We start from the raw sequence: 57,671 nt of genomic DNA, 5'->3' as shown, positions 1-57,671 counted from the left end.
TCTTTAGTTTAACTTCTAATTTTTCATTTCCGCGGTTAAAAATTTCAACATAAGATTCAGTATTGTTTTTATCAAATATTGGTAAGCTAAGATCCGTTTTTTTTGGAAAATAATCTTTGCTATTCGGTATAGCCACACCTAAACCAGCTGCTTCGGGAACTTCGATATTAATCGTTTCCGGCTTGATATTTTGCTTAGGATCGCTCCAGGAAGAATAACCAATATGAGGCTGAAAAATCATATGGTTCCACTTGCCATCTTCAATAGTATGATAGGCTGAAGTCAATGCTTCATCTTTATCAAAATATTCTGAAACCTTTTCTGCAAGAGTATTAGTAGTATTTCTTTGTTGTTCCGCATAAAGCTTGTTTTTAGCCACTGCGATATACATTCTGTTTAGATTTGCGGAAGCTTTTACCGGGTGTAACACCAGTTGAAAATAAGCCGATTGATACTTTGGAGCCAATTTTTCAGCAATTTCATCTGCTTTTTTTTCTAATGTATTAAATTCATTTAGGATTTCTTCAGCTTCATTAAACTGCGTTAAACTATAGGTTCTTTCAGATAGCAATTCGGGTTTTCTTCGGCTGTTATACGTGGTATATTTTTGTAGCAATTCTCCAATTTCAGGCGCATACTTTTCTCCAAATTGAGCGGCAGCCCATTGTTCAGGATAAGCCTTTAGTTCTTCAATTTTAATAGCTTCCGGATTCCACGCATAATCTAAAAAGAAACTAATAGGGTACTCCATAGGTTTTAAATCACCAACATTTACAATCCAAACCTTACGGGCATGATAGGCGTAAGCAAGCGACATCTGCTCGTAAACTCTGGAAATTTGAGTGGTATTTATCCATTTATAACTTCTTGGCCCGCCAACATAGTCAAAGTGATAATAGATCCCATAACCTCCGCTTCTAGTACTATCTTTAAGTTTAGGCAGCTTTCTGATATTTCCCCAGTTATCATCAGCAAGTAGTAAGGTTACATCATCAGGTACGCGCATTCCCTGATCGTAATAATCCTGAACTTCCTTATAAAGTGCCCAGACTTGCGGTGTTTTTTCAGCTGGTTTTTGGGTTACATCGCTTATAATCTCGCGCTGATCTTTAACAATACGTTCCAGTAAGCTAATGGCGGTGCCTTCAGTCATTGGTTCATCCCCATCGCCACGCATGCCAATGGTAACCAGGCTTTCACGGTCGCCCATTCGTTCAATCCCCTTGCGCCAAAAGCTTTTTAAAGTATCTGCGTTGGTTTCATAATTCCAATCACCGCTACCATAGCGTCCCCATTCAGCCTGGGCGCGCATCAGTGGTTCGTGGTGAGAGGTTCCCATAACGATGCCATATTTATCTGCTAAAACACCATTTTCAGGATCATCATCATAAAAAGCTTTTCCCCACATTGCAGGCCACATATAATTTCCTTTTAAGCGTAGAATAAGTTCAAAAACCGGCTCATAGAATTCATGATTAAACTTACCGTAATTTTCGGTAACCCAACTGGATAGGGCAGGAGCTTCGTCGTTAATAAAAATCCCACGATACTGAACTTTAGGACCGGTACTGGTTAAGCCAGCGTTGTCAATATACAATTCATCTGCTTTTTTTGCCGGCACATCCGCCCACCAGTACCAGGGAGAAACACCAATTTGCTTTGACAGTTCGTATATACCGAAAATAGTTCCGCGTTTATCGCTACCAATAATCAAAAGATCTTCCCCTATTTTTTTAATGCTATAGGCTTCCCATTTTCCCTGAATTTTAGAAACGTCGATGTTTTGATGCTGAATCAGGCTATCGATCATTTTATTTCTACCAATAGTCCCAATAATTACATTTCCGTTTCCTTTTACTTCGGAAATAAACTCAGGTAATTTTCCGGTTACCCGCTCAATATCTTTTTGAAAGTTTTTTGCAGCAATATTTACTCCTTCAAAATCTGAAGGGTCTAATACTAATTTTGAAGTCTTTTTGCTGGTTACTAAACCGAAACTGCCCTCACCAGATGTATGTGAGACAATATTTTTTTGTCCGTACATTGCACAACCCAGGAGAATGCAAAGTGCAGAAAATAGATACTTACTATTTTTTACTGAATTTGATAACTGAATCATAAACTTGTTTTCTCTGGTAATTTTCATCAAATAATAATGGATAGTTTTTTCGTCCTTCTACAGGATAGTGATCCAACCAGGAATAGCGATCTGCAATATTCCAAAAAGTGATCCCGGTAAGCTTATCTCGATATTCCCTAAATACTTTAAAGAACTTTTGATAGGCTTCTATTTGGGCAAGTTTACGTTCTTCGGTAAACTCATCTGAATCGTCCGAGCGTCGTTCCCGTTGTTCTTTTTCCCATTTATACAGAGACACATCCAGTTCGGTAATCTGCACATCCAGACCGGTTTCCGTATACATTTTTAAAGCCTGTTGTAACTCCTCTTCACTTGGATTAAAAACAGACCAGTGTCCCTGTATTCCGATTCCGTTTATCGGCGCTCCTTCCGCTTTCAATTTATCGATTAGTTTTAAAACGCGGTCTCTTTTTTCCGGAATAATAATATTGTAATCATTATAAAATAACTTGGCATTGGGATCGGCTGCGTGAGCAAATTCAAATGCTTTGGTAAGAAAATCATCTCCGATGATTTCAAGCCACTTTGAATTTCTTAGAAAGTTCTGCGGATTATCGTCAATTGCTTCATTCACCACATCCCAGGCATATATTTTTCCTTTGTATCGACCAACAACCGAGTCGATATGAGCTTTCATTCGGTCTAGTAAGACCTCCCTGCTAACATCATTGCCCTTGTCATCTTTAAAAATCCAGTCACCGGTTTGTTGATGCCAAACCAGGGCGTGACCGCGTACTTTAAGCCCGTTTTCCTGAGCAAATGCTACTATTTTATCGGCTGGTGCCCAGTTAAATTCATCTTTTTTTGGATGAATTACCCCCATTTTCATTACGTTTTCAGGAGTTAAGCTGTTATATTCCGCTAAAATTAATTCTTTTGATTTTCCTTCAAGTGAAGCCGGTGAAACCGCAACGCCCATAGGGAAATCTTCGGCAAAATAATCTTTGAGTCCCTTTTCTTTCTTTGGGTCTTCTTCAGCAGTAATATCCTTTGTTTTTTGCTGATCCTTACACGAAATAATGCCAAAAAGCAATAAGATCAAAAGATAGTGCAGTTGTTTTTTATGTTTCATTTTTTACGCATTATGTATACCAGGTTCAGGTCTGGTTAATTCTTTTATTGTTTTGTTCGATCATCGAAATTAAAAGCTCCGAGCCTTGGCTCAGGATCGTTTACTTTGTATGCTTAAAAGCCAATTGAATTACCACCATCGATAGGTAACACTGTTCCTGTGGTGAATTTTGAAAGATCTGTGGCATAGTAAAAAACAGCATCGCCAATATCTGCAGGTTCACCTAATTTACCCATAGGAGTTCTTCCCAGTACTTTATTTTTACGCTCTGGATCACTGTCTAAAGCTTTGCTAGACATATTTGTTTTAATAAATCCGGGAGCCACGCAATTTACCCGTATGCCAAACTTCGCCAAATCTACTGCCATAGCTCTTGTCATTCCTTCAATAGCAGTTTTACTGGCAGAATAGGCAATTACATGTGGAATCCCATATTGCGCAGCCATTGAACTGATGTTGATAATACTTCCTTTGCCGTTTTCCTTCATCACTTTTGCAACTTCCCGGCTTATGGCAAAAACGCTGGTAACATTTGTATGCAAGATGTTCTGAAATTCATCATTTTCGACTTCCAGAAATTCTTTTTTCATGTTGATTCCTGCATTATTAACCAGGATGTCGATTCTGCCTGCTTCTTTAGCAATTTCGGTAATCGCCGCAGGGATTTTATCCAATTCGGTTAAATCTAAAATGAATGGTTTTGCGTATTCGCCAATTTCTTCGCAGGCTTTTAAAGTTTTTTCTTTGTTTCGGCCAATAACGTATGTAGTTATTCCTTCATTACAAAGTTTTTTAGCTGTGGCAAATCCTAGTCCGGCGTTACCACCGGTTACTATAGCAGTTAAATTCGAGTTCATATCATTTTTAATTCCATGAAGGGCTTATACCGGGAGCATAAGGCAGCTTCAATGATTTATAATAGTTTAGGTCTTTTGTCATTTCAGGAATGAAATCCGGGAAATCCATTTTCGAAAATTGCTGAAAATAAAGGAGGCAGGCATTTCGCCATTGTTTAGCTTCTTTTAACTGGATGTTCAAGAGCATATTTGTTTTTTCAAAAACCTGCGGATTTACATATTCCTGCATTGTTTGCCAGGTTTTCTGCATGTCTTCAACCTGTTCAACTCCTTTTTGATAATGTGCGGCAATTTCATACCAAAGTGTTTTGCCACTTTTCATTTTATAGTCCCAGGGTAAATGATGAAACCAAAGCAGATATTTGTCCGGTGTGGTTGCGGGATCACTATATTTTTTCTGAATTTCCGGGGCGTATTGCTCTAAGGCATTACTTCCGCTTGAAGTTCTGTCAAAGCCAATTCCGTCTACAGCTGCTTTGTGATAATATACCGATGTCCAATCTGGTCTGGGCATATCTTTAACCCATGGCCCGGGGCCCTGATGATGATTTGCTGCCATTATATGATGTAATCCAAGCGGCGTCATATAATTAACCACAGCTTCTCTGGATTCTAGTAATAATGTGGTCATAGGATCTACAAAATCGCTATCATTCGTAAAGGTCATTTTAAGCCAATCTTGTGCTATGGTTTTAGCACTGGTTTCCGGATCCCAGGCAAGCCTGCCGAAGCCATACCAGTTTGCCTGACCAAAAGGATGGCCTGTCCAGTTTTTTGCCGTCCCTATATTAGCTACACCCGCCATCCCGGTAAGCTTTTTATTGCTTAGTTGTCCATCTATTATTTTGGCTACTGTGCTTCCTTTGCCTTGTGTATAGGTGTCTTCTTCTAAAACTTCTTCAAAAAGTTGAGGTAGGAAAACCAAATGAGACATTCCGCCCAGATATTCCTGTGTGATCTGAAATTCCATCATTAAAGGAGTGTTTGACATGGCACCAAATAAAGGATGGAAAGGTTCTCGTGGCTGAAAATCGATAGCTCCATTTTTTACCTGAACCAACACATTATCCTTAAATTTTCCATCAAAAGGTTTAAATTCAGAATAGGCCTGTTTTGCGCGGTCTTCAGGTTTTTCTTCAGAATATACAAAAGCACGCCACATGATAATCCCATTGTGAGGAGCAACAGCTTCAGCAAGCATATTTGCACCATCTACGTGAGACCTTCCGTAGTTATTTGGACCTGGCTGTCCTTCAGAGTTCGCCTTTACTAAAAAGCCTCCAAAATCGGGGATTGCAGCGTAAATCTCGTCAGCTTTATTTTTCCACCATTGCTTAACTTCAGCATTAAGAGGATCGGCCGTTTCTAAATCACCAGTTTCTATAGGTGCCGAAAATCTTGCGGTTAGATAAACCTGAATGCCATAAGGTCTAAAAACATCAGCCAGCGCTTTTAGTTTTTGAATATATCTTGGGCTTAATACCAAAGCATTAGAGTTTACGTTAGTGAGTACAGTACCGTTAATCCCTATAGAGGCGTTGGCTCTGGCATAATCGATATATTCCTGTTTTATCAATTCAGGTAATAAATACCAATCCCAGATAGAGAATCCGGCATATCCACGTTCCACACTTCTATCCAGATTATCCCAATGATTTAAAAGTCTTTTTTGAATTTTAGGCGAATCCGATATTGATAATTTTGATAAGTCATTGCGCAATTGCATGTGCTTAATGAAGTTGAAAACGCCATATAATAAGCCCTTCTCTGTATTAGCTGAAATGATGATTTGTGCATCTTTCCTATCTGAAATATATTGGATAACATAAGCTTCATCATTCATTTTGGAGATTTCAGGTAGCTTTTTTTGTAACGAGGGATCTAACTTGTCGAGGGTAGAAATGATAAGATTAGGTGTTTTGGAATCGAATTTTGGTTCAATATCCAATAAACCTTTAAAAGCTTTTTGGATTTCTTCCTTAATAACAGTGCCGGTAGCCGAATTTAAACTTAAGTAGATATTAGAAACCTGATTTTTATAGGTTTCAAGAATATGCTGTTCTTCAATATTATCATATTGCAGCCACAGATCATAAGGATTTTGACTAAAAGAAAGGGAGCTAATCACTATTAGAAATAAGCAGAGTATGTTTTTTTTCATTTTGAGACCTTGATTTAACTAAACAAACGATTGCGGACTGAAAATTATGTAAAAAAAGAGTGTAAACAAAATAATTTACGCAATCGGTTGCTTTTAATTTGATTTTATGTTTTATTTGTTAACTCACCTCATTAATCGATTTATGTTAAAATTAAACTGTAAATATTATCAATAATGAAAAAATACAGCCAGCTCTTTGCTATCATGTTAATGCTGTTTTTAACGGCAATCATGCATGCTCAGCAGACCAAAATCGATAAATCTGAACTTGATTTTTACGATACAGATTTATCAATGGACGAGAGAATAGACGATTTAATAAGTCGGCTTACGTTAGAAGAGAAAGCACAGCAAATGCTAAATGCCAGTCCCGCCATTGAAAGATTGGGAATTCCTGCTTATGATTGGTGGAATGAAGCTTTACACGGTTTGGGAAGATCTGGGGTAGCTACTGTATTTCCTCAGGCTATCGGGATGGGGGCTACTTTTGATGACGATTTAATTTTAAAAGTATCTACAGCAATTTCAGATGAAGCACGGGCTAATTTCAATAATGTGGTAAAACATGGTTATCATAGAAAATATGGCGGACTAACATTTTGGACGCCTAACGTGAATATATTTAGGGATCCGCGATGGGGTAGAGGTCAGGAAACTTATGGTGAAGATCCTTATTTAACTTCCAAATTGGGAGAAGCCTTTGTAAAAGGTTTACAGGGTGATAATGATAAATATCTAAAAACGGCTGCTGCGGCAAAACATTATGCAGTGCACAGTGGGCCAGAGAAATTAAGGCATGAGTTTAATGCAGATGTAAGTGAAAAAGATCTTTGGGAAACTTATCTGCCTGCTTTTAAAACTTTGGTAGATGCCAATGTAGAAACTATAATGTGTGCTTACAATAGCACCAACGGCGAGCCTTGTTGTGCGAATAACCGTCTTATAAATGATATACTTAGGGATAAATGGGGTTTTAATGGCCATGTGGTGAGTGATTGCTGGGCGCTACAGGATTTTGTAAGCGGTCACGATATTGTAGAATCACCAGAAGCTGCTGCTGCTTTAGCCGTAGAAGTAGGTATAGAATTAAATTGTGGAGATACCTATAATTTTTTAGCAAAAGCGGTAGAAGACGGTTTGGTTTCAGAAGAATTGGTTGATAAACGTTTGCATAAATTATTAGAAACCCGGTTTAAATTAGGTTTGTTTGACCCCGAAGAGAGCAATCCTTATAATAAAATTGGGGTTGAGGTGATGAATAGTGACGAGCATAGAGCTTTAGCCAGGGAAACGGCTCGAAAGTCTATCGTTCTTCTTAAAAATGACGGAGTTCTTCCATTAAAGAACAACCTTTCAAAATACTTTATAACAGGTCCAAATGCTACGAATATTGAGGTGTTGTTAGGCAATTATCACGGAGTAAACCCGGATATGGTAACCGTTTTAGAAGGCATCGCAAAAGCTATAAAACCTGAGAGTCAGTTACAATACAGAATGGGAACACGACTTAATCTTCCCAATGAAAATCCACAGGATTGGGCTTCTCCAAATGCCGGAAATAGCGATGCTACCTTTGTGGTGATGGGAATTTCTGGACTTTTAGAAGGTGAAGAAGGAGAATCTATTGCTTCCCCAACGTTTGGTGATCGTATGGATTATAATTTACCGCAAAACCAGATCGATTATTTACAAAAAGTTAGCGAGGCTGCAGAAGATCGCCCGGTAATAGCAATAATAACCGGTGGTAGCCCGATGAACTTAACTGAAGTACATAAACTTGCAGATGCGGTATTACTGGTTTGGTACCCTGGGGAAGAAGGCGGGAACGCTGTTGCCGATATCATTTTCGGTAAAAATTCACCTTCAGGTAGATTGCCAATCACTTTCCCAATGACTATTGAAGATCTTCCCGCCTACGAAGATTATACGATGGAGGGTAGAACTTATAAATATATGGATGTAGTACCCATGTATCCCTTTGGATATGGCTTAAGTTATACCGATTTTGAGTATTCTGAAATTAAATTATCTAAGGATAAAATAAAGAAAAAAGAATCAGTAGAAGCTCGTATTAGTGTAACAAATACTGGTGATTTTGAAGCCGATGAAGTGGTGCAGGTATACTTAAAGGATGTAAAAGCTTCTTCTCGTGTACCTAATTTCGAACTGGTAGCTTTTAAAAATATTCATCTTAAAAGAGGGGAATCAAAAGAACTGAATTTTGAAATTACTCCTGAAATGTTGAGTTTTATTGATGACAACGGAAAGGAAAAGCTGGAAAAAGGAGCTTTTGAAATTTATATAGGTGGTAGCAGTCCGTTGAAGAGAAATGAAGAACTAGGAAAAAAAGCGCTAAAAAAGATCCAATTTCAGCTAAAATAAGAATATGAAAACCTTTATAACAGATAATTTTTTGTTGGAAAATAAGTATGCTGAAGAATTATACCATCAGTATGCCAAAAACCAACCGATTATCGATTATCATAACCACCTACCTCCCGCGCAAATTGAGGCCGATACACAATTTGAAAATATTTCTCGTGTTTGGCTTAACGGCGATCATTACAAATGGCGTGCGATGCGAACCTTGGGGGTCAATGAAAAATACATTACCGGTGATGCGAGTGATCAAGAAAAATTTGAAGCCTGGGGGAAAACCGTTCCGCACACGCTTCGCAATCCATTGTATCATTGGACGCATTTAGAATTAAAACGTTATTTCGGGATTGATGAATTGCTGAACGAAAACAATGCTTCTACCATTTATAAAAACGTAAATGCACAATTGCAGCAACAAGAAAATTCGTGTAGAGGATTGTTAAAGCAGATGAATGTGGAAACGCTTTGTACTACTGAAGATCCTACAGACGATTTAAAACATCACCAAAGCATCAAGCAACAAAATATTGGCATTAAAGTAAGTACCGCTTTTCGTCCCGATAAATCGATCTTGATTGATGCAGAAGGCTACACCGATTATCTAAAAGAATTAGGAAAAGTTGCTGAGGTTGATATTCAGAGTTTTCAAGATTTAAAAGATGCGTTACAGAAGCGTATCGAGTATTTTGATGAAAATGGCTGTAAATTGTGCGATCACGGATTGAGTTCTTTGAGTTATATAGAATTTACCGAAGCTGAAATCAATGCGATTTTTAAAAACAAGCTTTCCGGAAAAGAGATTTCAGCCACAGATGCTGAAAAATTTAAAACTGCGATTTTACTGTTTTTAAGTGAAACCTACCATCAATTTGGATGGGTGCAACAATTCCATTTAGGCGCGCTTCGGAATAACAACAAACGAATGTTAGCGCAATTAGGGCCCGATACCGGTTGGGATTCGATAGGCGATTATAGTCAGGCCGAAAAATTGTCCCGATTTTTAAATACCTTAGATGGAAAAGATAAACTGACCAAAACTATTTTATATAACCTGAATCCTGCCGATAATGAAGTATTTGCCACCATGATTGGTAACTTTAACGATGGCAGCGTAAAAGGCAAAGTACAATGGGGATCGGGTTGGTGGTTTTTGGACCAGAAGGACGGAATGGAAAAGCAAATGAATGCGCTTTCCAATATGGGCTTAATTAGCTGTTTTATTGGGATGTTAACCGATTCCAGAAGCTTCCTTTCGTTCCCAAGGCACGAATATTTTAGAAGGGTGTTGTGTAACCTCTTCGGAAAAGAAATGGCTTCGGGTGAATTACCCCAGGATATGGATTTGGTAGGAAGTACCATTGCCAATATTTGCTATGGAAATGCCAAGGATTATTTTAAGTTTTAGAGATGAAAGTTATAAAGCGAAATCATTACAATGATGATTAAAAGATTGTTTTTTGTTTTCGTATTATTATTACTATTTGGATGTAATGTAGATTCTTCAGTAAAAGAATTAAAACTTGCCCATAGTCTCAGTAATAATCATCCTGTGCACAAAGCAATGCAATATTTTGCCGAAAGAGTGGCTTTTCATTCTGACGGTAAAATGAAAATAAAGATATATCCCAGCAGTCAGTTAGGATCAGAGCGGGAATGTTTAGAATTACTGCAACTGGGAAGTTTGGCCATGACCAAAGTTTCCTCAGCAGTAATGGAAAATTTTTCACCAAAACTCAAGGTTTTCGGGTATCCTTATCTATTTGAATCGAAAGAACAACGCTACGCTTTATATGATAGTGATTTAGGGAAAGAACTCTTGGCTGATGGAGAAAAATACTGGTTACATGGATTAACTTATTTTGATGCCGGTAGCCGTAGCTTTTATACTAAAGATACTCCAATCAGGGAACCTTCAGACTTAAAAGGATTAAAGGTGAGGGTGATGCAGAGCCCAACGGCCATTAAGCTGGTTAGTGCACTGGGAGGTTCACCAACACCGGTTTCCTGGGGAGAACTGTATACGTCTTTACAGCAGGGCGTGGTGGATGCTGCCGAAAATAATCTGCCCAGCTTCTATTCTTCTAAGCATTATGAAATCTGTAAGAATCTATGCTTAGATGAGCATAGTTCGTTGCCAGATATTTTGGTCATGAGTTCTATTATTTATTCAGAATTATCAGAAGAAGAAAAAGAAGTGCTAAGCATCAGTGCTCAGGAAGCAGCGATAGAACAGCGCAAATTGTGGGAAACGGCCGAAAAAGAATCGCTTGAAGCTGTCACACAGGCAGGAGTGAAAGTTACTCGACCGGATATTGAAGTATTCAAAAAAGAAAGTAAGCAGATTATTACCGATCTGCAATCTGAAGATCCCGATTTATACGATTTAATCCAGAAAATAAAAGCGATACAACCATGAAGAAACTTGATTTTTATCTGGGCTGGATCATTGTTGTTTTACTAAGCACAATGCTTATTACGGTATTATGGGGAGTAGGTGCGCGTTATATAATGGATAGCCCAAGTTCTTGGACGGAAGAGCTTGCCCGGTTTCTGCTTATTTGGGTGAGCATGTTAGGAGCGGCATATGTTTCGGGGAAAAAAGGGCATATTGTTATCGATTTATGGCCAGAGAAGATGATTAAGAAATACGGTAGGCTTATGGACCTGATCGTTAGTTTGCTTATTGTTTTATTTGTGTTCGCGATTTTTATAGTAGGTGGCTTTAGATATGTTTATGTTTCTTTTAAACTTTGGCAAACTTCAGCAGCTTTAGAAATTCCCATGGGGTATATCTACCTTATTTTGCCAATAACAGGCTTCTGTATACTTTTTTACCGGATAAGTTTTCTAATTAAAGATTTAAAACGATAAGGATGGAAATATTTATACTTGCTGTTAGTTTTATTATTCTCGTTGGGATAAGAGTCCCGGTTGCCTGGAGTATAGGTATTGCTTCTTTAATCACCCTGCTGTTTAGTATCGATTCTTTACCAGCAGTGGCGACTATAGCTCAGCGTATGGTTACCGGGCTGGATAGCTTTTCATTATTAGCCATTCCGTTTTTCATTTTGGCAGGGCACTTAATGAATAGCGGTGGGATTGCCAAGCGTCTTATTGTTTTCGCAAAGTCACTAGTTGGTAGTTTACCTGGCGGTTTGGCTCATGTTAATATTGTGGCAGCTATGCTATTTGGTGCTATTGCCGGTTCAGCCGGTGCAGCTGCGGCGGCAATCGGAAGTTTTATGAGTTCGAAAATGGAAGAAGAAGGATATACCAAAGAATATGGTGTGGCCGTAAATGTAACCTCAGCAACCACGGGATTATTGATTCCACCCAGTAATATTTTTATAATCTATTCTTTAGCCAGCGGAGGAGTGAGTATAGGCGCATTATTCTTAGCAGGTTATATTCCTGGGATTTTAACGGGTTTGATCTTGATGATCATTGCCTTAATTTGGGCAAAACGAAAAGGTTTTCCTACGGCTAAACGAGCTTCGGTCAGTGAGGTGTTAAAAAGTTTTTTGGATGCCTTGCCAAGTTTGATGTTATTATTAGTGATTATCGGCGGAATAGTTGGTGGTATTTTTACGGCAACAGAAGCCTCATCGGTAGCAGTAGTATATTGCTTAATTCTTGGTTTGATTTATAAAGAGCTAAGCTTAGATAAATTAAAAGGAATTCTGATAAAATCAGCTGAAACCATTGCGTTGGTCATGATCCTTATTGCTTTGAGTATAGCCATGTCCTGGGTAATGTCTTATGCAGATATTCCAGAGCAGGTAACCTCAGCATTATTAGGGTACAGTGATAACCCCATTGTCGTGATGATTATGATTAATTTGATTCTACTGGTGATAGGGATTTTTATGGATATGACCCCCGCTGTGCTTATATTTACTCCTATTTTTCTACCCGTAGTAACAGCTTTAGGAATAGATCCAGTTCATTTTGGGGTAATCATGGTATTAAATTTATGCATTGGTTTATGTACACCACCGGTAGGGTCGGTTTTGTTTATAGGAGTAGGAGTGGCCAATACCAGTATCAAAAAAGTGATCAAGCCTTTGATGCCGCTTTTTGTAGGAATGCTAATTTCTTTAATGCTGGTTATTTTATTCCCGAAGTTAAGCTTGTGGTTACCTGAATTATTTGGCCTTTAAGCTCTTTTCGGGAAGCCTTTTTAATTGTTATAGGATACACTTATTTTATGCGTTGGCTGGAAGCTCTTATTATGACTTCGGTGTCCAGAATGGTAATTTCAGAAACTCCTTTTTCCATTTCTTTATCGGCATGTTCTAAAATACGTTTGGTAGATAATTCACCCATCTTCATTGCGGGATGGGAAATTGTAGAAAGGGCAGGTTCTACTATAGAAGCTAAAGGATCATCGTTAAATCCTATAACCGCTAGTTCATCAGGGATTTTAACGCCTTTTTCTTTTGCCTGCATGATAGCACTTACTGCCGCGGTATCATTAGAAGAAAAAATACCATCTGGTGGATTTTTCATGTTTAGGAGTTTAGAAGTCGCCTCTTTACCTTCTTCAAAACTCAAGGTATTCATATAAATCAGTAAGTCTTTATCTGGAGCGATATCGTGAGCTTTTAATGCATCGATATAGCCATTTTTTCTTAATTTATAAACATTAAGATGTTGTGCTCCCGCAAAATGTGCGATTCTTTTACATCCTTGCTGGATTAAATGCTCGGTAGCTTTATAGGCAGCGGAATAATTATCGATAATAACCCGATAACTATTAAGATCTGAAGGTACACGATCTACAAAAACAACCGGAATATCCTGTTCAATAAATTGCTTAAAATGATCCACATTTTTAGTTTCCATACTAAGAGAGGCTACAATTCCGCAAACGCGACTATCGTAAAGCGCCTTTGCATTGGCTACTTCATTTTTATAGTTATCATCAGATTGGCTAATAAGAACATTATATCCTGCGGCCCGGGCTGAGTTTTCTACACCGCTAATTAATGAGGAAATAAAGGGGCGATTAATTCTCGCAATCAGGATACCAATATTGTTACTCCTGTTATTTCTAAGGCTTGCAGCTAAAGAATTAGGTCGGTATCCAAGTTTTTTAGCCGTCTCCTGTATTTGCTTTGTAGTATCTTTTCCTATACTCTTATGATTCTTAAGCGCTCTGGAAATGGTGCTGGGAGAATAATTCAACTGATTGGCAATGTCGTAAATGGTAACGACTTTATTTTTCTTTTTGCTCATTATTTTAGTTCTTTCAGCTAATGGTGTAGTGTATGCTTTGCTCAGTGATGTTTTCAACATCATTAGCAAAATACGAATTTTGCTCTACTTTAGAGCTTAAACGATTTAACAAATTTAGTCTTTTCTATGTTTTACGCAACCGATTGCTTTTTGTTTATGATGTTAAGCAAAAATTTTTATTTCGTTTGAAGTGTAAAACATTTTAAATCAAAACTTTATGCTATTTTTAATTTGCGAATACGATTGAGTTAATTTTTATATATTTATAATCTTAATTTAAAAACTTAACTGAAAATGAATAAGCTCTCTTTGTATTCTACAATTTTAGCCACTTTAATTTTGACATCCTGTAAAAATAATGCGGAAAACGAGAAAGTAGAAGAAAAGTCTGAAGTTCCACAAACAGATCAAACTAATCAGGTTCGAAAAGTAGAAACCGAGCCCCTCGTAACCAAAGATTTTACCGCAGATCCTTCTGCTCATGTATTTAACGATAAAATCTATATTTACCCTAGTCACGATTTTGATTCTGGAGTGCCTGAAGATGACCTTGGAAATCACTTTAATATGAGAGATTACCATGTGTATTCTATGGATAGTGCAGGTGGGGAAGTTACAGATCACGGAGTAGTTTTAGACGTAGATGATGTAGCATGGGCAGCACGGCAAATGTGGGCGCCCGATGCGGCAGAGAAAGACGGGAAATATTACCTTTATTTCCCAGCAAAAGACAAGAATGATATTTTTAGAATAGGGGTTGCGGTAGCCGATCAGCCAGAAGGCCCTTTTAAACCAATGCCCGATTATATTAAAGGTTCTTTTAGTATAGATCCTGCAGTCTTTGAAGATACCAATGGTGAATATTATATGTATTTTGGAGGAATTTGGGGTGGCCAGTTGCAACGTTGGGAAACCGGAAGTTTTGCTGATGAAGACAAATATCCAGCAGATAGCATTAAGGCTATTGAGCCAAGAATTGCAAAATTGGCTGATGATATGGCCTCATTTAGCGAAGAACCTAAAAGGATACGAATTTTAGACAAAGAGGGTAATGATCTTCTTACCGGGGATAACGATCGTCGATTTTTTGAGGCAGCATGGGTGCATAAGATGGATGATACTTATTATTTATCTTATTCGACTGGCGATACTCATAAAATTGTATACGCAACTTCAGATAGTCCTTATGGTCCATTTACTTATCAGGGCGTGATATTAGAACCGGTTTTAGGTTGGACTAATCATCATTCTATCGTTAAGTTTAATGGAAAATGGTATTTATTTTTCCATGATAGTTCACTTTCCAAAGGAAAAACATATTTAAGAAGCGTGAAAATGACCGAACTTACTTTTAATGAAGATGGCTCAATCCAAACTATAAACGCTGCAGTTCAGGATTCAATCAATTAAACAATGCGTTTTTTTTACATTTTTATCTTTTTATTTGCTAATACGCTGTTTGCCCAGGTTCGCTTGCCAAAACTGGTAAGCGATGGGATGGTTTTACAGCGTAATAGTAATGTACGCATTTGGGGCTGGGCTTCAGAAGGGGAAGATATCGAAGTCAGTTTTCAGCAAAGAAACTATAATACCAGTACCAAAAATGGGAAATGGGAGATTTTGCTGGAAAATCCAAACATTGGTGGGCCTTATACCATGCAAATTTCCGGAAAAAACAGCATTCAGCTTAATTCAATTTATGTAGGTGATGTTTGGTTATGTTCTGGCCAGTCGAATATGGAGTTACCAATGTCTCGTGTAGCACCTAAATATACTGAAGAAATAAAATCGGCTGATAATGCAGAAATTCGATATTTTCAGGTACCCAAAGAATATAATCTAACGAAGAAGTTAGACGATTTTTCTGGCGGAAACTGGATTTCGGTAAACCAAAATACCATTGAAGGTTTTGCGGCAATTCCTTATTTTTTTGCTAAAAATCTTTATGAAGAATATCAAATACCAATTGGTTTAATCGATGCTAGCCTTGGTGGCTCACCGGTAGAAGCATGGATGAGTGAAAAGGCCCTTAAAAATTTCCCTGAAGCAATTGCTGAAGTCGAAAAACTAAAACCAGAAGGCGTAATTGATAGTCTGGAGCAGTTAGATCAAAACCGGATTCGCAACTGGTACACCACTGTTACTGCTGAAGATGCTGGTTTAAAATCAGGTTGGGAAACTGCTAATTTTGATGATAGCAAATGGGAAGAATTTGAATTACCAGGTTTACTGAAACAACCGATAAACGGAGTGGTTTGGTTTCGTAAGAAATTTGATTTAAAAAGTGAATTTTCGGGAAAACCAGCAGAACTTTTAATGGGGAGGATCGTAGATGCAGATTCGGTTTTTGTAAACGGAACTTTTGTAGGGAACACCACCTATCAATACCCGCCAAGAAGGTATCAAATTCCTGAAAATATTCTTCGCGAAGGTGAAAATACTATCACGGTAAAACTAATTAGTGAAAGGGGACGGGGCGGATTTGTAACAGATAAACCTTATGAGATTAATTTTCCAGAAAAGCGCATTGACCTTAAAGGAGCCTGGAAATATAAAGTGGGGAAAGCGACAGAAGCTTTGCAACCACAAACTTTTTATAGATGGAAACCAACAGGTCTTTACAATGCGATGATCCATCCTTTGCTTAAATATTCTATTAAAGGTGCCATTTGGTACCAGGGAGAGTCAAACACCGGTGAACCTGAAAAATACAGTGAATTATTTCCAAAGATGATTGAGAGCTGGCGAGAAAACTGGCATCAGGAGGCTTCAAATTTCCCTTTTCTTTTCGTTCAGCTGGCTAATTTTATGGAAAGTAGAGAAAATCCGACAGACACGAATTGGGCGAGACTTCGTGAAGCTCAAAAGGCAGCCCTAAATGTACCCAATACCGGTATGGCAGTAACTATTGATGTTGGGGAATGGAATGATATACATCCTTTAGATAAAAAAACGGTAAGTGACCGCCTGGCCACTGCAGCAAAACACCTGGCTTATGGAGATGCTTCAGTAGTGCCTTCTGGCCCCATTTACACTTCCTCAGAAATAAAAAATGATTCAATTATCCTACATTTTGAGGCTGTAGGCAGCGGATTAAAAATAAAAAATAATCAAGAATTAAAAGGTTTTGCCATAGCCGGAAACGATAAGCAATTTGTTTGGGCTAAAGCGAAAATTGAAGGAGACAAGGTCATAGTTTATAGCCCGCAGGTAAAGCATCCCGTGGCGGTAAGATACGCATGGGCCGATAACCCGGAGAATGCGAACTTATATAATAAGGAAGACCTTCCGGCATCACCATTTAGAACAGACCAATGGAAACAAAACAGATAAAATTTTAGTAGTTGCTTATATAATCTCTGGCTTTGACTTTAAAACCTGAGTTCGATCTAAGAAAATTTCGGAAACTGAGTGAAATCTTGGCAAAAGATTTTGTATCGAAGTTTCCATTTTGGTAGCATTTCGATACAAATTTTCCTTGAAAATTCACTCAATGATCCAAAATGCCTGCATAAACTTTTATATCGAACTCAGCTTCAAAAGAAGTCAGAGATTATCAATAAAAAAATAGTAATGAGTATTAAAACTGAACAAAAGATTGAGACTTATCTCCTTAAAAATGCAAATGGATTAAAGCTTCATTTAATTAATTATGGAGGACGAATTACCAATCTTGAAGTTCCTGACCGAAATGGAAATTTTGAGAATGTGGTTTTACATTTAAATACAAAAGATTATCTAAAATCCAATCCATTTATCGGTGCTTTAATCGGGAGATATGCTAACCGAATAGCAAATGCCTGTTTTAAATTGAATGGGCAATCATTCAGGATTAATAATAATGAAGGGACAAATTGCCTGCATGGCGGTATTGGAGGTTTTGATGCCGTTTTTTGGACTGTAAAAAAACTAAGTGATACTAAAGTGCTTTTAACCTATGATAGTCCGCATTTGGAAATGGGATTCCCCGGCAACTTAAAAGTGAAAGTGTATTACGAACTTACCAATGCGAATGAGTTAAAGATTGATTATTATGCAGTTTCAGATCAAGCAACGGTGATTAATCTCACTCAGCATTCTTATTTTAATCTAACAGCAGATTTTAACAAGAAAATCACTGATCATGAGGTGTTCATTAATGCTGATGCTTTTTTGCCAACTTCAGGAAACATACCAACTGGGGAAATTAGACCTGTAAAAGAGGGTGTTTTTGATTTTAGGATTCCAAAAAGAATAGGTGTAGCTATCGATGTAAATGATGACCAGTTAAATACAGCCGGAGGTTATGATCATTGTTTTGTTTTAAATAGAGATCATTCCGATTTGACTTTAGCTGCCACCGCTTATGATGAGGGGAGCGGTCGGTTTTTAGAGGTATTTACAACCGAGCCGGGAATGCAGTTTTACACCGGTAATTCTTTAGATGGAAGCTTGAAAATTCCCAATGAGCCAGGGAATTATGAAAAACGTTCCGGCTTTTGTTTTGAAACACAGCATTTCCCCGATTCACCAAATCAACCCGCTTTTCCCTCAGTGGTTATAAAGGCAGGAGAAGAGTTTTCTTCAACAACAGTGTATCAATTTTCAGTAAAAGCAAGGGAAGATAAATAGGGAATATCAAATTCAGCTTTAACAAATAAGATTTTAGAATGTCAAGACATTTAAAATATAGATTCGTAAAAGGTTTTATAGGAAAGCGTAATGTGATTTTTGTACTTTTTCTAATGCTTTTAGCGTCTTGTGGAACTTCCTCCTCTATCGTTCAAAACGATTCTAAAAATCAACAAAAGTGGGTTGGGAGTTGGAGTACGGCTCCACAATTGGTAGAGCCAAGAAACGTTCCGCCGGCACCGGGGTTAACTGGTAAAACTTTGCGGCAAATTATTAGTCCGTCTCTGGGAGGGAAAAGCATTCGCTTAAAATTTTCTAATGCGTTTAGTGATCTCCCGGTGGAAATGATATCTGTAGAGATTGCTATAGTGACAGAGCAGCCCTTGGTTAAAACTTCAACGGTAAAAACATTGAAATTTAATGGAAGCCCTGAAGTAACTATGCCTGCCGGAGAAGCCGTATTCTCGGATGCACTGGCCTTTGAATTTGAGGCAAGGGACAGATTAGCGATTACTATAAAATTCGGCAAAACTGCAGAAAAAATTACGGGGCACCCCGGTTCTAGAACAACTTCCTATTTAGTCGAAGGAAACGAGAATATTAAAGAAAATGCTTTTGAGAATGCGATAACTACAGACCACTGGTATATAATAAATACACTTGATGTTATGGCCGGAAAAGAGGCTTCAGCCGTTGCAATTTTGGGAAATTCGATCACCGATGGCCGTGGGTCAGGCACCAATAAACAAAATCGCTGGCCGGATATTTTAGCCGAAAGGTTAACGCAGCATTCCAGGACAAAAAATATAGGAGTGCTTAATATGGGAATTGGTGGAAATGCTGTGTTGCGAGGTGGTTTGGGACCCACAGGATTAAACCGATTTGATCGTGATATTTTAAATCAAAGTTCAATAAAGTATTTGATCATTCTGGAAGGTGTAAATGATCTTGGTGCAACACCAGATAGTACCGCTGCCTTTAAAGTAGCGAATAAATTAATTGAAGCCTATAAAACGATGATTAAAAAAGCACATGCTCAAAATATAAAGGTTTACGGTGGTACCATTACTCCCATTCAAAAATCTTTCTATTATAAAGACTTTAGAGAACAGGCCCGGCAAAAAGTAAATAACTGGATTAGAAATAGCAGCGCATTTGATGCTGTGATCGATTTTGCTAAAGTTTTGGAAAGCCCAGAAGAACCCAATGTAATAGCTAAGAATTTACAATCTGGTGATTATTTGCATCCCAACGAAAAAGGATATGAGGTGATGGGGGAGGCTGTTGATTTGTCTTTGTTTAAAAAATAAAACCAGAACTCGACCAATTCTTATAATTTAAATGGAATAATGAGTGCACCTAAGTGGTTTAACAAAGGAATTAGAAAATATAAAGAAAGCAGTTTTAGGCTGTCTTTCTATCTAGTATTCATAAGCTTATGAGCAAACTAAGGTCAGTATCCGATATATTTATACTTAGTATTTTTCTGTTAAGTCTTTGTGCGGAAGCTCAGGATGGAAAATCTTCTCAGGATAGTATTCATAAACTAAACTATCAGCATTTTATGCAGATGAAACATCAGTTAGGAATCACTGCTAAAAATAGACAGGGGCCTTCTGGAGATCCAACTGATCCAAATGCAGCCAATTTTGATGAAAGTAAAGTAAGATCTTATGTTTTACCTGAAGTATTAGTTAGCAATGAAGGTAAACAAATCAATACTTCCAGGGAATGGTGGGAAATCCGAAGACCCGAAATTGTTGAAGATTTTGAAACTTCAATCTATGGTCATTTACCCGATCATATTCCAGATGTAAAATGGAATATTGTTTCTAAAAAAGATACTCTTATAAACTCTTATCCGGTAAGCGAGCTTCTTTTAGAAGGGCTTGTGGATAATTCTGCCTATCCGGCAGTTGAGGTGAAAATCGAGCTGTTAGTTGGGATACCTAAAAGCGCAAAAAAAGCAGTGCCATTAGTTATGGAATTCGGGTTTATAAAATCTCCTTTCATGAGGGCTAATGATGAACCAGACAGCTACTTTTTTTCTTCCTATGAACCTAAATGGAAACAGCAATTATTATCGCAAAATATGGGGTATGCTATTTTAGTGCCTAGTAGTATTCAGGCTGATAATGGTGCAGGGCTGACTTCCGGAATCATAGGATTGGTAAATCATGGTAAGCAAAGAAAACCCGATGAATGGGGAGTTTTAAGAGCCTGGGCGTGGGGCGCAAGTCGAGCCATCGATTATTTTGAAACGAACCCAAAAATAGATGAAAACCGAATTGCAGTAGAAGGCGTATCCAGATATGGTAAAGCTGCCATAGTTAGTATGGCTTTCGACCAAAGAATTTCTCTTGGTTTCTTTGGTTCGGCCGGGGCGGGAGGAACTTCGTTGCTACGTAGAAATTTTGGAGAACAAGTAGAAAATCTTGCAAGCCCAGGTGAGTATCATTGGTTTTGCGGAAATTTTATAAAATATGCCTCGGTAATGGAAACCCAAGATTTACCTGTAGATGCCCATCAATTAATTGCTCTTTGTGCACCAAGACCAGTATTTATAAGTGCTGGTTCACATCTTATCGAAGGACATTGGGTAGACGCCAAAGGAATGTTTTTGTCTGGTGTTTACGCCACACCGGTGTATGAACTGTTAGGGAAAAAAGGACTTGAAACTTCAGGATTTCCAAAAATGGGTACCGCTCTTGTAGATGGGGAAATTGCCTTTAGACAGCATGCAGGCGGCCACAGTACCGGCCCAAATTGGAGTACATGGATTGCATGGGCAAGCAAATATTGGCAATTTTAAACATGAATTTTTGACGCTCTGAATGAATTGCGGCAGTTAAAATTATTAACTGATAAAAAAGAAGCTTATTTATTGAAAAATATATAAATTTAGATTATACTTGTAGTCTAAATAACTATTAGTAGAATGGAAAACAATAACTCTTTCAACAATAAACTTATTATCCTAATCACACTTGTAGCAAGTCTTGGAGGTTTGTTATTTGGGTATGATACCGCAGTGATTTCTGGTGCGGTAGGCGCCATGAATACTTATTTCATTAATCCGCTCGATAGCGATAACGTTTTAGCTTCTAGCGCTATTATCGAATTTAAGAGTATTATTAGCATTACTTCTATGGGAATTTTAGTCTTATTTTTTTACTTTCTGTTTAAGTTTTTTAAAAAAAAGACATCCATCGCTATCATTATTATTTTTCTTCTTATTTCAATTCCGTTATTTAAAATATACTTTTTAGATCTTCCCGATGTCTTAACCGAGAATCTAAGAAATTCGATATTAGGTTTTATGACTAGCAGCGCATTAGTGGGCTGTATTTTAGGAGCTTCTTTCGGCGATTTTATAGCGAATTCTGTTGGGCGTAGAAACGGCTTAGTGATTTCGGCTGTTCTGTTTTTACTATCGGCTTTAGGATCTGGATATCCTGAAGCTTTTAATATTTTTGGGATTCAGACCCTTTCCTCATTTATCATATATAGGATTATTGGCGGAATGGGTGTTGGGATCGCCAGTATGTTGGCACCACTTTATATTGCTGAAATGGCTCCTGCGAATATCAGGGGAAAAATGGTTTCCTGTAATCAGCTCGCCATTGTTACCGGTATGTTGGTGGTATATTTTGTAAACTATTTTATCGTAAAGGGACAAAGCGAAGAGTGGATTACAGATCTGGGGTGGCGTTATATGTTTTTATCTGAGGTAATTCCTGCTTTTCTGTTTTTTGTGCTTTTACTTTTTATGCCGAAAACCCCGCGTTTTGAAGTTATGAAAGGAAATGAAGATAAAGCCAAGTCGATTTTGGATAAATTGAATGTGAAAGCTTCTTCAGATCGTATTCTTATTGAGATTAAAAACTCATTTAAAACCAAGAAAGCACACTGGTTATTTTATGGATGGCCGGTAATTATTGTTGGTTTATTACTTTCGGTTTTTCAGCAATTTGTAGGAATAAACGTGGTTTTGTATTACGCTCCAGAGATTTTTAAAGGAATGGGTGTAGATACTAATGCATCGATGTTGCAAACTATTATTGTAGGAGCTATAAATATGATTTTTACGGTAATTGCTATTATGACGGTAGATAATTTTGGACGTAAAAAGTTATTGCTGATAGGTAGTGTGGTGATGGGAATAAGTATGATAGGTTTAGGTTTTTCTTTATTTGCCGGTACCGTAGGCTTTACGTCCCTAATACTTATGTTGGTTTACATTGCTGCTTTTGCGGTTTCCTGGGGACCGGTAACCTGGGTATTACTTTCAGAAATTTTCCCAAATTCGATTAAAGGAGTGATGGCGGTTGCGGTTGCGGTACAGTGGTTGGCGAATCTTGTTATTTCCTGGACGTTCCCAATAATGAACAATAATCCATTTTTAGTAGAAAACTTTAATCATGGATTTTCTTATTGGGTGTATGGTGCTTTTGCGGTAATCTCTGCAGTATTTGTTTGGAAGTTTGTACCAGAAACCAAAGGCCGGTCACTAGAAGATATGGAACAACTCTGGCTGAAAAAAGAAGACGAATAAAAGTTTTAATCCACAAAAGTTATTTTAAAACATACAGTATTGAAAGTCAATTCATTTCGTTTTTTTAAAACTAGGATATCTTGATTTTTAACCAAATTAGGTAAATCGATTATATATTTTAAGAAGAAATTTCTTGTAAGCGCATAAATAGTTCCTACATTTGCGGTCAATGAAAAAAGCATCAGGATATACTGCTATTCTTACCGCGCTCTTAATTGTTTTTGCGTTGGTATATCCCTATGTTCATATTTTTGAACACGGCTTTGCTCAGCATTCGGGATTAAAAGATCATACTCACATTGTTCAGATGGACAAGAATATCGTGAAGTCTGGTATGGATTGTAAAATCTGTGATTTTCATTTTTCCGGCTTTAATAGCCCCGAGTTTTTCACTTTCGATCTTTTTATTCCGACTAAAGAATCGGTTTATTCACTTTCACTTACACAAACTATCTGGGAGTTTCCAGATCCTTATTTTTCTTTACGGGCTCCCCCGGTTATCCGTGCTTAATTAATGTTTTAAATACCTGAAAATTGTTTCTTCTATTTCAGGTCATGTTACATGTTTAGTTACGGAATTATCTTATGAGAGTTTTTTGGATAGTTGTATGCTTATCCCTGTTTAATTTAAATGCTTTTGCTCAAAACTCGACTTTTGAGTTATCAGGTCACGTAAAATCGCCTAAAGGGAGTGCCCTGGATGGGGCTTATGTTAAAATTGGTGAACAATATTTCTGGACTTCAGAAGAAGGCAATTATTCGGCAAAACTACCTGAAGGGAATTATAAAGTTCATGTATCAATTATTGGCTTTACACCGGTAGATACCGTAGTTCAACTTCATAAAAATAGAACATTAGATTTTGTTTTAAAGCAATCGATAAATGGTCTGGAAGAAGTGATGTTGGAGGGGCATCAGCATAAAAAGACCAGTCAGCAAGTTTTATATGTTGATAATGATTATTTGCAAAATCAATTTTCTGGTTCTTTAGCCTCTAGTCTCGAAAAATTACCGGGATTTAATGCGATGCAAATTGGTTCTGGAGCTTCAAAACCTATTATTCGTGGTCTTGGCTTAAATCGTGTTGCAGTAGCAGAAAACGGAGTGAAACAGGAAGGACAGCAATGGGGTGCCGATCATGGTTTGGAGATTGACGCTCTACAGGTAGAGGATCTTGAAATTATTAAAGGCGTAGGATCTATCGCCTATGGTAGTGATGCTCTAGGAGGGGTAGTACGTATCAAAAACAACAATATTCCTAACGAGGGATTGTCTGGTAGTGTGTATACCTTTGCGAAAAGCGTAAATAATAGTTTAGGTGGCTCTGCCCAAATCGCTTATAAGAAAGATGATTGGTTTGTAAAAGGGAAGCTAACGGGGCTTTCTTTTGGAGATTATAAATTACCTACAGATCAAATTTCATATCTTAATTTCGATATTCCTATTTACGACGAGCAATTAAAAAATACCGCAGGTAAAGAGCTGGATTGGTATACCCAAATTGGGCTCGTAAAAGAACGATTTTCCTCAACAATAAGTCTAAGTAAAGTATATCAAAAATCGGGATTCTTTCCCGGCTCACACGGAATTCCTGATATAAGCAGGGTAGAGCCAGATGGGGATACTCGAAATATAGAAGAACCCTTTCAACGTGCTACCCACTTTAAGATTATTAATAATTCGACTTTTGTCTTTGAGAATGGAAAATTGGATATAGATCTTTCTTTCCAAAGAAATCATCGCCAGGAATGGAGTTTGTTTCATACCCATTACGCGGGACAGCAACCCCCCGAAATTAATCCAAATTTGGAATTGGATTTTGATTTAGATACTTATGGAGCCAAAGCAACATACCATCATACTTTTAGCAAAAAACATGAAACCCGCCTAGGACTGGATACCCAATGGAAATCTAACAAAATCAAAGGATTCAATTTTCTTTTACCAGAATATCAATCGGCTAACTATGCCATATTCGCCATCCATGAGTTCGAACCTTCGCAAGTGAACTTATGGACTTTAGGACTACGTTTTGATTACGGTACGATAGATATGAAGGGCTATTACGATCCTAACCTTTATGAGTTTTTGATAGGAAATAATCAATCTGAAGAAACCGCGACTTCTTACGCACAACGTAGTCAGGATCTTGATAGGAATTTTACAAGTTTTAATATAAGATTGGGCTGGGACCATCAGTTTAATGACCAGTTTAGCAGCAAGATTAATCTGGGAACCGCTTTTCGTTTACCCACAGCCATAGAACTTGGGGCCAATGGTATTCATCATGGTTCGTTTAGACATGAGCAGGGTGATCCTAACCTGGATCCCGAGCAGGGATTTATGGCAGATGTGAGTTTAAATTACAGGGAAAATTCTTGGAATATTAATCTAACTCCTTATGCCTATTTTTTCAATAATTATATTTTTCTGCGTCCTAGTGGAACCTTTTCTTTATTACCGCACTCAGGCCAATTATATAAGTATACTGAATCTGAAGCGCTGCTTAGCGGAGTAGAACTTCAGGTTGATAAAGAGCTTGGACGCTGGCATTTTGGTGTGGCAGGAGAATATATTTACAATCAACAGCTCACGTCCAACCGGTCGCGAAATTATCCTTTGCCGTTTACTCCGGCCAATAATGTGTTTACAGAGGTAGGATATCAGCTTTTTACCGATTCTAAAATTTTTAATGCTACAGAAGTAAGCATTAGTAATAGATCGGTAATGCAGCAAGATCGAATTGCGCAAGGAGAGGAAATTACACCAGGATATTCCCTGTGGGGAGTAGGTTATCAAACCCTTCTGGAATTTGATGGTTTTAAAGCCAACATTAATTTTAGGATCGATAATTTATTGAATACTAAATACTTTAATCACACCAGTTTTTACAGACGATTGCAGATCCCAGAAATGGGAAGAAATATTCAACTGAGTATTAAAATTCCTTTTGGGCAATCATGAAAAAGTTTTGGTTAAAATATAGTAGTCTGTTTTTGTTGGCTTTATTGCCGGTGGGTCCAATTTTATGGTCCGCCCATATCATTTTAAACGAGCATGCTAATTCCTTCGAGGTTCATGAGCTTAGTTTTCAGCAAATAGCCTCACCACATATTTGTAATCACTTTTTGCAGGCAGAATATCGCGGGATCTTTCCTAAGATAGATTATATAGAAGAATCTGTACTGATAGTGATTAAGAATGTTTTCTATGATATTAGTAGGAGCCATAAAACATTTTATTACTTAAGATTTTACGTTCGGGGTCCGCCGATGGTTGTTTTTAAGTACACATACAGATTACCAAATTTAAATAATATAGCCCCAACGGCGTGAATCCTTAGAAAGGATAATTAATTATAATACTAAATTTTAAGATGAAGAATTTATCAATAAAACTTATAGCACTTTTTACACTTACTTTTTTTGCTTCATGTAGCAATGATGACGATGAAATTCTGGATAGTGAAAAACCAGAAATTACCATTAACGATCCGGTAGAAAACGAAGTTTTTCAGGTAGGTGGAGAATTGCATTTTGATATCGATTTAAGTGATAACGATGCTTTAGCATCTTATAAAGTTGACATTCATAACAATTTTGACGGTCATACACACTCCGGTGTTTTAAATAATACTGTAGGAACGAAACAGGCTAGTACAATTAGCCCATGGGCCTATAATCAAAGTTTCCAAATAGAGGGAACACCTAAGACTTATCATGCCCACGAGCATATCGAAATACCAGATAACATAGCAGAAGGTCCTTATCATTTGGGAATTACTGTAATCGATGTGTCAGGTAACGAAAACCAGGTTTATGTACAGTTTATTATAGGTGAAGATCATACAGGAGAAGAACATGGGATTTCAATCACAGATATCGAAAGTGAAGACGCCGTTCGTGGAGGGGAGTTGCATGCTGAAGCACAATTAACTGCAGAACATGGAATAAGCTCTGTTTCTGTAAATATCCATGGTCACGGTCTAGATCCTGAAGATGGAGAGATAGAATGGACTTTCGATGAAACTTATGAAGATTACTCTGGTACTTCAGCCGAGTTTCATGAGCATATCGATATTCCTGAAAATGCAGCTTTAGGAGAATACCATATGACGATTACAGTTGTTGATGCTGAAGGACATACGCATGCAGAAGGTGCTCACTTTCATATTACCGATGGAAATAACGATGCTGATGCGATTACAATTGCAGACATGACAGTAGATGAAAATGTAAAAGCCGGAGAAGAATTGCACGTTGAAGCTGCAATATCAGGAGACCATGGTATAGAGACAGTAGAAGTACATATTCACTTTGAAGATGGAGAAAATGGATGGGAGTTTGAAAAATCTTTTGATTACGAAGAGGTAACCAGTGTAGATTTTCATGAGCATATCGATGTACCTGCAGATGCTGCAACAGGTGAATATCATTTATCACTAGAGGTAACAGACCACGAGGGAAATGTTGCCACTACAGATGCTCATTTTAATGTTACTGAATAAGATTAGTTAAGCTAGGTTTTTAGTTAGTTTTACAACCGTAAAAGCAATACATGCTTGGTTTTACAGGCTTTTTCGGTTATTTCGCTTAACTATATAAAGGAGGTTCTACGGAATCTCCTTTTTTATTTTTTATAAATGATACTTGATTTTGCCATCACCAAAGGCTATGATACCTTAATCCAGAACTGTCGTGATACCTGGAAATAGGGATGAGGTTTTACGTTTCATAAGTTAAGCGATAGCTATGAGACTCTGGAATCAAGAACCTTGGGACAAGCCCGCGAGATATGAATCGAAAAAACTTTTTTATAACTTCGAGACAAGCCTTGGGTAATGAAACCCTCAATGAGGGATAGGGATTAAATATTGAAATTGTAACAATAGTTACCGTCTAAAAATTATTGTTCTATTATTTTTACACTTAGAAATTAACAATATCGCTTCATTAATTTATAAGTTATGAAAGTAGAACAAATATATACCGGTTGTCTGGCTCATGCCGCTTATTATATCGAAAGCAAAGGCGAAGCAGCAATTTTTGATCCGTTAAGAGAGGTTAATCCGTACATTCAAAAAGCAGAAAATGAACATGCGAAAATCAAGTATGTTTTCGAAACTCATTTTCATGCCGATTTTGTAAGCGGTCATTTAGATTTACAAAAGAAAACCGGAGCTAAAATAGTTTTTGGGCCTAATGCCAAGCCAGGTTATGAGGCCTTAGTTGCTGAAGATCGTCAGATTTTCAAGATCGGTGATTACAAGGTAAAGGTAATTCATACTCCAGGTCATACGATGGAAAGTACTACCTACTTATTGATTGATGATAAGGGTAACGAACACGGGATTATTACAGGTGATACCCTATTTATCGGTGATGTGGGTAGACCGGATCTTGCGCAACACGTGATTTCAGATTTAACTGAAGATAAACTTGCCGGATATTTATTTGATTCCCTTCGCCATAAAATAATGCCATTAGATGATGATCTTATGGTCTATCCTAATCATGGTGCAGGATCGGCTTGTGGTAAAAAAATGAGTAAAGAAACTACAGATACGCTAGGCAATCAGAAAAAAACGAATTACGCACTAAGGGCAGATATGACCAAAGAAGAGTTTATAAAAGAACTTTTAACCGGGCTTACTGCACCACCAAACTATTTTCCGAAAAATGTTTTGTTGAATATTGGTGGTTATAAGAGCTTTGATAAAATAATGAAACAGGCGGCAAAAGCTTTAACTCCTGATGAATTTGAACTCTTGGCCAATGAAGAAGGAGCACTGGTTTTAGATACCCGGGAAGCCGATAAGTACGCTAAATCTCATATTCCCAATAGTATAAATATTGGTTTACAGGGAAGTTTTGCACCCTGGGTAGGGGAAATGATACCTGATTTGGAAACTCCTATTTTATTGATTACTGAAGTAGGAAAAGAAGAAGAGGCGATTACAAGATTGAGCCGAGTAGGCTGCGATAACACGCAGGGATATTTAGCAGACGGAATGAAAAGCTGGGAAGCAGCCGGTAAGGATGTTGATACCATAAATCGGATTACTGCGGAAGAACTGGAACAAAAAATGAATCAGGATATTGTGATTATTGATGTGCGTAAGAAAAGTGAATTCGATTCAGAGCATATTGAAGGTGTCGTAAATGTTCCGTTAAACCAGATAAATCAACATTTAGAGAAGTTCCCAAAAGAGCAGGAATTTGTGTTGCATTGTGCTGGTGGATATCGAAGTATGATTGCAGCATCCATTTTAAAACAACGTGGCTGGTCGCAGCTAACCGATGTTATTGGAGGCTTTAAATCGATTAAAGAAACTACAATTCCGGTTACAGCGTACGTTTGTCCAAGTACACTGTTATAAATATAAAAAATAAGATAGAAGTTTAGGTGATGTAGAGGCCGACTGTTTAAAGTCGGTCTTTTTTAATGATTCGTTAAGAGCGTTAGTAGTCATTAATTTAATAGGTATGATTTCTGTCAGATACTCATTACTTTTGATAAAAAATAATTCAATGCTAAAATTATCAATATATCCTATTCTTTTTTTTAGTCTGTTTTTTTATTCCTGTAAAAATGAAGAGGAAAAAAGAGAGTTGAAAACTAATGAAAGCAAGGAAACCGAGCTACAAACTTCACAAAAAAGCAATACGGTAAACCCTGAAGATCTTTTGAAACAGCAACCAGAAGAAATTGAAACTCCAGAAGGTATGGTTTGGGTATCTGGTGTAAAATTTACAATGGGAGCATCAGAAGGTGATCCTTATGCTTTACCTAGAGAAAAACCAGCACATCCTGTGGCAGTAGACGGTTTTTTTATAGATCAAACCGAAGTAACCAATGCACAGTTTGAAAAATTTACAGCTGAAACAGGATATGTGACCGTGGCAGAGCGCCCAATCGATTGGGAACAAATGAAAAAACAACTACCACCGGGAACCCCCAAACCCCCTGATAGTGTTTTACAACCAGGCTCTTTAATATTTAAAAAAGAGCTGGAAAATATAGCCAACCTTAATGATTACGGCCAGTGGTGGGAATGGAAAACGGGAGCCGATTGGAAACATCCGCAAGGACCACAAAGCGATATAGAAGGAAAAGATAATTACCCGGTAGTTCATATAGCTTATGAAGATGCTTTGGCCTATGCCAGTTGGGCAGGGCGTGACCTACCTACTGAAGCTGAGTGGGAAGCGGCAGCACATGGTAAACTTCATGGCGGAATTTACACCTGGGGTGACGACGAATCTAAGTTGAATAAAGAAGCTAATACCTGGCAGGGAGAATTTCCGGTTAAAAATATTCCAGAAGATGGTTATAAATATGCCGCACCGGTAAAATCTTTTCCGCCAAACAGTCTTAATTTATATGATATGGCAGGTAATGTTTGGGAATTTACTAAAGATAATTTTAATACCAGATATTATCAGGATGCTTTACAACAGGGGGAGTTATTAAACCCTAAAGGATCGACCACTTATTTTAATGAAGACAATCCTTACCAAAAGGAAAAAGTGATAAAAGGAGGTTCCTTTTTATGTAATAAATCCTATTGTGCCAGTTATCGAATTTCATCTAGAATGGGAACATCAATGGATTCTGGTACAGATCATTTGGGTTTTAGAACAGTAAAGCGGGTAAAATAAGTATATTTAAAATCATACCAAATAAATCGCTATTGTCCGGTTAAAGATGAAAAGTCACTCAATAATACACTATTTGATTATAAGTTTACTATTAGTGTTTGAAGTCTTTTCCGGAAACAAATTGCAGTTAGCCTTGGAAAAATATGGCAAAGCCTAAAAGGCTATCGACAACCCAGAAAATAAGTCGTTATTACTGGGGTTGAGTCATCATTCTTGGATGAATTCACCAAGTCTTATTTTAAGATTAAAAAGGTTTTCACCTGGATACTTTGGGACATGCTCCCGAGGTATTTTATTTGATTAAAAGTCTTATTTCATTTTATTTAAAATTGTAGAATTAATATAATCAAAACTCAGATAAACTAGTTTATATATTAATAATTCAATTTTAATTTAATTATTAGTCATTTTTATCCTATAAATTTTGATAATATTCAAAATTTAAATTATACTTGTAGTCAAATAAACTATTAGTGTACTGAAAAATTGTTTCAGAAGCTAATAAAATGGACTTAGAATGTATTTTTTAGGAATAGATCTGGGAAGTAGCTCAGTAAAATTATCGATTTTCGATGCTGATTCTCAACAAAGCATTGCAGCTGTTGGAGAACCAAAATCTGAAATGGCAATGGAAGCCTTACAGCCAGGTTGGGCAGAACAGGACCCGAATCAATGGTGGGAAAACGTTAAAATAGCGCTACAACGTTTACAATCTGAATATCAAATTGATTTAACCCAAATAAAAGCTATTGGTATTGCTTACCAGATGCATGGTTTGGTATTAACCGATAGTCATTTAAATCCTGTACGCCCTTCGATAATTTGGTGTGATAGCCGTGCTGCTGCCATCGGAGATAAGGCTTTTAAGGAAATAGGAGAAGAGAAATGTCATGATATGATTTTAGGAAGTCCGGGTAATTTTACGGCTTCAAAATTAAAATGGGTAAAAGAAAATGAGCCAGAAATTTATAAGAAAGCGGCTTATATGATGTTACCTGGTGATTATATCGCTGCCAGATTTAGTGAAAAACCGCAAATTAGTAAAGGTGGCTTATCTGAAGGGATGCTTTGGCATTTTAAAGAAAACAGACTGGCAAAAGAGATTCTTGAGTATTATGGGATTTCAGAAGAATTGATTCCTGAAGTGGTTTCTAACTTTGGAGATCAGGCTTTAGTTTCTTCAAAAGTAGCTAAAGAATTAGGGCTTTCAGAAGATGTGAAAATTACATATCGTGCCGGGGACCAACCTAACAACGCCATGTCTTTAAATGTACTTAGTCCGGGTGAAATAGCGACTACTGCAGGAACGTCCGCAGTAATTTATTCGGTTAGTGAAAATCATGCTTTCGATAAAGATAATAGGATTAATACGTTTTTACATGTAAATAACCAGGAAAATGAAAACAGAAACGGAGTGATGGTCTGTATCAATGGTTCCGGAATTCTCTATCAGTGGTTAAGAAATATTTTGTCTTCTGGACGTGATCATATTGTTGATTATGAGTATCTGAATGAAGTGGCAGCACAATCAAAACCAGGTAGTGAAGGCTTGCTTTTTCATCCTTTCGGAAATGGCGTAGAGCGTATATTTCAGAATAAAGAAGTTTTGTCTGGAATATCGAATCTTAACTTCAATATTCATAAAACCCCTCATTTAGTACGAGCCGCCTGTGAAGGAATCGTATTTGCTATGAATTACGGTTTTGAAATTATGCAGGAAGTTGGCGCTTCTGGAAAAACAGTACGTGCAGGTAAAGATAACTTATTTCTGAGTCCGGTTTTTCAGGAGATTTTTGTGAATACCACCAATACCACACTTCAACTATACAAAACAAACGGTGCTGACGGTGCTGCAAGAGGCGCAGCTTATGGTTACGGCCATTATAAAACTTTAGAAGAAGCCTTTGATAGCCTGGAATGTTTACAAACGATAAAACCACAACCAGCATTGGTTGAAGCCTATAAATCAATTTATAATAACTGGAAAAAAGCCATTAAATTTTAATATTATGAGTAATTATTTTAAGAATATCGATACTATAAAATTCGAAGGTAAAGAGAGTGATAACCCTTTAGCTTTTAAATATTATGACGAAAATAAGGTGGTAGCCGGTAAAACTTTAAAAGAACATTTAAGATTTGCCGTAGCCTACTGGCATACGTTCAATAATAAAGGAGGAGATCCTTTTGGAGCTGAAACCGAGGTTTTTGAATGGGATAAAAAAGATGATCCCGTAGCCCGGGCAAAGGATAAAATGGATGCTGCCTTTGAATTTATGACGAAGCTTGGTGTACCTTATTACTGTTTTCATGATGTGGATATTGTAGACGAAGCTCCAACTTTAGGAGAGTTCGAGAAAAGAATTCATTCAATGACTGAATATGCGAAACAAAAGCAGGAAGAAAGCGGATTAAAATTACTTTGGGGTACTTCTAACTTGTTCAGTAATCCAAGATATATGAATGGTGCCGCAACAAACCCTAATTTTGATGTGGTGGCTTATGCAGGGGCCCAGGCTAAGATAGCATTAGATGCAACTATCGCTTTAGGTGGTGAAAATTATGTTTTTTGGGGGGGGCGTGAAGGTTATATGAGCCTCCTGAATACCGATATGAAAAGAGAGCAGGAGCATTTGGCGACTTTCTTGGGAATGTGTAGGGATTATGCCAGAAAACAAGGATTTAAAGGGAACTTCTTTTTAGAACCAAAACCAATGGAGCCAACAAAACATCAATACGACTACGATGCAGCAACTTGTTTAGGTTTTATAAATAAATATGGTCTTAAAGACGATTTTAAACTGAATATTGAAGTAAACCACGCCACACTTGCAGGCCATACTTTTGAGCATGAATTACAAACGGCTATCGATGCAGGTATGTTGGGAAGTATCGATGCTAACCGTGGTGATTATCAAAACGGATGGGATACCGATCAATTCCCAATCGATCTTTTTGAAGTAACACAGGCTATGATGATTATTCTTGAAGGTGGAGGTTTACAAGGTGGAGGAATAAACTTTGATGCAAAAGTAAGAAGAAACTCTACCGATTTAGAAGATAAATTTATTGCGCATATCTCTGGAATGGATGTTTTTGCAAGAGGTTTAATTACTGCAGATCATATTCTTAAAAACACAAAATATGCTGGCTTGAAAAAAGATCGTTATGCTTCTTTTGATAGTGGTAGCGGTAAAGATTTTGAAACAGGAAAACTTACTTTAGAGCAATTAAGTAAGTTAGGGAATGCTAATGGAGAGCCAAGCAAAATAAGTGGCAGACAAGAACTTTATGAGCAAATAATTGCTAATGCTTATTAATTATCCATACTTAACCAATATTTTATGTAAGAGAGGCTATTTTTTGATAGCCTCTTTTTTATTGGCAAATACTTCGAGACTTCCTTCGAAATTGTAAAAACTTATCGTTTCATACCTCATGAACTAGCCATGAGGCTCTTACTTTCAAATTTTGAAAGTAGAATGCTTAAAATTTGTAAGAAAACTCGAAATATCCCCTCTCATGGGTATTGAAACACCTTTAAGCGAAAATTACATTTGTTAGTGTAAATAATTCATTAATTATAATTATCACTCTTATGAATCGCTTAATTTTACGTCACTTCGAGGTTTTAGAACAATTTATTTCAGACTTTAAAAGAGCAGAAGCTTTACTTCTCATTGCAGTTGGAAAAAGACAAAGGGATAAGGCAGAATATAAAATGGATCTCGTCATCTTTAATTTTGAAATTTATACCTCAAAATACCCTGAAATCTATAATTTCTTCTTGGGAAAATTTCAGGATGAATTTAAGAAAAGGGAGGAATGGGATCGCTTGAGATCCAGAGAGAATTTTGTGCCTTATCTGAAAAATTTAATGAATTCTGTTGGGATGCAGAATGCTTAGGTTAAGATCAAATAAGTCTATATCAACAATGCTTTAAAGCTGAAACTGATGTTTCTTCTTTAATACCCTTCTTTGATATGGTAATTTTAATTTGGTATGATGCTGTAGACAGAATTTTAATTTCCAGTGTGGTACAATATCAGGACATCTTGTTCATTTAACCTGTATTTTTCATATTTGAAGTTATAACTGGCATCAATTAAGTTCAGATTATTTGTTCTTGAGTTTTAACGATTTGTATAGGCTGATAAAAAATACCTTTGCTATAATCCTGGAATCAAGGATTCAGATTGTTTATTAAAAATTGAAAATATACCAGTCTGTTTATATACCATTTAAAAGCAGTAACTTTTTTATTTAAATGAATTCTTTTCAAAAACAGGAAGAGGAGCATAAGGTTTGTTATGGCTATCGGTAATCCAATGCACTTTCCAGTCTAATCCCTAAATTTTCCTGTTTCAAAATAAACGATCTCTCAGATTTAAGTTTACCACCTGATTTTTTTGTTTTAATCCAATAGTATTATCATTGATCTGATTTTAAATTTTTGCCTGAATAATGAATTAGTTGGTCTTCGAGTCTGAGACCTTCTCAATTCCAGATGTCAGCGTATTTTGAATTTCGTTTCATTTAGATCGGGGATAAGAGATTATATAGGATTTTTGCTATAGAGGGAGCATCCCTTTAATAGTCCATATTAATTCCTTTGGGATCTAGCATGTATTGCTACTGTAGTTTGAATTTTTTAAGTAGGCTAATAAAAAACCTGGAAAAAGATTAAAATATAGAGAAGTCTATTTTTTATAATGACAATTTACAGAGATCTAAAGTCTTAAATTAATCGTTTTAGCTAATTGTTCAAAAATCTAAAGATTGGAAAGGAAAATTTTTAAAATATAATATTCTATTAAAATATTAATTTATATATTGAGTTTTAGAATAGCTATATCGTTTTATCTTTAAATATTTGATAATGTATTTACGCATTTTTTCTTTCGCTTTATTAGTATTAATTTTTTCCTGTAAGGAATCTTCAGAAAAACAAAAACCAGGTAAGGCCTTATTTAACGGTCAGGATCTTTCGGGGTGGACCCAGATGGGTGGGGAAGCTAACTATGCAGTAGAAGATGGCATAATTGTAGGGAAGACCGTTAGCGGTACGCCCAATTCCTTTTTAACTACTGATAAAATGTATGATGATTTTATCTTAGAACTGGATTATAAAGTGGATTCCAGTATGAATTCGGGAATACAGATTAGAAGTAACAGTATTGCTTCTTATCAAAATGGTAGGGTACATGGTTACCAAATTGAGATCGATCCTTCAGAAAGGGCATGGAGTGCAGGTATTTATGATGAAGGTAGGAGAGGCTGGCTAGTCGATTTGGATAATAATTCTAAAGCACAAAAAGCTTTTAAACAAGGGGAGTGGAACCATTATCGTATAGAAGCCATAGGCGATACCATAAAAACCTGGATCAATGGAGTTCCTGCCAGCTTTTTGATAGATGATAAAACAGCAAGCGGATTTATAGCCCTGCAGGTACATAGCATAGCTAAAGATGATAAGCCTGGAAAAACGATCATGTGGAAGGATATCCGTATTCAAACCGATAGCCTGGAGCACTATTCCCAAAAAATGCAAATCGCTCCTGTGACCACTAAAAATACCTTAACCACATCAGAGGAAAAAGACGGCTGGAAAATGCTTTGGGATGGTAAAACCACCGAAGGTTGGCGAGGTGCACGTTTAGAGGACTTCCCACAACAAGGTTGGGAGATCAAAAACGGGATATTAACTGTACTGGCCAGTGGTGGAGCCGAATCGGCAGCCGGTGGTGATATTGTTACCGAGAAATTATATGGAGATTTTGAGCTTAAAGCAGATTTTAAAATTACCGAAGGAGCCAATAGCGGGATTAAATATTATGTAGATACAGATATTAATAAAGGACCAGGTTCTTCTATAGGTCTGGAATACCAAATTTTAGACGATGATAAACATCCAGATGCCAAATTAGGCAATCATGAAGGTAGCCGTACCGTAGCCTCTCTTTATGACCTTATCAAGGCCGATCCCGATAAACCCATTCATCCGGTTGGAGCGTGGAACACCGCAAGGATCATATCTAAAAACAATCATGTAGAACACTGGTTAAACGGCACCAAAGTATTGGAGTATGAGCGGGGCAGCGAAGATTTCAGGAAATTGGTTTCCGAAAGTAAATATGCCAAATGGGATCGTTTTGGAGAATTGGAAGAAGGTCGCATTTTACTGCAGGACCATGGTAACCGGGTATCTTTTAAGAATATTAAAATAAAAACATTATAGCATGGCGACAAGAAAAGAATTTATTACCAAATCCTTATTAGGCAGTGTTGCTGTTGCTGCATCCGGTGTGGCACCGAGCTCTGCTATGGCCATGCCTGCGAGTAGTTACCGTAAAATTATCGGAGCTAATGATAAACTGCATATAGGAATTGCCGGATTGGGTAGGCGTTTAGGCGCTTATCTTGATCCTATCGCCTTAAAAGAATCAAATGTAGAGCTGGTGTACTTATGTGATGTAATGCAGCATCAAAGGGAAAATGCGGTTAAACGTTTTTCAGAGCGTTTGGGATATTCACCTAAAGGGGAGAACGATATTCGTAAGGTGATCGACGATAAAAAAATAGATATTCTGGTGAATGCTACTCCCGATCACTGGCACACTCCGGGCGCTATCATGGCCTTAAAGGCCGGGAAACATGTATATGTAGAGAAGCCCTGTAGTCATACCATGGACGAGAATGAGAAACTGGTAGCAGCAGCATCAAAGTATGATAAGGTGGTGCAAATGGGGAATCAGCAGCGTTCTTCGGCTCATACCGTGGAAGTGATCAACGCCATACATAATGGGGCTATCGGTACGCCTTTTAAAGCGATCGCCTTTTATACTAACGCTAGGGGAGCGGTGCCTAATCAAAAACCAGCGGCCGTTCCCAAAGGCCTTGATTGGGAATTGTGGCAGGGGCCGGCCCCAAGAAGAGCCTATACCGATAATACCTGGGATTACAACTGGCATTGGTATGGCTGGAATTATGGTACAGCAGAAGCCGGGAATAATGGTACTCACGAGCTTGATGTAGCCCGTTGGGCACTGGGCGTGGATTTTCCTCGTGAAGCAAATGTAGAAGCTTATAAGCGTTATTTTAAAGAAGATGGCTGGGAAATGTATGATACCATGAAGGCTACTTTTAATTTTGCGGATGATAAGATCATAGAGTGGGATGGGAGAAGTCGAAGTGGTTACGATCTTTATAATGGCGGTCGTGGAACTATTATCTACGGAAGTGAAGGTACCGTCTTTGTAGACCGTAATAAATATGAGATGTACGACCGCTCCGGAAAAATGATAAAGTCTACAGAATCCGGCTCTCAGGAAGCAGGTACTGCTCTGGGCGGTGGCGGTGATACCACCACAGCGCACATGCTTAATTTCTTTAATACCATTCGTGGAAAGACCACATTAAATGCCCCTATTGATGATGCCAGTATAAGCATGGCTATGGTGCATTATGCCAATATTGCATATCGCATTAATAAAGGCTTTGCCGTAGATGAGAAATCAGGAAGGATATATGATCGTGAAGCCATGAACCTTTGGAGCAGGAGTTATGAACCAGGTTGGGAACTGGACGTATAATCAGATTTAAAATAAACAGATATTCTATGAAAAAGGATATGATGAAAAACGATATGATGAAGCGAAGAAGTTTTGTAAAGCGAAGCAGTTTGGGAGCGTTGGGAGCAATGGCGGCCATGTCGGTACCTTCTTTAAATGCGCTGTCCTTCTCGAAAAATGATAGTATTAATATTGGGGTGATCGGAACAGGCGACCGTGGCGGCGGATTGATCCCTGTAATAGATGAGATCCCCAATTTAAACTTAATCGCTTGCTGTGATATCTTACCTTTTCGATTAGAGCGAGGGGTTTCAAGAGCTTCAGGTAAAATAAAGGGATATTCCGATTACCGGAAAATGCTTGATAATAAAGATATCGATGCTGTTCTCGTTGCTACACCGTTTAGTACCCATTCTGCCATAGAAATTGATGCCCTGGATGCCGGTAAGCATATTTATGGCGAAAAAACCACGGCGAAAGGTTATGAAGGAATAAAAAAGCTCAATAATAAGAAAAAAGAGAGTAAAACGATATTCCAAACAGGACATCAATATCATAGTTCACGTTTATATACCCATGTGGTCGATTTGATCAAAAAAGGCATGGTGGGGAATATCACCGCCTTTGAATGCCAATGGAATCGTCATGGGAATTGGCGCCGCCCGGTACCCGATCCAGATTTGGAACGATTGATTAACTGGCGGATGTACCGGGAATATTCAGGTGGTTTGGTAGCCGAACTATGTTCTCATCAAATCGATTTTGTAAACTGGGTAATGGATGCTGTTCCAGAACAAGTGATGGGTGCCGGTGGAATCGATTACTGGAAAGATGGTCGCGAAACTTATGATAATATTCATTTAATCTATAGCTATCCAAAAGGGGTTAAAGCCAAATTCACCTGTTTAACGTCTAATGCCCTGAACGATTATCAAATCAAAGTTTTAGGGGACAAGGGGACGATCATTCTTGATTATGAAAATGCCTGGTTTTATCCCGAAGGAGATTATGAGGATCGGGAACTTGGAGAGGTCGATGGCGTCTCGGGCGCAACAATGCAATGGGAGAAAGGTAAAGGAATGCCGATAAAGATCGAGCATACTCATTCTTCCAAACAGGCATTAATGGATTTTTCGGATAGTGTCTTGAACAATACCCAGCCAAAATCAGATTTTGTAACAGGAGCCAAGGCAGCCATCGCCGTACAAATGGGACTTGATGCCATGTATAATAACGAAATTGTGAAGTGGAAGAAAGATTTTAAAGATTTGTATTCATAGTTATTTATAGTTTAGAATTATGATAATGGTATTAAATTTATTAGCATTGATAAGTTTATGATCTCCATTTTGCCTAGGATTATAATGATATCTTCGAAATTTTAAAAAGATTTTTCCATTCATACTGCAATAGCCTACCTCAAACTTTTTGATTTCAATTTAGGATAACAATAACATTACTAAAACATTTGTTCTGTAATCAATTATTTAAATTGAAGCATTGCTTTTAACTTGAAAAAATCCTGAGAAGGATTCTTTCAGGTTTTACATCTTAACTGGCTTCAAAAATAATTGTATATGGATGAAATTGAAAAATGGATTAAAAACCGTGATGAAAATCAATTAACTAAAGATGAAGAGAAAATCTTTGACGAAATTGGTTTAAACGGAACTTCCCGTAGAAAATTTTTAAAACAAATGTCTGCGGCAAGCTTGAGTATTTGCGCTTCTTCTTATTTAACTTCAGATCTATTAGCGAGTCCTGCCAGAGCTTTACCAGATAACCCCAAGGTACTTTTAAATGAAGTAAAGGTAAATCTTAAGGTCAACGATATGGTAAAACAATTGGCTTTAGATTCGAGGACTTCACTTTTGGACGCGCTTAGAGAACGTCTGGAACTTACCGGAACTAAAAAAGGATGCGATCACGGCCAATGTGGTGCCTGTACCGTAATGGTAGATGGTAAGCGTAAACTTTCCTGTTTAACTCTAGCCGCCACTTGTGAAGGTAAAGAAGTGACTACGATTGAAGGTTTAGCAGAAAACGGAAATCTTCATCCAATGCAGCAAGCTTTCTTAAAACATGATGGTTTTCAATGTGGATATTGTACACCGGGGCAAATTTGTTCTTCAGTAGCTTTACTAGAAGAAGCTAAACGCGGAGAAGCGAGTTATGTAACCGAAGATTTTAAACAGGTAAAAACCGATTTAAAACTTTCCGAAGAAGAAATTAGAGAGCGAATGTCTGGGAATATTTGTAGGTGTGGAGCTTATAATAACATAGTTCAGGCTTTTAAAGAAGTGCATTCTGGAGACGACGAGATGCCTACCTGGGAGTTCGCTACTGCCGAGCAAATGGAGAAAGCCAAAAACTCCTGATCTATTGATTGATTTTTAGGATCAAAAATCTTTTTGAATTCCTCTTTTAAGGATAAAACACAAACTAACTATGAGACCATTCAATTACACGAATGCAAAAAATAAAGAACAGGCACTTCAATCTTATACCAGTACTTCGCATTATTTAGGGGGAGGAACGAATTTGGTTGATTTGATGAAAGAAGATGTAGAACGTCCCGATCAATTAATTGAGGTCGCTAATCTGGACTATAAAAATATAATTAAAAAAGAAAGTGGCGGGTTTACACTAGGAGGAATGTTAAGTAATTCTGAGACTGCCAATCATCCCGATATTCGAAAAAATTACCCATTACTTTCTATGGCAATGCTTTCTGCAGCTACCGCCCAAATTAGAAATATGGCCACCAACGCCGGAAATTTATTACAACGTACACGTTGCCCATATTTTTATGAAACCTCTATGCCATGTAATAAAAGAGAACCGGGTTCAGGTTGCGGTGCAAAAAAAAGAATAAATGCACTACACGCTATTTTTGGGTATAGCGATAAGTGTATCGCAACACATCCTTCAGATATGTGCGTGGCGTTGGCAGCGATGGATGCAAAAGTAGAGGTGCACAAAGTAGGTGGTTCTTCAAGAATGATAGATTTTTCCAATTTCCACAGATTACCGGGAGATCAGCCTGAAAAAGATAACACTTTAGAACATGGGGAGTTGATCACTGCCATTCATTTAGATAAGCCTAAATTTTCTGATCATTATTATTATCTAAAGATACGTGAGCGCTCTAGTTATGCATTTGCTTTAGTTTCTGTAGCTGCCGGTTTGCAGATTAAAAGTGGTGTAATTACCAAAGCTGGTCTCGCCATGGGCGGCGTAGCACACAAACCCTGGAAGTTTACCGAAGTTGAAAAATTTTTAGAAGGTAAAAAACCGAATAAAGTAAACTTTGAAGCAGCAGCAGAAATGGCAATGCAAGATGCTAAACCTTTTGAAGGTAATAAGTATAAAGTTGAAATGGGTAAAAGGGCAATCGTAAGAGCGCTTACCCAAGCCTATGAAAGAAAAGCCTAAAATCCCTAATCTTAGAAAAAAATGAAAACAATAAAAGCATCAGGAGTAGGAAATCCTATAGATAGAATAGAAGGACACCTGAAGGTTACGGGGAAAGCAAAATATGCATCCGAGTTTCCTGTGGAAAATATGGTCTACGCTCAGGGTGTAAACAGTACCATAGCCAAAGGTAAAATAACATCTATAGACACTACAGCGGCAGAAAATCTGGAAGGTGTTTTGGCAGTTATTACATATAAAAATGCCGAAAAGCTGAAAAATTACACGAAAGAAATGACGGATTTTTCACTAACTACCATAGCACCGGTATTTCAGGATCGGCAGGTTTATTATTACGGGCAATATATTGCTTGTGTGGTTGCTGAAACTTTTGAGCAGGCGCAATATGCCTGTAGGTTGGTAAAAGTAACTTACGAGGAGGAAACACCGGATATTCATTTAGATAAGAATAAAAGTAAAGCCTATAAACCTGGAGATAGCGCAGATTTTACCCGAGGTGATATGGAGGCAGGAATGCGAGAAGCCCATGTGACTTTGGAAGAAACATACACTACACCTATCGAGCATCAACAGCCAATGGAGTTGCATGCTGCCATTGTTAGTTGGAATAATGCTAAGGTGAAAATGTACGCCAATCAGCAAATTTTAGATCAAGCGACAACTTCAATATCAGAGACTTTTAATATCCCTAAAGAAGATGTTCAAATTATCACTCCGTATATTGGTGGTGGTTTCGGGTCTAAACTGAATGTTTTTAAGCATATCACTATGGCTACGATGGCCTCTAAAATGATAGGGAGACCTGTGCAGATCACGGTGACGCGCCAACAAATGTTTACCAATACGGGAATGCGCCAGTTTGATGAACAGAAAATGCGATTAGGGGCAAAAAAAGATGGTTCCCTTACGGCTTTAGCACATCATACAACTTCGCATACGGCAAAGAATTTACAGTATTTCGAAGCCTGTGGGAATGTTTCTAAAATGCTCTATAAAACGCCAAACAATGCCGTGACCCATCGATTAATTCCTTTAAATATTCAGTGTCCAAGTTCTATGCGGGCCCCGGGAGAGGCCACCGGAAGTTTTGCTTTAGAATCGGCCATAGACGAGCTGGCCTGGAAATTAAAAATGGATCCTATCGATTTTAGAATAAAAAACGATACTCAGGTAGATATGGGTGAAGATAAGCCATTTTCTTCACGATTATTAAAAGAGTGTTTACGTATTGGAGCCGATAAGTTTGGATGGGAAAAACGTAAAATGCAACCGAGAACAAATAAAAATGGAAACTGGTTAATTGGTTACGGGGTAAGTGCAGCTTCACGTAGGGCTCCTTATATGAAAACTTCAGCAAAAGTAGCGTTAGAACTTAAGCAGAATGCTGTAAATGCAAACCTTAAGATGGATGCTACCGATATTGGTACAGGAACTTACACTATTGTCGCGCAAACCGTTTCAGAATATCTAAGCATTCCAGTAGAGAATGTAATAGTTGAAATTGGAGATTCAGAATTTCCGGTAACGCCGGGGTCTGGAGGATCCTGGGGAGCAGCTTCGTACTGCAATGGTGCACGAAAAGCCTGTGAAAATGCGATTGCTGAATTAAAAAAGAAACAAAATATTGCTGAATCTGAAGAAATTGAAATTGCAGAGTTGTTAAGACAAAACAATCTGTCTTCTTTTGAAGCCGAAGGAACCGTAGAGCCATCTGAAGAATACAAAAAACATTCGGTGTTTTCTTTTGGAGCTAATTTTACGGAAGTTTGGGTAGATAAAGATACCGGGATGTACCGTATTAAACGCATGGTAAATGTTGGCTCTGCCGGGAAAATTTTGAACCCTAAAACCGCCTACGGACAAATTATTGGCGGACTTACAATGGGGGCAGGAATGGTGATTGCCGAGCGTACGCAGGTAGAACCGAATTACGGAAACTTTATTACCAGGACGTTAGCTGATTATCACGTTCCGGTAAACTTAGATTTAGCCAATATAGATGTGATTTTCTTACCAGAAGAAGATAAAATTGCTAACGAAATGGGCATAAAAGGAATAGGGGAGTTGGGTATAACAAGTGTGGCAGCTTCAATTGCCAATGCGATTTTTAATGCTACCGGTAAACGAATGAGAGATCTACCCATCACTCCGGAAAAATTGATCGAAGCCGGTTTAGAACCAGGAGTGGCTTAGTGGAAAGACAATAGACCGCTTCGCTGCTAGAAAATAGAAAATAGATAAAAATCAGGAATTAAAATGAGAAATTTTGATTCCTGATTTTTTTATTTTTACTCACTACTCACTACTAAAAAGAAACAAACTCTACCAGATCGCCAACCTCAAAATCTTTTTCTGGTGGCAGTATGATTACTCCGTCGGCATTCGCTAAACTAATTAAATCTCCCGATCCATTTTCGTTTAATAATTCAGCTTTAATTTCACCATTTTCACTATTAGTTTTCACTAATAAATATCTTGTAATGTTTGAATTAGCATCAACAGCTGTATTCAAAATAACTTCTGATTTTAAATCTTCTAATTCTAAAGATTTTGTAAGCCATTTGATAAAATAAATATGATAATTCACAAAGGTGGAATTCGGGTTTCCTGGAAATGAAAAAACGGTAACATTTTTCTCTTGTTGTTTTCCAAACCACAGAGGTTTACCGGGGCGCTGCAAAACGCGATGAAAAATTTTTTCTACCTTCAATTCTTCAAAAATCTCTGGTAGATAATCAAATTTTCCTTTTGAAACACCTCCGCTAAGCAATAAAACATCATGATTTTTTATGGCGTTCTCTACCTGCTGGAGCATTATGTCTTTTTCATCACGAATATGAAGTAAAGTGGGAGTAATTTTTTCTTTTTGTAAAGCAGCAAATAAACTTAATGTATTCGAAGTTCTGATTTGATGCGGAAGCGGAGTTTCTTCAACGTTTACTAATTCATCTCCGGTTGAAATAATAGCGATTTTTGGTAATTTTTTGACTAAAACTTTCGATGTTCCTACGGTAGCTAAAACACCGATTTCTTTAGCTGAAATTCGTTGATTTTTGCATAGCACTTTTTCTCCGCTTTGGCGGTCACTTCCTTTACGATGAATATTTATCCTAGGTTTCACTTCAGTTTGTAGTGTCGCGATTCCGTTTTTAATTTCAATATCTTCATACATAATCACCGAATCACAATTTTTAGGCAACATAGCACCTGTCATAATCTCCACGCAATTTTCCAGACTATTTAAAATTCCCTGCGGACTCCCGGCGGCATAAACCGCTTCAATCTTAAAAGAAGTTTTATTATTTTCCAGCGCTTGTGAGTTAACTGCGATTCCGTCTTTGGTTACCCGATGAAAAGGCGGAAAATCGCGATCGGCAAAAATATCTTCTGCCAGAATCCGGTTTAGGCTCTCTAACAGTGGAATTTTTTCTGAACCAAAATGGGTTGCTGTAGCCAGTACTTTTTCTAAAGCTTCGGGTTGTGAGATCATAATTTTTTATTTAAGCTGTAAGTTCTGTTTTTTGTAGATATCAAATTTTATTGAATCTTGGTTACTATTGGATTAAAAGCTTTTGAAGCCACAAGTACTTTATCGCCCTTTTTAATATGTGCAATTTCATCTTTTGCAGAAACTGATTTAATCACATTATTACCAATCAAAACATGCAAAATTGAAACGACTTCCTCATCGATTTTTGCTAAAACTTCCCCGGTAAACTGAAATTTTCCGCTTAGCTTACTTTCGCTAAAAATTGAAATTGGCGTTCCGGTTTTGGTGATTTTCCCTTTTTCAAGAACCAAAACTTTATCGGCCATTTTAATAATCTCAGCAGGATCGTGGCTTATCAGAATAGTGGTTAGCTTATAGGTTTTATGAAGCTTCAAAACATACTCCTGAAGCTTAGTTCTCATACTATGGTCGAGTGCACTTAAAGGTTCATCCAGCAACAAAAGTTTTGGTTTTCGAACTAAAGCCCTGGCCAAAGCAACACGTTGTTGTTGCCCGCCCGATAGTTGTTGAATCTTTTGTTTCCGCAGATTTTCTAATTCCATCAGCTCGATCAGTTCTTCCGCAGTTGTTCTATCTTTTTTCTGCCGAAGGGCGAAGTAAATATTCTCCTCTACATTCATATTAGGGAATAAGGCATAGTCCTGAAATACGATTCCGATTTCCCGTTTTTGCGTGGATAGATTAATGTTTCTGGCAGCATCAAACCAAAAATTTGAGTCTTGTTTTATATAACCATCTTGCGGATCAAGTAAACCGGATAGCATTCTTAAAATGGAGGTTTTTCCGGCTCCGGATTTTCCATATAGTACAACAAAATCCTCGTCATTCAGTCTAAAATCGACATCAAGTATCATTTTTCCTTCCGCAGCAGACAGCTCTTTTTTTAGTTTACACTCGATCATTTTACAACTCGATTTAGGGATTTATTATTGATCAGGTAAACACAAAGCAGAATGCAAAAGCTTAATACAAAGAGAATGAGCGAAAGTGTATTGGCGTTACTATAATTTAGCGCTTCGACTTCATCATAAATAGCGATCGATGCGACACGGGTTTCGCCGGGTAAATTCCCGCCAATCATTAACACCACACCAAATTCACCAATAGTATGTGCAAAAGAAAGCACGATTCCCGTCAATAAAGCTGGTTTGATATTTGGAATCAAGATCTTAAAAAAAGTAGTGATTTTTGATTTTCCCAGAGAATATGCTGCTTCTTTTAAATAAACCGGTAAAGAGCTAAAACCACTTTGGATGGGATGTACCATAAAAGGTAAACTATAAATGAAAGAGGCCAATACGAGTCCACTAAACGAAAATACCAATTGCAATCCAAAAACATCTTCTAAAAACTTTCCCAGAAAACTTGATTGACCAAAAGCGATTAAAAGGTAAAAACCTAAAACAGTGGGCGGTAAAATAAGCGGCATACTCACTAAAGTTTCCCAAATGGGTTTGGTTTTACTTTTGGTAGCTGAGAGCCAATAAGCTAAAGGCGTCCCAATAATGAAAAGCAAAAGCGTTGTAATGGAAGCTAATTTTAAGGTGAGCCAAAGGGATTCCCAGATCATTCAGAAAGTATAATTTCGTTCGCTTTTACTAAAATAAGAACCTCCTGGGATTCCGCGAAATTCATTTGTTGCAAAAGCGTCGAACCAAGTAAACTTTTAATTTCTCCTACAGCTGATTTGAGTAAAATTTCACTTAGAATCTTTCCCGGTTTGATCTCGATAATTTCAGCTTTTAATTGATTCTGAATAGAAATTTCTGGTGTCAAATTTTTTGAAATAATCACCTCAGTTTCTTTAAAAAGCAGATTTATTTTTTGCTCGGGTTTGAGATATGAAGCCGTTTGCGGGGTTTCCACCAGAAAAACATTGAACATAGCATTGTTTTCTAATGCAATAGTCACTTCAGAGAGGTATTCTGAATTCTTGATATGCTTTATTTTTCCAGGGAGTTTATTCAAATTCTTTATTTTACTTTTTTAATTTCTATTTTAATTTTTGGTAGGCCAGATTAATTCATATTAAAATTTTGCATTTGATTATCAAATCACAGCGTTTTCAAATAATCAGCATTTAGTTACAACATTCAAAATTCAGAATTCAACATTTTCGCATTACTACATTACCAAATTTTTCAAGTCTTTAAACGATCTCGTCTCTTCTTTCTTTTCTTTATATTCTAAAACCTTGTTTTTCATTACTTCTCGATACTATTTTATTTTCGCTGTCGCTACAATAAAATCACTCGAAGTGACGGTAGCGTTCATAGTTGAAAAGTTAAAGGTTTAAAGTTGTTTTATTTTCACATCAACATATCTTAAAATTTTCTATTTGATTATCAAATCACGGCATTTTCAAATAATCAGCATTTAGTTATAACATTCAAAATTCAGAATTCAACATTTTTGCATTACTACATTACCAAATTTTTCAAGTCTTTAAACGATCTCGTCTCTTCTCTCTTTTCTCTATATTCTTAAACCTTGTTTTTCATTACTTCTCGATACTATTTTATCTTCGCTGTCGCTACAATAAAATCGAAGTGACGGTAGCGTTCATAGTTGAAAAGTTAAAGGTTTAAAGTTGTTTTATTTTCAAATCAATATATCTTAAAATTTTCTATTTGATTATCAGATCACGGCATTTTCAAATAATCAGCATTTAGTTACAACATTTAAAATTCAGCATTCAACATTATCACATTAGGACATTTTCACATCATCAAATCGTAAAATACTAACTCCTATACCCATACTTCCCTAATATCTTTTTCGCTTTTGCTGAAAACAGAAATTCGTAAAATTTACGAGCATTTTTTATAGTTTTTGGCCGTTCAGATTTCAATAATAAAGCTGCTTGTTCAATATTTGAATATTGAGAGGGATCAATTTCGATCCATTTTCCCACGTTCTTCATTTGAGGAGAAAGTACGACCGATTTTGCTGTAAATCCAATCTCTGCGGAACCGGAATGAATATAGCGATTAACTGCAGAAATGCTTTCTCCAAAAACGAATTTAGACTCTAAATTATCAAATTTCCCCGTTTTTTTTAGGAATTCTTCCGCAGCAAGACCATAAGGTGCGGTTTTGGGATTCGCAATGGCGATATGTTTTATTTTTTCTTCGGAAAGAATCTCTAGGGAAGGTTCTATGTTTTCTGAAGTAGTCCAAATCACCAAAGTGCCGTAAGCATAAATCTTGGGACTTTCTTTGCCAAAGCCTTCTTTAAAGAGGATATTAGGATACTTTAAATCTGCAGAAACAAAAACATCGAAAGGTGCTCCCGCTTTAATTTGGGCCGTTAGTTTTCCTGATGAACTCACCACAGCTTCACATTTTATGCCTGTTTCCTGCCTAAAAGTTTCAATTAACTCGTTCATTGCAAACTGCATATTGGCAGCGGTCGCAATTTTAATCGAATCTGGTTTTTTATCAGATTTACAAGAGAAAAGACTAAAGGAGATGCACAATAAAAAAAGAGACTGGAATTTAAAGAATTTCGGCATTAGCTTAAGTATGCTTTGTGGTTGCTGCTATTGTTGAGATAGCACTTATTCCGCCTTTTATATCTATAAATTCCCCCTGAATTCCTAAACCTTCCAGTAACCTAATCGCTTTTATACTTCGGATGCCTGACTGGCACAAAAAGTAAGTCGGTTTTTGAAGATTGATTTTTGATGATTCGTGCTGAAGCTTATTCAGTGGAATATTCTTCCAGTCTTTCTGAATGGTTTCCGGTAAGTTTTGTCTTTCTACTTCTTCAGGATTTCGAACATCGATAAGCTGAATATCTTCACCCTTCCACTTTTCCAGGAAATCTTCAGCTTCTATCGATTTTACTTCGGTAGCGCAACTGAATTCGTAATATTTTTGAAGTTCTTTGATCTTAAGATGATGCGGGTTCAAACCAAATTTTATTTTTTGCTGCGATTGGCTTAGTCCGTCAAACAGCAATAATTTTCCAGATAAGATTTCTCCAATTCCGGTAATGACTTTTACAGCTTCTAGTGCCTGTAAACTTCCGATAATTCCCGGTATGATTCCCAAAACACCATTTTCGTTACAATCAGGAATTTCTTCAGGGTTTGGCATTTCTGGGAACAAACAGCGATATGTTGGTCCGCCTTGATAATTAAAAACGCTTACCTGGCCTTCAAATGCATGTAATGCACCATACACCAAAGGCTTTTTAAGAATAACGCAAGCGTCATTTACCAAATATCGTGTTGGAAAATTATCTGAGGCATCTACCACTACATCAAAATCGGTAATAATTTCTAAGGCATTTTCCGTAGAAATAAATGTATAGAAAGGAATAATTTCAATTTCGCTATTAAGCGCTTCTAATTTTTGTTTTGCGACTTTAACTTTAGGCTGATCAATATCGTTTTCAGCATATAAAATCTGGCGCTGTAAATTACTTAAATCGACTACGTCATTATCAACAATACCGATGGTGCCTACGCCCATTCCACTTAAATATTGCAATACCGGAACTCCAAGACCACCTGCACCAATGACCAAAACTTTAGCTTCGGCCAGTTTTTGCTGTCCGGCTTCTCCAAATCCCTGCAATCGGGTTTGTCGTGTATATCGTTTAGGATTCAACTTTCTGTAGTTTTTTTAAGGCAAGTTCGTATTCTTGTTTATTGTTGGCATTGATCAAAATATCGTCGCTAGATGGGAAAATTAATTCTATATCTGAATTAATTAAAAATTTACGCGGACAAGTATTCATGCCGTTTTCCAAATATTCGATGGCTTTTGGAAAAGAACCTGATTCCCAAATAGCAAACATCGGCTCAGGTAAACCTGATTGATGAGTTGCGTAAGCGGTGGCTATTTTTTCAGGATTTCGCTGATCGATTAATTGCCGAATCGAGTTTTTGTCGATCAACGGTAAATCGGTCGCAACTACTAACCAGGCGACTTTTGGAAATTCCTGATGTGCACTAATCATTCCGTTTAACGGACCTCGATATTGGTCTTTATCGGTGATCGTTTTTAAGTTATCAGGTAAATTTTGGTGTTGCTCACTTCGTACGCTTAGGTAAACATCATCGCAAAATTTCTCTAAAAGTTCGTATAAATATTCTCGATGCGGTTTGCCATGATAAGCAAGCTCACCTTTGTCGGTGCCCATTCGGGTGCTTTTTCCGCCAGCAAGTACAAGTCCGTTTAGTTTAGTTTTCATTGTTTTTGTGTTAGCTATTAGCTTTCAGCCGTCAGCTTACAGCATATTTAAAATTCCACATTCAAAATTCAACATAATCCAGCATCACATTTTTAAATCATCGTATTTTCAAATTGACACATCAACACATTAGCAAATCAACATATTAAACTCCAAAATCACTTTTTCCACCGGTTTTCTTTTTCAGTTTGATTTCAGAGATTTCCAATTCGTGACTCAGTGCTTTGGTCATATCGTAAATGGTAAGTGCTGCGACCGAAACTCCGGTTAAAGCCTCCATTTCTACGCCGGTACGCTCATTACATTTTACCAAACATTCGATATCTAAGGAATTTTCGCCCGGCTGAATGTCTATATTAATTTTAGACAGGCGCAGCGGATGACAAAGTGGAATAAGATCGGAGGTTTTCTTTACTGCCTGAATTCCTGCAATGATCGCTGTTTGCGTGATACTTCCTTTTTTACTTAAAAAATCATCTGTTTGCAGCTGCTTAAAAACTTCCGTAGGAAATAAAATTCTACCGGTTGCGATGGCAGTTCGGCTGGTAATTTCTTTTTCTGAAATGTCTACCATTTCAGCGTTTCCCTGTTTATTAATATGTGAGAGTCTTTTATCCACCGATACTAGTCATTGAATTTTCGTAATAATTTTTATTTTGAGCTTCAGCTTCAAAACCATCTTTGGCTCTGCTACCAACAGCTTTTAATATCTCATTTTTGATGTTTTCTTCGGAATTTTCAGCACGAAGAATCTCACGAATATTTCGATCGGCGCTGGCATAAAGACAGGTGATAACATCGCCGGTAGCGGTAACTCTTAATCGATTGCAGCTTCCGCAGAAATTACGTGTAAAACTCGGAATGATCCCAAAACCACCTTCAAAACCTTCAATCTTATAATTTACCGAAGTCGAAGTTTCTTCCGAAGAAAGTTTTTCGATATTCGGATAATGTGAGGCGATGTGATTGTAAATCGCTTTATGATTCCATTTTATGGTCTGGAAGTTTTTGCTTCCACCATTAAAAGGCATTTCTTCTAAAAACCGAACCGAAACAGGATAATGCCGGGTTAAATCCTCCAGAATCGGAATTATATCGCCAGTATTCTGTCCATCAAGCGCGATAAAATTTACTTTTACATTAAAATCTTCCTGGATGAGTTTGATCAAGTTTCCGTAAACCGTTTCGAACTGATCACGGCGAGTCACTTTTTTAAAAGTTTCAGGTGTAATCGAATCCAGGCTTAAATTAATGTTTTTGATCCCTAATTCTTTTAATTCAGGAATATGCTCACCAATCAAAGTCGCATTAGTGGTAATGCTAATATCTTCAAGGTTTTCCAGATTAGCAAGTTTGCGTAGTAATATCATTAACTCTTTACGAACAAAAGGTTCACCGCCGGTAATTCTAATTTTTGTGATGCCTTGCTCCACCAAGATTTTACTTAATTGATATAATTCATCAATCGATAAAAGTTTATCTTTTTTTGCAAAATTAATTCCGCTTTCGGGCATACAATAATTGCAGCGCAAATTACAACGATCGGTCACCGCCAATCGCAGATAATTAATTTTTCTTTGGTGATTATCTATAAGCATTCAATTTCTTTTTGGGGATTTTAAATTCTGCTGTTTATGGGTGCGGTGTCACCCAGACTTCTTCTTTACCGTCGAAAAATTCTTTTTTCCAAATCGGTACTTTTTCTTTTAAGGTATCGATTAAAAATCTGCAGGCTTCGAAGCAATCATTACGATGTGCCGAGGAGGCACCAACTAACACCACGGGTTCTTCTATTTTCTTCTCGCCAACAGCATGCTGCATAATCAGTCGGTTTAAATTCCATTGCTTACTTGCAGTAGTAGCAATCTTCTCCATCTCTTTAAGTGCCATCGTCTCATATGCTTCAAAAAAAAGAGCATTCACTTTTTGATTTTGAGTAATATCGCGAACAGCACCTATAAAAACACAAATTCCACCGCTGCCGGGGTGGGAAAGTTCTTTGTAGATCACAGACGGATCGATATGTGGTATAATTTCAATTTTCTTTTTCATATATCATCTAAACTCAAAATTTTTCAAGAGCGTTAACCTCCGCTAACCGGCGGGATTATTGCAATTTCATTATCTGCTGAAATCTGTTGCTCGTCACCAGCATATTCTTCGTCAACGGCTACAGCCAGTGACGAAAGTTTTGCAAATTCAGGATATTTTTGAATAAGTTCTTGCTTTAGTTCGGCTACAGTTTTGGCCTTAAAAGAAGCGTCTTCCAAAAATTGATTTCCTACAATATCCTTTGCAATCCCGAAAAGTAAGATTTTCATTTTTTTAAGGTAAATATAAAAGCTGAATTGCACAATGACTTATGAAATTTAAACTTTCCTATCGAAAATTTTTAAAATTAAGAAAGATTTAAGAGCGAATCGCTTAATTCAAGCTATTCTATTGATTAATTTCAAAATTCATCAAAGTAGTTTATCCTTAAAACTATTCCTGAAGTATGAAAAAAAGTATGAAAGCAAGTCTAGTGTTGAATGTAAACGGAAAAGATCGAAGTTTAAGGATAACTCCTGAAACGCCACTGTTATATGCGCTTCGGAATAATTTAGAACTCAATGGCCCAAAGTTTGGCTGTGGGTTAGAACAATGCGGAGCCTGCATGGTATTATTAAACGGAAAAGCGAATCCTTCATGCAGAATTCCCGTGAGTGAAGTCATTGAGAAAAAGATCGTGACTATTGAAGGCCTTGCTGAAAACGGAAATTTACATCCCTTACAACAGGCTTTTATCGACGAGCAGGCTGCACAATGTGGTTACTGTTTAAATGGTGTTTTGATCAATTCGGTTTCGTTGCTGAATGAAAAGAAAAATCCTACAGCTGCTGAAATTAAAAATGGTCTAGAAAAGAATATTTGTCGTTGCGGTACGCATTCACGTTTTATAAAAGCCATAAAAAAAGTCTCAAAATCATAAAATATGAGTACTAACAGACGAACTTTTATCAAGCAAATGGGTTACGTGAGCCTTGGTTTTTCGATGTTGGGAACAGCCTGTGTTTTAGATTCAAAAAAATCAGTAAATGCTTTTGATGAGATCCCCAAACGCCCAAGCGAAGAGCAAATCAATGCCTGGATAAGAATATTAGGAGATGGCCGAATTAAGGTTTTAACCGGAAAAATGGAGTTGGGTCAGGGAATCAGGATTGCGGTTGCCCAGGTGGCTGCAGAAGAATTAAATACCAATATCGATCTGGTTGAAGTGAATCTTGCTGAAACTGGTGTAACAGCCAATGAAGGCTATACGGCGGGAAGTCGATCGATAGAGGCAAGTGCTATGAGTATTAGAAATGCGGCAGCCTGCGCCAGGGAAATTTTAAAAGAGCTAGCGGCTAAAAAGTTGAAAATCGATAAAGATAAACTTGATTTAAAAGATGGTTTTATTCTGAATGAAGAGCAGAAATTTTCTTTTTTTGAAATACTCGATGGGCAGCAAATCGAACGAAATTTAAAAATACCTCCTGAATTTAAGGCAAAAGCAAGTCGGAAAATCGTCGGCCAACCTATCAAGCGAAAAGATATATCGCAAATGGTAGTTGGCAAACATACTTTTATTCAGGATTTGCGATTTCCAGGAATGCTTCATGCCAGGATCATCAGGCCGCCTTCCTATACTTCTAAATTGAAATCGATTAATGAAAATGCTTTTTCTGGAAAAGAAGGCTTCTTAAAATTGGTCAAAATTGGTGATTTTTTAGGAGTAATTTCAGAAGAGGAATTTCAGGCTGTACAATTGCAACGAGAAATTTTTGCGAATACCGAATGGGAAACTGGAGCACCACTTCCGGCAGACAAAGATTTAAAAACATATATCAAAAATTTAGCAGCAGAGGTTGCGGTGGAAGAACAACGTGGCGATTGGGAAAAAGCTTTAAAATCGGCTTCTATTCAGCATAAAGCATCTTACTTTAAGCCTTACATCATGCACGCCGCAAACGGGCCTTCTTGTGCGGTAGCTATTTATAAGGATGAAAAATTAAAGCTTTGTACGCATAGCCAGGGTGTTTATCCTTTGCGGGAAACTTTAGCGCCATTATTAGAAATGCCGCAGGAAAACATTCACATTATCGGTACGCCGGGTTCTGGTTGCTATGGTCATAATGCTGCTGATGATGTTGCTGCTGAGGTAGCTTTGCTCGCTAAAAATTATCCGGGGAAGCATATACGATTACAGTGGATGCGGGATGAAGAACATGCCTGGGAACCTTATGGCACACCAATGGCTTTTGAAATGGAAGCCGGATTAACTCCAGAAGGAAAAATTGCCGGGTGGAAATACGATTTTTGGTCTGATGTACATAGTACACGACCAGGCGGAAATCCTGATAATTTATTACCCGCAAGGTATCTGGGGAAATCCTATAAAAAGCCGGCAGGAGGATTTAAAGGTGGAGCACTCAGAAATTCAGTTCCTTATTATGAGATTGCTGATTTACAAACTCAATCTCATATTTTTAGCGGGCCACTGCGGAGATCGGCTTTGCGAAGTTTAGGTGCCTTTGGAAATATTTTTGCAATAGAAAGTTTTATGGACGAGCTGGCCTATAAAGCAGAGAAAGATCCTATTCAGTTCAGGATCAACCATTCTTCAGATACTCGTTCGATTGAATGTTTAGAAAAACTTCAACAAAAAATAAATTCAGTTAAAAAATCTAAGAATCAGGGTGTTGGGGTCGCATTTTCAAGATATAAAAATTCATCGTCTTACTGTGCGGTGGCGGCTTTGGTTGAAGTTAGTGAAGAAGGTGAAGTTTTGGTAAAGAAGATGTGGGCAGTGATCGATGCAGGAGAATGTATAAATCCAGACGGACTTAAAAACCAGACGGAAGGAGGAATGATACAGGCGGCAAGCTGGACGATAAAAGAGAAGGTTTTATTTAGCGATCAACATATTATTAGTCTGGATTGGAATTCTTATCCTATTTTTAGATTTCCAGAGACCCCTGAGTGTGAAGTTGAGGTGATTGATAGAGTAGAACAACCGCCATTGGGAGCAGGAGAATCGGCGCAAGGTCCTGCCGGTGCCGCGGTAGTCAACGCAATTTTTGATGCTACGGGAATTCGAGTGAGGGATTTACCGGTAAAAGATCAGCTTGCAAAAGAAATAAATAAAAAATGACATACGAGTTTAAAGAAATAATTAGCCAGGTTTTAGAAAACCAGCAACACGGGAAGAAAAGCGTTTTGGCGAGTGTAGTGGCCCTTGATGGTTCTTCTTATAGAAAACCGGGCGTTCGAATGTTGATTACAGAAGGCGGAAAAATTACCGGAGCCGTAAGTGGTGGCTGTGTAGAAAAAGATGTGCTGTTTGAAGCGCAGTCGGTTTTAAAAACCGGAATAGCGAAAATGATGACTTACGACGGCAGGTATCGATTAGGTTGTGAAGGAACTTTATATATTTTATTAGAACCAATGGCTATTTCTTTGGAGTTTGAGCAACTTTTTTTTCAGCAAATAGCACAGCGAAAATCTTTTAAAATCGATTCGTTTTTTAAAAAGGAAGTTGGTGAGTTGGAAGTTTTAGAGTCGGTAATAGATTTTGGTGAAAAGCAATTTTCAATGACTTCCAGAGCATTAAGCTCTCATTCAGGATTAGAAAAGTTTAGTCAGCAATTATCACCAGTTTCAAAACTAATAATAATTGGTGCAGAGCATGATTCGGTAAAGTTAGGTATTTTAGCTTCGCAATTGGGCTGGGAGGTAAGTATCGTTTCTTCACCCAAAGATCCTAAAACCACTGAAAATTTTCCGGGAAGTAAAGAAGTTTTGGCATTGGAGCCAGAGCAAGTGAAAGAAATTGCAATCGACAACCAGACCGCAGTAGTATTAATGACACATAATTATGCCCGAGATCTACATTTTTTACTATCGATAAAAGATAAGCATCCTTTTTACATTGGGATTTTAGGATCTACAAAACGCCGCGAAAAAATGTATAATGAACTAATTGAAATGCAAACCGATATCGAATTTAATTTTTTTGATAAGCTTTACGGCCCAGCTGGTATTGATATTGGAGCAATTACTCCAGAAGAAATTGCAGTCGCTATTTTAGCTGAAATTTTAGCGGTGAAACGAGGAAAATCAATTCCGTCTTTACGAGAAAAAATGGGCGCTATTCATTAGGATTAAATAAGATGGGAACAAATTTTAAGACCGCAATTTTAGTACTTGCAGCCGGTGCTTCTAGCAGAATGAATGAAATTAAGCAAGTTTTGCCCTATAAAGATTCCACTTTATTAGGAAATGCATTGAAAATGGCCAAAATGAGCAAAAGTGCTCAAGTATTTTGTGTTTTAGGAGCAAATAAGGATGAAATTCAACAAAAAGTGGATTTTTTAGATATTGAAATTATAGAAAATAAAGAATGGAATGATGGTTTAGGAAAATCTATCGCTGTTGGCGTGGCAACAATTCAGAAAAATAGTGAGTATAATTCAATTCTAGTGATGCTGGGCGATCAGCCATTTATTACTTCCCGGTATTTAGATAAAATGATATCGAAATTTAACGAAAATCAATCTCCTGTTATCGCTACAAATTACTCAGGAAAACCTGGCGTTCCTGCATTATTTCCACAGAAAAATTTTTCAGAATTAGTAAAAATCAGCGGTGATTCCGGGGCAAAATCGATTTTAAAAAACCACGCAAACATCATAAAACTCGAAGCTGAAAACACTTTTGATGTCGACAGCCCCGAGGATTATAAAAAGTTACGTAGTGAAGTTTAAAGTTGAAAAGTTTAAGGTTTAAAGTTGTTTTTTTTACCGAATTTAAGATTCAAAATTATATCTATTCATATATTACTACATTATCACATTTTCAAATTGCCATATCATCTTTAACTTCGATACAATTGCTTCTGCGTCACAATCACTCAGCCGCCGCGAATCATCACATCATCACATTTTCAAATCGTCTTATTTATATTTTCTATATTCTTGTTTCTTGTCAGGTCGAGTGAATTTCAATGATCATTGAAATTCGTATCGAGACCTCGTTTCTTTTTACTTCTCGATACTATTTTATTTTCGCTATCGCTACAATAAAATCACTCGAAGTGACAGTAGCGTTCAAAGTTGGAAAGTTTAAGGTTTAAAGTTGTTTTTTTCTTTTTTCATTATTGAGGAGATCTCCTTGCCTAGTCTGCCTGTGAAGCATGGTTAAGGATGGCAAAAATTAGATTGAGTAGATAAAAATTTCGATATCATTTCGACTGAAGC

The 57,671-nt window shown here is 37.4% G+C and carries 45 protein-coding genes (1 of these 45 running past the window's edge); 29 read left to right on the top strand and 16 right to left on the bottom strand.

The window, feature by feature from the left end:
* The 4 genes from AC13DP_RS01470 to AC13DP_RS01455 all read right to left on the bottom strand — a co-directional run.
* A protein-coding gene (locus AC13DP_RS01470) for a glycosyl hydrolase 115 family protein (protein ID WP_228252255.1) crosses the window boundary here: on the bottom strand, positions 1-2,146 show its 5' portion. The gene continues 671 nt to the left of window position 1, outside the view; only the first 2,146 of its 2,817 coding nucleotides appear in the window; the start codon lies at positions 2,144-2,146; its stop codon lies off the left edge, out of view.
* Complete coding sequence (locus tag AC13DP_RS01465) at positions 2,088-3,212, bottom strand: endo-1,4-beta-xylanase (RefSeq protein ID WP_228252256.1); 1,125 nt, start codon at positions 3,210-3,212, stop codon at positions 2,088-2,090. The genes AC13DP_RS01470 and AC13DP_RS01465 overlap by 59 nt, the downstream gene beginning before the upstream one ends.
* A gap of 113 nt (positions 3,213-3,325) precedes the next feature.
* Positions 3,326-4,069 (bottom strand): SDR family NAD(P)-dependent oxidoreductase, encoded by a 744-nt coding sequence (locus tag AC13DP_RS01460; protein WP_228252257.1) that lies wholly within the window; start codon positions 4,067-4,069, stop codon positions 3,326-3,328.
* Between the two features lie 7 nt (positions 4,070-4,076).
* Complete coding sequence (locus AC13DP_RS01455; protein ID WP_347406421.1) at positions 4,077-6,230, bottom strand: alpha-glucuronidase family glycosyl hydrolase; 2,154 nt, start codon at positions 6,228-6,230, stop codon at positions 4,077-4,079.
* Positions 6,231-6,404: 174 nt separating this feature from the next.
* On the opposite strand from AC13DP_RS01455, the gene AC13DP_RS01450 reads away from it, so the two are divergent.
* From AC13DP_RS01450 to AC13DP_RS01430, 5 genes are read left to right on the top strand one after another with little or no spacing between them, the layout of a single operon-like run.
* Positions 6,405-8,612 (top strand): glycoside hydrolase family 3 N-terminal domain-containing protein, encoded by a 2,208-nt coding sequence (locus AC13DP_RS01450; RefSeq protein ID WP_347406422.1) that lies wholly within the window; start codon positions 6,405-6,407, stop codon positions 8,610-8,612.
* A gap of 4 nt (positions 8,613-8,616) precedes the next feature.
* Positions 8,617-10,014, top strand: coding sequence for a glucuronate isomerase (gene uxaC / locus AC13DP_RS01445; RefSeq protein ID WP_347406423.1), 1,398 nt, complete (start codon positions 8,617-8,619; stop codon positions 10,012-10,014).
* 30 nt (positions 10,015-10,044) lie between these two features.
* Complete coding sequence (locus tag AC13DP_RS01440) at positions 10,045-11,025, top strand: TRAP transporter substrate-binding protein (RefSeq protein WP_347406424.1); 981 nt, start codon at positions 10,045-10,047, stop codon at positions 11,023-11,025.
* Positions 11,022-11,480, top strand: a complete 459-nt coding sequence (locus AC13DP_RS01435) for a TRAP transporter small permease (RefSeq protein WP_483067194.1) — start codon at positions 11,022-11,024, stop codon at positions 11,478-11,480. Before AC13DP_RS01440 ends, AC13DP_RS01435 begins: the two co-directional genes overlap by 4 nt.
* A gap of 2 nt (positions 11,481-11,482) precedes the next feature.
* Entirely contained in the window at positions 11,483-12,769 is a 1,287-nt protein-coding gene (locus AC13DP_RS01430; protein ID WP_483067193.1) for a TRAP transporter large permease, read from the top strand.
* 40 nt (positions 12,770-12,809) lie between these two features.
* Here AC13DP_RS01430 and AC13DP_RS01425 read toward each other — a convergent pair whose 3' ends face one another.
* Positions 12,810-13,847, bottom strand: coding sequence for a LacI family DNA-binding transcriptional regulator (locus AC13DP_RS01425; protein ID WP_013072447.1), 1,038 nt, complete (start codon positions 13,845-13,847; stop codon positions 12,810-12,812).
* A gap of 294 nt (positions 13,848-14,141) precedes the next feature.
* Between AC13DP_RS01425 and AC13DP_RS01420 the strand changes: the two genes are divergently transcribed.
* The 20 genes from AC13DP_RS01420 to AC13DP_RS01325 all read left to right on the top strand — a co-directional run bounded on the left by AC13DP_RS01420 (position 14,142) and on the right by AC13DP_RS01325 (position 43,874).
* Positions 14,142-15,257 (top strand): glycoside hydrolase family 43 protein, encoded by a 1,116-nt coding sequence (locus AC13DP_RS01420; RefSeq protein WP_013072446.1) that lies wholly within the window; start codon positions 14,142-14,144, stop codon positions 15,255-15,257.
* A gap of 3 nt (positions 15,258-15,260) precedes the next feature.
* On the top strand, positions 15,261-17,180 hold the full coding sequence (locus AC13DP_RS01415; RefSeq protein ID WP_347406425.1) for a sialate O-acetylesterase: 1,920 nt from the start codon (positions 15,261-15,263) through the stop codon (positions 17,178-17,180).
* A gap of 240 nt (positions 17,181-17,420) precedes the next feature.
* Complete coding sequence (locus AC13DP_RS01410; protein ID WP_347406426.1) at positions 17,421-18,458, top strand: aldose epimerase family protein; 1,038 nt, start codon at positions 17,421-17,423, stop codon at positions 18,456-18,458.
* A 38-nt stretch (positions 18,459-18,496) separates the two neighbouring features.
* On the top strand, positions 18,497-19,768 hold the full coding sequence (locus AC13DP_RS01405; RefSeq protein ID WP_483067192.1) for an SGNH/GDSL hydrolase family protein: 1,272 nt from the start codon (positions 18,497-18,499) through the stop codon (positions 19,766-19,768).
* A 128-nt stretch (positions 19,769-19,896) separates the two neighbouring features.
* Positions 19,897-21,270 carry a glucuronyl esterase domain-containing protein gene (locus AC13DP_RS01400; protein WP_483067191.1) on the top strand — a complete coding sequence of 458 codons (1,374 nt, stop codon included), beginning with the start codon at positions 19,897-19,899 and terminating at the stop codon, positions 21,268-21,270.
* A 126-nt stretch (positions 21,271-21,396) separates the two neighbouring features.
* The gene (gene xylE, locus AC13DP_RS01395; RefSeq protein WP_347406429.1) at positions 21,397-23,013 is read left to right on the top strand and encodes a D-xylose transporter XylE; all 1,617 of its coding nucleotides are present in this window, start codon (positions 21,397-21,399) and stop codon (positions 23,011-23,013) included.
* A gap of 169 nt (positions 23,014-23,182) precedes the next feature.
* Entirely contained in the window at positions 23,183-23,524 is a 342-nt protein-coding gene (locus tag AC13DP_RS01390; RefSeq protein WP_347406430.1) for a hypothetical protein, read from the top strand.
* 74 nt (positions 23,525-23,598) lie between these two features.
* The gene (locus AC13DP_RS01385; protein ID WP_483067190.1) at positions 23,599-25,977 is read left to right on the top strand and encodes a TonB-dependent receptor; all 2,379 of its coding nucleotides are present in this window, start codon (positions 23,599-23,601) and stop codon (positions 25,975-25,977) included.
* Between the two features lie 412 nt (positions 25,978-26,389).
* Positions 26,390-27,520, top strand: a complete 1,131-nt coding sequence (locus tag AC13DP_RS01380; protein ID WP_347406432.1) for a DUF4625 domain-containing protein — start codon at positions 26,390-26,392, stop codon at positions 27,518-27,520.
* 459 nt (positions 27,521-27,979) lie between these two features.
* Positions 27,980-29,392 carry an MBL fold metallo-hydrolase gene (locus AC13DP_RS01375; protein WP_347406433.1) on the top strand — a complete coding sequence of 471 codons (1,413 nt, stop codon included), beginning with the start codon at positions 27,980-27,982 and terminating at the stop codon, positions 29,390-29,392.
* A 151-nt stretch (positions 29,393-29,543) separates the two neighbouring features.
* Entirely contained in the window at positions 29,544-30,674 is a 1,131-nt protein-coding gene (locus AC13DP_RS01370; protein ID WP_347406434.1) for a formylglycine-generating enzyme family protein, read from the top strand.
* 517 nt (positions 30,675-31,191) lie between these two features.
* Positions 31,192-32,679, top strand: coding sequence for a xylulokinase (locus tag AC13DP_RS01365; RefSeq protein ID WP_347406435.1), 1,488 nt, complete (start codon positions 31,192-31,194; stop codon positions 32,677-32,679).
* Positions 32,680-32,683: 4 nt separating this feature from the next.
* A complete protein-coding gene (xylA, locus tag AC13DP_RS01360; protein WP_347406436.1) occupies positions 32,684-33,994 on the top strand; it encodes a xylose isomerase in 1,311 nt (436 codons plus the stop codon).
* 278 nt (positions 33,995-34,272) lie between these two features.
* On the top strand, positions 34,273-34,581 hold the full coding sequence (locus AC13DP_RS01355; RefSeq protein ID WP_013072410.1) for a hypothetical protein: 309 nt from the start codon (positions 34,273-34,275) through the stop codon (positions 34,579-34,581).
* Positions 34,582-35,554: 973 nt separating this feature from the next.
* Complete coding sequence (locus AC13DP_RS01350; RefSeq protein WP_347406437.1) at positions 35,555-36,913, top strand: 3-keto-disaccharide hydrolase; 1,359 nt, start codon at positions 35,555-35,557, stop codon at positions 36,911-36,913.
* A 1-nt stretch (position 36,914) separates the two neighbouring features.
* The gene (locus AC13DP_RS01345) at positions 36,915-38,267 is read left to right on the top strand and encodes a Gfo/Idh/MocA family protein (protein WP_347406438.1); all 1,353 of its coding nucleotides are present in this window, start codon (positions 36,915-36,917) and stop codon (positions 38,265-38,267) included.
* A 26-nt stretch (positions 38,268-38,293) separates the two neighbouring features.
* Positions 38,294-39,526: a Gfo/Idh/MocA family protein gene (locus AC13DP_RS01340; protein WP_347406439.1), complete on the top strand. Its 1,233-nt coding sequence runs from the start codon at positions 38,294-38,296 to the stop codon at positions 39,524-39,526.
* A gap of 297 nt (positions 39,527-39,823) precedes the next feature.
* Positions 39,824-40,624, top strand: a complete 801-nt coding sequence (locus tag AC13DP_RS01335; RefSeq protein ID WP_347406440.1) for a 2Fe-2S iron-sulfur cluster-binding protein — start codon at positions 39,824-39,826, stop codon at positions 40,622-40,624.
* Positions 40,625-40,694: 70 nt separating this feature from the next.
* Positions 40,695-41,681 (top strand): FAD binding domain-containing protein, encoded by a 987-nt coding sequence (locus AC13DP_RS01330; protein ID WP_347406441.1) that lies wholly within the window; start codon positions 40,695-40,697, stop codon positions 41,679-41,681.
* 21 nt (positions 41,682-41,702) lie between these two features.
* The gene (locus tag AC13DP_RS01325) at positions 41,703-43,874 is read left to right on the top strand and encodes a xanthine dehydrogenase family protein molybdopterin-binding subunit (RefSeq protein ID WP_228252282.1); all 2,172 of its coding nucleotides are present in this window, start codon (positions 41,703-41,705) and stop codon (positions 43,872-43,874) included.
* Between the two features lie 112 nt (positions 43,875-43,986).
* On the opposite strand, the gene AC13DP_RS01320 is transcribed toward AC13DP_RS01325, so the two are convergent.
* The 11 genes from AC13DP_RS01320 to AC13DP_RS01270 all read right to left on the bottom strand — a co-directional run bounded on the left by AC13DP_RS01320 (position 43,987) and on the right by AC13DP_RS01270 (position 52,715).
* Positions 43,987-45,171 (bottom strand): molybdopterin molybdotransferase MoeA, encoded by a 1,185-nt coding sequence (locus AC13DP_RS01320; protein ID WP_347406442.1) that lies wholly within the window; start codon positions 45,169-45,171, stop codon positions 43,987-43,989.
* Positions 45,172-45,218: 47 nt separating this feature from the next.
* Positions 45,219-46,094: an ATP-binding cassette domain-containing protein gene (locus AC13DP_RS01315; RefSeq protein WP_347406443.1), complete on the bottom strand. Its 876-nt coding sequence runs from the start codon at positions 46,092-46,094 to the stop codon at positions 45,219-45,221.
* On the bottom strand, positions 46,091-46,762 hold the full coding sequence (gene modB / locus AC13DP_RS01310) for a molybdate ABC transporter permease subunit (RefSeq protein WP_347406444.1): 672 nt from the start codon (positions 46,760-46,762) through the stop codon (positions 46,091-46,093). The genes AC13DP_RS01315 and modB overlap by 4 nt, the downstream gene beginning before the upstream one ends.
* A complete protein-coding gene (locus tag AC13DP_RS01305) occupies positions 46,759-47,160 on the bottom strand; it encodes a TOBE domain-containing protein (RefSeq protein ID WP_347406445.1) in 402 nt (133 codons plus the stop codon). Before AC13DP_RS01305 ends, modB begins: the two co-directional genes overlap by 4 nt.
* A gap of 775 nt (positions 47,161-47,935) precedes the next feature.
* Positions 47,936-48,706, bottom strand: coding sequence for a molybdate ABC transporter substrate-binding protein (gene modA / locus AC13DP_RS01300; protein WP_228252495.1), 771 nt, complete (start codon positions 48,704-48,706; stop codon positions 47,936-47,938).
* 4 nt (positions 48,707-48,710) lie between these two features.
* A complete protein-coding gene (locus tag AC13DP_RS01295) occupies positions 48,711-49,808 on the bottom strand; it encodes a molybdopterin-synthase adenylyltransferase MoeB (protein WP_347407381.1) in 1,098 nt (365 codons plus the stop codon).
* Positions 49,798-50,394, bottom strand: coding sequence for an NTP transferase domain-containing protein (locus tag AC13DP_RS01290; RefSeq protein WP_347407380.1), 597 nt, complete (start codon positions 50,392-50,394; stop codon positions 49,798-49,800). The genes AC13DP_RS01295 and AC13DP_RS01290 overlap by 11 nt, the downstream gene beginning before the upstream one ends.
* A gap of 145 nt (positions 50,395-50,539) precedes the next feature.
* Positions 50,540-51,013 carry a cyclic pyranopterin monophosphate synthase MoaC gene (gene moaC / locus AC13DP_RS01285; protein ID WP_483067189.1) on the bottom strand — a complete coding sequence of 158 codons (474 nt, stop codon included), beginning with the start codon at positions 51,011-51,013 and terminating at the stop codon, positions 50,540-50,542.
* Positions 51,006-51,992: a GTP 3',8-cyclase MoaA gene (moaA, locus tag AC13DP_RS01280; RefSeq protein ID WP_483067188.1), complete on the bottom strand. Its 987-nt coding sequence runs from the start codon at positions 51,990-51,992 to the stop codon at positions 51,006-51,008. The genes moaC and moaA overlap by 8 nt, the downstream gene beginning before the upstream one ends.
* Before the next feature lie 34 nt (positions 51,993-52,026).
* Positions 52,027-52,446, bottom strand: coding sequence for a molybdenum cofactor biosynthesis protein MoaE (locus AC13DP_RS01275; protein ID WP_228252500.1), 420 nt, complete (start codon positions 52,444-52,446; stop codon positions 52,027-52,029).
* A 32-nt stretch (positions 52,447-52,478) separates the two neighbouring features.
* Complete coding sequence (locus tag AC13DP_RS01270; RefSeq protein ID WP_483067187.1) at positions 52,479-52,715, bottom strand: MoaD/ThiS family protein; 237 nt, start codon at positions 52,713-52,715, stop codon at positions 52,479-52,481.
* Between the two features lie 176 nt (positions 52,716-52,891).
* On the opposite strand from AC13DP_RS01270, the gene AC13DP_RS01265 reads away from it, so the two are divergent.
* The 4 genes from AC13DP_RS01265 to AC13DP_RS01250 are packed head-to-tail and all read left to right on the top strand — an operon-like array spanning position 52,892 to position 57,179.
* Positions 52,892-53,365, top strand: coding sequence for a (2Fe-2S)-binding protein (locus tag AC13DP_RS01265; protein WP_483067186.1), 474 nt, complete (start codon positions 52,892-52,894; stop codon positions 53,363-53,365).
* Between the two features lie 3 nt (positions 53,366-53,368).
* Positions 53,369-55,567: a xanthine dehydrogenase family protein molybdopterin-binding subunit gene (locus AC13DP_RS01260; protein ID WP_483067185.1), complete on the top strand. Its 2,199-nt coding sequence runs from the start codon at positions 53,369-53,371 to the stop codon at positions 55,565-55,567.
* Complete coding sequence (locus AC13DP_RS01255; protein ID WP_483067184.1) at positions 55,564-56,574, top strand: XdhC family protein; 1,011 nt, start codon at positions 55,564-55,566, stop codon at positions 56,572-56,574. The genes AC13DP_RS01260 and AC13DP_RS01255 overlap by 4 nt, the downstream gene beginning before the upstream one ends.
* A gap of 11 nt (positions 56,575-56,585) precedes the next feature.
* Entirely contained in the window at positions 56,586-57,179 is a 594-nt protein-coding gene (locus tag AC13DP_RS01250) for a nucleotidyltransferase family protein (RefSeq protein WP_483067183.1), read from the top strand.
* Positions 57,180-57,671 lie beyond the last annotated feature (492 nt).

The sequence above is a fragment of the Zunongwangia sp. L-65 genome (assembly GCF_056859415.1).
Note: the sequence above shows the minus strand (reverse complement) of the source record. Positions and strands in the feature narration are given on the sequence as shown.

Bases quoted from the DNA above. Each gene is read 5' to 3' on its own strand.
- AC13DP_RS01365 (WP_347406435.1), top strand. From the start codon at position 31,192: ATGTATTTTTTAGGAATAGATCTGGGAAGTAGCTCAGTAAAATTATCG.
- AC13DP_RS01430 (WP_483067193.1), top strand. From the start codon at position 11,483: ATGGAAATATTTATACTTGCTGTTAGTTTTATTATTCTCGTTGGGATA.
- AC13DP_RS01435 (WP_483067194.1), top strand. From the start codon at position 11,022: ATGAAGAAACTTGATTTTTATCTGGGCTGGATCATTGTTGTTTTACTA.
- AC13DP_RS01265 (WP_483067186.1), top strand. From the start codon at position 52,892: ATGAAAAAAAGTATGAAAGCAAGTCTAGTGTTGAATGTAAACGGAAAA.
- AC13DP_RS01325 (WP_228252282.1), top strand. From the start codon at position 41,703: ATGAAAACAATAAAAGCATCAGGAGTAGGAAATCCTATAGATAGAATA.
- AC13DP_RS01255 (WP_483067184.1), top strand. From the start codon at position 55,564: ATGACATACGAGTTTAAAGAAATAATTAGCCAGGTTTTAGAAAACCAG.
- AC13DP_RS01455 (WP_347406421.1), bottom strand. From the start codon at position 6,230: ATGAAAAAAAACATACTCTGCTTATTTCTAATAGTGATTAGCTCCCTT.
- AC13DP_RS01275 (WP_228252500.1), bottom strand. From the start codon at position 52,446: ATGAAAAAGAAAATTGAAATTATACCACATATCGATCCGTCTGTGATC.
- AC13DP_RS01420 (WP_013072446.1), top strand. From the start codon at position 14,142: ATGAATAAGCTCTCTTTGTATTCTACAATTTTAGCCACTTTAATTTTG.
- AC13DP_RS01355 (WP_013072410.1), top strand. From the start codon at position 34,273: ATGAATCGCTTAATTTTACGTCACTTCGAGGTTTTAGAACAATTTATT.
- AC13DP_RS01340 (WP_347406439.1), top strand. From the start codon at position 38,294: ATGAAAAAGGATATGATGAAAAACGATATGATGAAGCGAAGAAGTTTT.
- AC13DP_RS01425 (WP_013072447.1), bottom strand. From the start codon at position 13,847: ATGAGCAAAAAGAAAAATAAAGTCGTTACCATTTACGACATTGCCAAT.
- AC13DP_RS01415 (WP_347406425.1), top strand. From the start codon at position 15,261: ATGCGTTTTTTTTACATTTTTATCTTTTTATTTGCTAATACGCTGTTT.
- uxaC (WP_347406423.1), top strand. From the start codon at position 8,617: ATGAAAACCTTTATAACAGATAATTTTTTGTTGGAAAATAAGTATGCT.
- xylE (WP_347406429.1), top strand. From the start codon at position 21,397: ATGGAAAACAATAACTCTTTCAACAATAAACTTATTATCCTAATCACA.
- AC13DP_RS01400 (WP_483067191.1), top strand. From the start codon at position 19,897: ATGAGCAAACTAAGGTCAGTATCCGATATATTTATACTTAGTATTTTT.
- AC13DP_RS01260 (WP_483067185.1), top strand. From the start codon at position 53,369: ATGAGTACTAACAGACGAACTTTTATCAAGCAAATGGGTTACGTGAGC.
- moaA (WP_483067188.1), bottom strand. From the start codon at position 51,992: ATGCTTATAGATAATCACCAAAGAAAAATTAATTATCTGCGATTGGCG.
- AC13DP_RS01250 (WP_483067183.1), top strand. From the start codon at position 56,586: ATGGGAACAAATTTTAAGACCGCAATTTTAGTACTTGCAGCCGGTGCT.
- AC13DP_RS01465 (WP_228252256.1), bottom strand. From the start codon at position 3,212: ATGAAACATAAAAAACAACTGCACTATCTTTTGATCTTATTGCTTTTT.
- AC13DP_RS01440 (WP_347406424.1), top strand. From the start codon at position 10,045: ATGATGATTAAAAGATTGTTTTTTGTTTTCGTATTATTATTACTATTT.
- AC13DP_RS01320 (WP_347406442.1), bottom strand. From the start codon at position 45,171: ATGATCTCACAACCCGAAGCTTTAGAAAAAGTACTGGCTACAGCAACC.
- AC13DP_RS01385 (WP_483067190.1), top strand. From the start codon at position 23,599: ATGAGAGTTTTTTGGATAGTTGTATGCTTATCCCTGTTTAATTTAAAT.
- modB (WP_347406444.1), bottom strand. From the start codon at position 46,762: ATGATCTGGGAATCCCTTTGGCTCACCTTAAAATTAGCTTCCATTACA.
- AC13DP_RS01270 (WP_483067187.1), bottom strand. From the start codon at position 52,715: ATGAAAATCTTACTTTTCGGGATTGCAAAGGATATTGTAGGAAATCAA.
- AC13DP_RS01405 (WP_483067192.1), top strand. From the start codon at position 18,497: ATGTCAAGACATTTAAAATATAGATTCGTAAAAGGTTTTATAGGAAAG.
- AC13DP_RS01370 (WP_347406434.1), top strand. From the start codon at position 29,544: ATGCTAAAATTATCAATATATCCTATTCTTTTTTTTAGTCTGTTTTTT.
- AC13DP_RS01375 (WP_347406433.1), top strand. From the start codon at position 27,980: ATGAAAGTAGAACAAATATATACCGGTTGTCTGGCTCATGCCGCTTAT.
- modA (WP_228252495.1), bottom strand. From the start codon at position 48,706: ATGCCGAAATTCTTTAAATTCCAGTCTCTTTTTTTATTGTGCATCTCC.
- AC13DP_RS01290 (WP_347407380.1), bottom strand. From the start codon at position 50,394: ATGAAAACTAAACTAAACGGACTTGTACTTGCTGGCGGAAAAAGCACC.
- AC13DP_RS01450 (WP_347406422.1), top strand. From the start codon at position 6,405: ATGAAAAAATACAGCCAGCTCTTTGCTATCATGTTAATGCTGTTTTTA.
- AC13DP_RS01390 (WP_347406430.1), top strand. From the start codon at position 23,183: ATGAAAAAAGCATCAGGATATACTGCTATTCTTACCGCGCTCTTAATT.
- AC13DP_RS01345 (WP_347406438.1), top strand. From the start codon at position 36,915: ATGGCGACAAGAAAAGAATTTATTACCAAATCCTTATTAGGCAGTGTT.
- xylA (WP_347406436.1), top strand. From the start codon at position 32,684: ATGAGTAATTATTTTAAGAATATCGATACTATAAAATTCGAAGGTAAA.
- AC13DP_RS01335 (WP_347406440.1), top strand. From the start codon at position 39,824: ATGGATGAAATTGAAAAATGGATTAAAAACCGTGATGAAAATCAATTA.
- AC13DP_RS01350 (WP_347406437.1), top strand. From the start codon at position 35,555: ATGTATTTACGCATTTTTTCTTTCGCTTTATTAGTATTAATTTTTTCC.
- AC13DP_RS01330 (WP_347406441.1), top strand. From the start codon at position 40,695: ATGAGACCATTCAATTACACGAATGCAAAAAATAAAGAACAGGCACTT.
- AC13DP_RS01380 (WP_347406432.1), top strand. From the start codon at position 26,390: ATGAAGAATTTATCAATAAAACTTATAGCACTTTTTACACTTACTTTT.
- AC13DP_RS01460 (WP_228252257.1), bottom strand. From the start codon at position 4,069: ATGAACTCGAATTTAACTGCTATAGTAACCGGTGGTAACGCCGGACTA.
- AC13DP_RS01315 (WP_347406443.1), bottom strand. From the start codon at position 46,094: ATGATCGAGTGTAAACTAAAAAAAGAGCTGTCTGCTGCGGAAGGAAAA.
- AC13DP_RS01410 (WP_347406426.1), top strand. From the start codon at position 17,421: ATGAGTATTAAAACTGAACAAAAGATTGAGACTTATCTCCTTAAAAAT.